This is a genomic window from Elioraea sp., from assembly GCF_022842375.1.
Taxonomy (GTDB): domain Bacteria; phylum Pseudomonadota; class Alphaproteobacteria; order Acetobacterales; family Acetobacteraceae; genus Elioraea_A.
The window spans coordinates 1-57,329 of sequence record NZ_JALHPR010000009.1 but is presented as its reverse complement, the minus strand read 5'-3'; the positions used below and the strand labels follow the sequence as shown (position 1 = coordinate 57,329).

The following is a 57,329-nucleotide window of genomic DNA, read 5'->3' as shown; positions in this document are numbered from 1 at the left end:
CGCCACCCCTACGCGACGCTCTACGCTGACCTGCCGGACTTCACGCTCTGGCGGATCGAGCCGAAGGAGGGCCACTACGTCGGCGGCTTCGCGATGGCGCATCGGCTGCCCGCCTCCACGCTGCTGCCCGATGCCGACGCAGTCGCTGCGATCGCGGCCGCCGAGGCCGGGATCATCACCCACGTGAACGCCGACCACGCGGAAGCTTGCGAGGCGATCGCGACCGGCCTGCTCGGCGGCAGCGGCGATGGCTGGCGGCTCATCGCCGTCGATGTCGATGGCTGCGACATCGCCGCCGGCGAGACAGTGCTGCGGCTTGCCTTCGACGCACCCGTCGCGGATGCAGACGGCGTGCGCCGCGCGCTGATCCTCGCCGCGCGCGCCGGGCGCGAGGGGCGACGGCCTGGCGCATAGCCGCCGTCCTGCCTGGCGCAACCAGTCACGATGCCGCGATGCCGGCGCAGGTCATGTGATCCGGGCGGCGGCACTTTCCGTGGACCTGTCTGGCGGTGGATGATCCGGCGATGGAACGCTTCATCGACGATTTCATCCTCGCCTTCGTCGCATTGCTGTCGATCATCAACCCGGTCGGCCTCGTCTTCGTGTACCGGGAAATGACCGTCTGGGCGGCACCGTCCGAGCGTGTCCGCCTGTCGCGGCGCATCGCGCTCTATGCACTCGCGGTGATCCTCTGCAGCTATTTCTTCGGCACCTTCGTGCTTGCCTTCTTCGGCATCACCCTGCCGGTGCTGAGGATCGCCGGCGGCCTTGTCGTCGCCTCCGCCGGCTGGTCGCTGCTCGAGCGCAAGCCCGCGGCGCACGAAGCACCGCAGGCGATGGACACGGCACCCATCATGCAGATGGCCTTCTTCCCGCTGACCATGCCGCTGACCACGGGGCCGGGGACGATCGCGGTCTCCATCGCGCTCGGCGCGGCACGGTCGGAACGGACTGGCTACCTGCTCGCCTCCGCGGTCGGCGGCTTCGTTCTCGCTGCCGTCGCGGTCGCGGGCGTGATCCTGCTCTGTTACCGCAACGCCGACAGGATCGTGCAGCGCACCGGCAACGAGGGGGCGCGCATCGTCACGACCCTGTCGTCGTTCCTGCTGCTCTGCGTCGGCCTGCAGATCATGGTCACCGGCATCGTCGAGGTCGCGCGGGAGGTCATTGCCACCAGCTGAGCTCCCTCACCCCGCCATGACGTTGACGATCACGGTCCCCCACGAGGTGAGCAGGATGTGGCCGATCGGCACGGCCGGCGTGTAGCCGAGCACGGCGACGTTGCTCTCCGAGCGTTCCTGCACGGCCGCCATCGCTGCCGTCATCGTCTGTGCGCCTGCCATCGCACCGAACAGGATCTGCGGATGCAGCTTCAGCAGGTAGAACCCCGCATAGAGGCCGACGAGAAGCGGCATCATCGTCACCACCGCGCCGCCGACCAGCAGGCCGATGCCGGCCTCCGCCACCGCCTCGAAGAAGATCGGCCCGGCATGCAACCCCGTCATGGCCACGAAGGCTGCAAGGCCGAGCGCGGTCATCAGCGCGATCGCGCCATCGGGGATGCGGCCGAACAGCGGGTGGCGCGTCCGCAGGTGCCCGACCACGAGGCCCGCGAGCAGCGTGCCGACGCTGGTCGAGAGCGAGATCGTCATCCCGCCGACCGGGATTGCGATGAGCACGCCGGCGAGCCCGCCGAGGAAGATGGCGATGCCGAGCACGACGAAATCCGTATTCTCGGTCGGCCGGACGATGGGCCCGATCAGCTTCGCAGCACGATCGGTCGCGGCGACATCGCCGACGATCCGCAGCACGTCGCCGCGCAGCACTTCCGTTCCGGGAGCGACCGGGATCTCCTCCCCACCCCGCAGCAGCGCGCGGAGATAGATGCCGCGTGACATCTCGGCCGAAGCCAACGCGGCGATGGTGCGCCCGGCCACGTCGCGCGACGTGACAAGGACGTCGAGCATCGCGACGGTGATGTCGAGCAGCGCGCGGTCCTCGACCTCCTCATTGTTGCGGCCGATCAACTCGACCAGCACCTCGCGCCGTCCCGACACCGCAACCACGTCGCCCGCCGCGAGCCTGTCGTCGCGCGCAAGGTCGCGATACGTGCCATCGCGGCGAATCCGGTGCAGCACGATGCGGTGCGGCACCGCCATCGCCTCGATCTCGGCCACCGTCATGCCGATGACCCGCGCGCTTTCGCCCACCGCATAGGCGCGCATTTCGAAGCGCCGCCAGGCAGATTGCGTGCCAGGTGCCATCCGGGTGATGCCGAGTTCCGCCTCGAGCGCGCGGGCCGAGGCGACCAGGTCGACGCCGATCAGCCTCGGCGCGATCGTGGTCATGAAGGTGATCATGCCGGCAGCGCCGAACAGGTAGCAGACGGCATCGGCGACGGCGATGTGCGCGACGTAGCGCGCACGCACCTCCGCGGGCAGCGGCAGCGCGTTGATCGCTTCCGTCGCCGTTCCCATGGCCGGGCTCTCCGTCAACGCGCCCGAGAGAAGGCCCGCGGCGAAGCCGGGATCGAGCCCAAGCAGCTTCGCCACGGCGATCGCGGTCAGCAGCCCCGTCACGGCCATGATCGCTGCGAGCGCCACCGGCTTCAGCCCGTCGCGCTTCAGCGCCTGCATGAACTGCGGCCCGACGGAGTAGCCGATGCCGAACAGGAACAGCAGGAACAGGAACGACTTCGCCATGCCCGAGACCGGCACATGCGCCACCTGCCCAACCGCGATGCCGGCGAACAGCGAGCCTGTGACGGGCCCAAGCTTCAGCGGCCCAAGCTTGAACGAGCCGATCCAGTAGCCGATGCCGATCACGAGGAAGAGCGTGAGTTCCGGATACTTGACGAGGAAACTCTCGATCCACCCGAGCATTCAGCCCTCACTACTATGAGAGCAGCATCGCGAAATAGCCGAACACGGTCAACAGAACACCCGAGACGGCGTAGCCGACGGGAAAGCCGATCCAGGGAACGTTCGACTGGATCTCGACAGCCGCCTCGCGGCACGGCCCCGAGTGGCTCCGCGCGCCGGCCACACCACCCATCAGAACGGCGGGGTTGATCTTGAAGACATGCAAGCCAATCGCCCAGACGATGACGGGCGGGATCGAGCACGCAACGAAGCCGACAAGGAAGATCTTGAGCGCGAGCATGCCGGTGAGCTGTGCCAGAAGCGAGTTGCCCGCGTTGATGCCGACGATCGCGACGAACACCACGAGGCCAAGGTCCTCGAGCACGTTGCGCGCCGCGGTCGGCGTGTTGCCGAAGAAGCGCAGGCGCGACGAGATCGAGGAGACGATCACGCCCGACACAAGCAGCCCCCCCGCATTGCCGAGGCCGATGCTGGCCCCGAACGCGGGGAAGCTGATCGCGCCGATCAGGAAGCCCAGGATCATGCCGACCGAGAGGGTGAGCAGGTCGGTCGCGACGGATGGGCGGACGACACGGCCGAATGCCTCGCCCATCTGGCTCACCGCCTGCTTCAGGCCGACGAGGGTCACGACATCCATCCGCTGCAGCGTCGTGTTCGACCCGATCGGGATCGGCACGCCGCCACGTTCGAGGCTGACGACCTGGATCTGGTCGGCACCGGGAAGGGCGCGCCACTCCGCGCGCGTCTTCTTCAGCATCGCCTTGTTGGTGATGAGCACCTCGGCACGGTCGAGCGGGACATCGAGCGCGGTGCGGTCGGATACCTCAGGGCCGATCAGCCCCATCTTCTCCGTCATCAGGTCGCGGCGGCCGCCGAGCGCGATGATGTCACCCGCGCGCAGCACCTCGTTCTCGTTCGTGCCGAGCGCGGCACCGTCGCGCACGAGGTTGGCGAAGCGGTACTCGGGGTTCTCGCGCAGCAGCTCGCGCATCGTCCGCCCCACCCAGGCGGTGTTCTCGAGCCGGTAGGCACGGAGCGCGCCGGGCGTCCAGCCGGAGAGTGCGGGGCTATCGCCCGAGGCGACGCCATGCTCCTTCTCGTAGGCGCGTGCCGCCGCGCGGGCATCGATGCCCCACCAGGCGGGAAGATATTTCGTGATCAGGATGATGCCGACGGTACCCCAGATGTAGGTGATGCCGTAGGAGAGCGCGATCATCGCGGTCACCTGCTCGGGCGTCGTTCCGTCCGGAAGCCGCACGACGCCGGCCGTCACCGCCTGTTCCGCCGAGCCGATCGCGGCCGACATGGTCTGCGAGCCGGCCAGCATGCCGCCGGCGGCACCCGGCGGAAGCTCGAGGATGCGCGCGCCGAGCACGACGATGCCGAGGCCGAGCACGCAGGAGACGACGGCGAGGAACGTGAACTTGAGGCCATCACCGCCGAGGCTGTTGACGAAGGACGGCCCGACGCGAAGCCCCACGCCGTACATGAACAGGTAGTAGAAGAGGCTCTTGGTGAAGTTGTCGAGGGCGAGCGTCACCCCGACCGTGGAGGCGACGACCGCGAGCCCGCAGCCGACGATGATGGCGGACGCCACCATGCCGAGCCCATAGCCCGCCACCGTCTGTCGCCCGATCCACACCGCGAACCCGACGGTGAGGAACAGCAGGATGAACGGGTTTGCCGCGAGAAACTGGAAGAAGGCCTGCATCGTCGTCGCTCCCCTTCCCGCCTCAGCGGCCCATGCGCCTGCCGACGGCATCCGGTTTCAGCAGCTTCAGCCCGCGGCTGCGCTCGTAGCCGTGGATCTCCTTCACATCGAGCTTGCGCATGAACGTGATCGTCTCGGGCGTGATCACCTGGCCCGGCACCATGATGGGAAAGCCCGGCGGATAGGGGATGACGAAGTTGGCCGAGACCATCTCCGGCCCCTCAGCGAGCCGGCGGTCGCACTCGGCGCCGAACAGCGGCACGTACTCGCACGCCTCCGCGTCATAGGCGGAGAAGAAGGCAGAGCGCATGTCGCCTTCGGGCGTCGTTTCGCCTGCATCGTGGCGGAACACCGCGTGGAAGTGGCTGAAGTTCGGCAGGTCGGGCACGTCCTCCATCAGGCTTTTCACGCGCGCGGCGAACACGCGCCGGCCCTCGTCGCCGCCATGGGCGAGGTCCTTCTCGATGCCGTTGCTGATCTCGAGCAGGACGCGGATGAGGTGGGCGACGTCGCTGCGCGTGTTGTTGATGTTGGACTGCAGCAGCACCGAGTTGCGCGATGTCTTGTTCACCTGGATGTCGTAGCGCGAGGCGAGCAGCCCCTTGAACTGCGTGCCGTCGAAGCCCGCCGTGCCGCAAACGAGCGTCATGCGCGTCGGGTCGAGGATGAACTCGTCTTCGTCATAGCTCTTCAGCGCCAGGGCCCAGCTCGAGCCTGGCGTGAGGTAGTCGGCGAAGCCGCTCTGGCGGAACGCCGGCGGGATCATCTCGTCGGCGCCGGCGATGTGGAAATAGCGCGAGATGATGGGATGTGCGTTCACCTCGCGGCGGATGTCGAAGGCAATCTCGATCGCGTTGACCACGAGGCCGTAGCCCTCGAGTTCCATCTGGCGGCGGGCGACGTCGAGGCTCGCGATCAGCTGCTGGTTCGGGCTCGTCGAGGCATGGGTGAATACCGCTTCGTGGAACTGCGCCTCGACCGTGTGGAAGTCGACGTCGCGGACCAGCACCATCGAGCCCTGGCGGATCGCCGACATCGATTTGTGCGTCGAGTTCGTCTGGTAGACGCGCAAGCGCACCTTCCGCGGATCCGGGATCAGCCGCGTAGCGAGCAACGTCTCGGCCGAGGGGTTCGGGCCGAGCGAGTCCTGCTGCGCCTCGTACTGTGCGACCGCGTCAGGCGCGTGCAGCCATGTCTCGATCGCCTCCGCCGCACCCATCGCGGTGCGCCGGCGCAGGAAGGGCGACCAGCGCGCGAAGCCCGACCACGCCTCGTCCCAGAGGAAGATCAGGTCGGGCTTGATGGCGAGACATTCCTCCATGACCCGCCGCGTGTTGTACATGTGCCCATCGAAGGTGCAATTGGTGAGATCAACCATCCGCACGCGATCGAGCCGCCCCTCGGCCTTGAGGTCGAGCAGCGCCTTCTTGATCGTGGCAAGCGGCACCGCGCCGTACATCGAGAACTGCGTGAGCGGGAAGGCCTCGACATAGAGCGGCTGTCCGCCGTTCAGAACGAGGCCGTAATGGTGCGACTTGTGGCAGTTGCGGTCGAGGATGACGATGTCGCCGGGGCCGGTGAGGGCCTGGTGCACCATCTTGTTCGAGGTGCTGGTGCCGTTGGTGACGAAGAACACGTGCTCGGCGCCGAAGGCGCGCGCGGCGAGCTCCTGCGCCTTCTTGATGTTGCCCGTCGGCTCGAGAAGGCTGTCGAGCCCGCCCGTCGTCGCGCTGCTCTCGGCGAGGAACAGGTTGAGCCCGTAGAAATCGCCCATGTCGCGGATCCAGCCCGACTTGAACACGGACTTGCCGCGCGCGATCGGCAGCGCATGGAAGGTCGCGATCGGCCGCTGCGCGTATTTCTTGAGGTTGTCGAAGAACGGCGTCTCGTAGCGCGCCTCGATGCCCTCGAGGATCGAGAGGTGAAGCTCCAGCGGCTCCTCGACCTGGTACATGACGCGGCGCAGATTGACCGAGCGCGGATCGCCCGCAAGCGCCTCGACGCGGCGATCCGACAGCAGGTAGATGTCGAGCTCGGGGCGGATGCGCTTGAGGATCGCGGCGAGCCTGAGTGCGAGGTCGGCGTCGTCACGCTCCTTGGGGTCGAGCTGGCTCGCGATGACGCTGCGCAGGATCGGCGCATCATGGCGCGAGCGCAGCGCGAAGCCCTCGTAGATCGAGACCGCCGCGATCTCGGGATTGAGGATCACCGCGCAGACGGCGTCCTCGAGGCTGCCCACGGGCACCGTCTCGGAGACGAACGGGTCCTCGGCCCGCCGCAGCGCGCGCGTCTCGGCGATCAGCTGGGGCCAGCGCGCCGGGGCGAGCGGGGAGACGGAAAGGACCTCGAAATAGGGGCGCCTGCGTCCGAGCCCTGACAGCGACGGCAGCAGCTCATGCGTCGGGTTCGCGGCATCGTCGGCTGTCTCCCACTCGCCGACGTCGTCGCGGTAGCTGTGCGAGGCGATGGCGGCCGAGATGCGTCGGACGAGGGCGACGGTTCCCGTCGCGTCGTCACGCGCGATCCTGTCCTGCAGCATGCCCAGCAGACGAACACCCGGGAAGGCATGGAACTCCTCGATCGCGGCACCCGCGGCGAGTGCCGCCTCGACGGCGGCGCGGCTGCCCTCCCCCGTCGCCCATGACTTTGCCATCGCATTGACTTCACGCCAGCGATCGTTCCGCGCCGACGGCATGGAAAAGAACTGGTCGATCCGCTGTGTCGTGACGTGCGTGTCCGGCATGTGTATTCCCTCGTGCATTGTCTGATCGGCGGTTTGTCTGGCCGATGCTTGAATCGGACCATGCGCGCAACCGGCACGAGGGACGTTGATTCACATCAAGTCTTGAACCTGCTGACCGCTTCAGACCCTGCGTGGCGCAATTGCCTTGTGCCACGCCGTACTCGCCTGCCAGGCCTCGCCGGTGCGCAGCAGCACGGCCTCGTTGCCCCAGGCGGCTTCGAACAGCACGCCGATCGGCAGCCCGTTCGCGGCGAACCCGCACGGCAGCGCGAGGCCCGGGATGCCGGCCAGCCCGCCGCCATAGGTGAAGCGCGTCGCGTTGCGCGTCGAGACATGCAGATCGCCGCTCGCCGCCTCGATCGGTGGTGCCGTCTCCGGGCTCGCCGGCAGCATGATCGCATCGACCGTGGCGAACAGGGCGCGGAGGTCGCGCTGCCAGCGCTCGCGGAAGCGCAGTGCGGCGGCGTAGGCCGGTGCGGAGAGAGTGCGGCCCTTGATCATCCTGTCATACACCGCGGGCGAGATCAGTTGCCGCTTCGTATCAAGCGCCTCGGCATGCAGCGCGCAGGCATCGGCGTAGATGATCGTCGTCGCTGCCTCCTGCGCGGCCGCTGCGTCGGGCAGCGTGACAGGAACGAGTTCGGCGCCGAGTGCGGCAAGCCCCTCGCCCACGGCGGCGACGGCGCGTGCCACATCGGCATCGACATCATCGGCATAGAAGCCGCCGAGCACGCCGATGCGCAGGCCCCGCACATCCTTCTCGCGGCCGAGCCAGCCAAGATCGGTCGGCATCGCGCGGCTCGATGGATCGGCCGCGTCGGGGCCGGCGAGAACGGCGAGGATGCGGGCGAGATCGGCCACGTGGCGCGCGATCGGGCCGATCGTGTCGAAGCTCTCGCTCACCGGCAGGCAGCCCCGGTTCGGCACGCGCCCGAAGGTGGGGCGGAGGCCCGAGACGCCGCAGAACGCGGCCGGCACGCGGATCGACCCGCCCGTGTCGGTGCCGAGCGCGGCATCGCAGAGCCCGGCCGCGACAGCGGCAGCGGAACCGCCCGAGGAGCCGCCAGGAACATGGGCCGGGTTCCACGGGTTGCGCACCTGCCCACCCACCGCGTCAAGCGAGCGTATGCCGAAGGCGAGTTCCATCATCGCCGCCTTGCCGACGATGGCAGCCCCCGCCCCCTTCAGCCGCGTGACGACGGGGGCGTCCTCCACCGCGATGCGATCGGCGAACAGCGCCGAGCCGCAGGCGGTGCGGATGCCGGCAGTGTCGATGTTGTCCTTCACCGCAATCGCCATGCCGTGGAGCAGGCCGAGGGTGAGGCCATCCGCGGCGGCGGCATCGGCAGCCTCGGCAGCCGGGCGGGCGAGCATCGGCGTCGGCGTCACGATGCTGCGGAACTGGCCGTCGATGCGGCCCTGGCGATCGAGCAGCGCATCGACACGCGCGAGGGTGGCGGTGGGAACGCTCATGCAGGGTCCTTCATGAAGAGCGAGGAGAGGCGTGCGCCGATCACGATCATCACCGGAACGGTCGCGGCGAAGAAGGGCAGCACGCGGCCGAGGTGATCGGCGATCGCGGTCGGTACGCCTGGGGCCGCGACCATTGGCAGTGTGTCGAGAACGGCTGACGCTGCCTCGGCCACGCGCATCGCATCGCTGTCGATCGTGCCGTTCGCGAAATCAGCCGTGAGCGATGCTGCGGCGATCGCAAGCGAGGCCGGGTGGGCGGCGAGCGCGCTCCAGAGCGTCGGCATCGCCGGAACCGGGTGGCGCCCGCCGCGCGAGGCAAGATGCTGCATGACCGCCTGCACATCGTCGGTGAGGGCTGCGGCCGCCATCACGGGCAGCGGCGGCGGCGCCCCTGCAGGCAGCACCTCACCCGCGCGCGGCATCGTGCCGGCAGCGAGCACGCGCGCGAGGACGGCGCGTGCGGCGAGGTTCATCGGGTTGGCGTGGTTGAATGCGGCGACGATCGCGGCCGCCCGATCCGCCCCCGCATCGTCGAGGCCCGCGAGCCGGCAGGCCGCGCGCGGCATTGCAGCGGTGATCGGTGGCAAGGCACGGGAGGCCGCCGCCCCGACCGTGGCGAGAACGCCGGAGGCAGCGAGCGGGCCGATGATGCCCCACGCCCAGGCGAGGCAGCCAGGCTCCGGCGCCATGACACGGTAGAGCAGCGGCACGGTGCGGGCGGCGAGCCCCGCGCGGATCGCGGCGTAGAGCGGCGCGATCCCCTCCCCCGCGCCCTGTTCCGATATCTCTGGCAGCGGCGCGGGGGAGAAGTTCATTCCGCGTACGTTACTTCGTCCAGCTCGCGTGGTTGGCGTGCCACCACTTGGCGATGTCGATACGCCGCGTGAACCACACCTTCTCCTTGCCCAGCGCGTACTCGATGAACTCGCGCAGCGCGTTGATGCGCGTCGCCTGCCCGATCAGCCGCGGGTGAAGGCCGATCGACATCATCTTCGGGTGCGTCGCCCCCTCGGCGTAGAGCTCGTCGAAGCCGCGCTTCAGCGTATCGACGAAATCCGATGGCGAGCCGTAGCCGGGCAGAAGGCCGAACTTCCCGTCATTGTAGGTGAACGAGTAGGGCACGATCAGCTGCTGCTTGCCCTTCACGTCGACATAGTAGGGAAGATCGTCGTTGTAGGCGTCGCTGTCGTAGACGAAGCCGCCTTCCTCGACGAGCAGCTCGCGCGTGTTCACCGAGGGTCCATACCGGCAGTACCAGCCCTCGGGCCGCATGCCCGTGGTCTGCTTCATGGATTCGATGGCCATGCGGATATGGTCCATCTCCTCGGTCCGCGAGAGGCGCCACACCTCTTCCCACCGCCAGCCATGGCAGCAGGGCTCGTGGTTCGCCTCGCGCAGCCAGGCCGCCACCTCGGGGTTGCGCTCGAGTGCCACGGCGCAGGCGTAGAAGGTGATCGGCAGGCGGTATTCGGAGAGCAACCGCTCGAGCCGCCACACGCCGGCACGGCTGCCGTACTCGAACACGCTTTCGACCGCGAGGTCGCGATACTGCGGGTCCATCGTGTAGATGACTTCCTGCAAGCCATCGTTCCGCTTGTCGCCGGCCGGGTGCGAGTACTCCGAGCCTTCCTCGTAGTTCAGCACGATCGAGATCGCCACGCGCGCGTCACCTGGCCAGCGCACGCGCGGGGCGTGGCGGCCATGGCCGATGAAGTCGCGCTTCGGCCCTGGCGTGTCGATGTCGCGCATCGGTTGATAGGTCATCGCTGTCCTCCCTGGTCCATCATGTGTCAGCCCCCTTTTCTCAGGCGGCCTTCTTGGCGTCGCCGATCCCCTTGAGATAGGCGAGCACGTCGGCCACCGGCATCACGTCGGCGTAGCTGCGGTTCATGTCGAAGAGGTTGATCCGGTGCGTGATCTGCACCCGGTCGTACACCGCCTCCTCAGGCACGGCGCAGAAGAAATTGTACTGCTCGCAGTCGACCACCGTCGCGCGCACGCAGTTCGACGTCGAGCCGCCGACGACGATGCAGGTATCCACCCCCCGGTCGATCAGCAGCGAGAGCAGCGGCGTGCCGAAGAAGGCCGATTTCTTCTTCTTGTCGAGAACGATCTCGCCCGGCAAGGGCTTCAGGTCATCGACGATCTCGCAGCCATGCGTGCCGGTGAAATAGAGGTTCTCGCCACGCCCGATGCCCGCACCGATCTTGCGGTGGAACATGCCGACGTCATCGACCACCGGATCGACCGCGAAACGGGTGAAGATCACCGGGATGGCGGCCTCGCGCGAGGCGGCGAGAAGCTTCATCATGTGGTCGGTCGCGGCGAAGCCCGTCGGGCAGGCGAGCGGATATTTCTCCGCGTTGTCCGGCGCGCCGCGGATGCCGGTCATGTAGTACTGGCAGTCGATCAGCAGCAGCGCCGGCCGCTTGCCGAGGCCCGACTTCATCGCCCATTTGCCGCGCGCGAGGACGGCGCGGTCCTCCTCCGTCAGATAATCGTCCCAGCTCGTCGTCATTCTGGCCTTCCTTGCTAGACAACCTTCGCCGCGTGCAGCGCCGCGATCTCCTCGGCGCTGCGGCCGAGCAGGTCGCGCAGGATCGCATCCGTGTGTTCGCCGAGCGCGGGGCCGAGGGAGCCGATGCGGCCAGGCGTTTCCGTCAAGCGCGGCACCACCTCGGGGATGCGCAGCGTGCCTGCCGTCGGATGCTCGCGGGTGGCGATGTTGCCGCGCGCGGCATAGTGCGGGTCCTCGAAAATCTCGTCGATCGCGTAGAGGGGGCCGCATGGCACCTGGCCCTGCTCGCACATCGTGAGCAGCGCGTCGCGGTCATGCCGCATCGTCCATTCCGTCACGAAGGCATCGACCTCCGCCCGCTCCGCCTCGCGGCGGGCGGTGGTCCCCCACTTGCCCTCGCCGGCAACCTCCGGCCGTCCCATGAGCACGGCGAGGCGCTCGAAGATCTTGTCGTTGGTGCAGGCGATGGCGAGCCAGCGCCCGTCCTTCGTCGGATAGTGGCTGTGCGGCACCACGTTCACGGTGCCGGGGCCCATGCGCTGCCGCACATAGCCCTTCATCGCGTAGGCCGGGGCGAGCTCGTCGAGGATGCGGAAGATCGATTCGTAGAGGCCGATATCGACCACCTGGCCCTTGCCGGTTTTCTCCGCCACGCGGAGTGCGAGCATCGCGCCAAGCGCACCGTAGAGGCCCGACATGTAGTCGGGCAGCGTCGCACTCCCCGGCGTCACGGGCGGGCGGTCGGGGTAGCCGGCGAGGAACGAGATGCCGCCGAACGCATTGGCGATGCGCCCGAAGCCGGGGCGGTCGCGATACGGGCCCGTCTGCCCGTAGGCCGAGATGCGCACCATCACCAGCTTCGGGTTCACCGCGGCCAGCGCGTCGTAGCCGACCCCCCAGCGCTCGAGCGTGCCCGGCTGGAAGTTCTCGACCACCACGTCGGATTTCGCGACGAGGTCCTTCATCACCGCGACACCCTCGGGCTTGCGGAGGTCGAGCGTGAGGCTGCGCTTGTTCCGCCCTTCCGAGAGCCACAGCAGGCTGTCGCCCGACGGCGTCATCGTGCCGAACTTGCGCAAGGGGCAGCCGATGCCGGGCAGCTCGACCTTGATCACGTCGGCGCCGAACTCGCCGAGCATCGTGGCGCAGGTGGGGCCGGCGATGAAGGTGGCGCAGTCGAGCACGCGCACGCCTGCCATCGGCAGCGTCGACGCATCACTGGTCGTTCCGCTCGCGTCCATCCGTCCCGTATCCTCCCGTATTGGTTCTTGTCAGCCGGCCCGTTCCGCAAGCCGGACGATCGCCTCTGCCTTCTCGACGATCGGATAGTCGACGAACACGCCGTCCACCGTGATCGACGCACTGCCCGCCCCCTCTGCCGCGGCGAAGGCGGCGATGACGCGGCGGGCGAAGGCAACCTCGCCCGGATCGGGCGAGAACACGCGGTTGGCGACGGCCACCTGGTCAGGATGGATGCACACCTTGCCGCGATGCCCGAGTGCCGCGGCCGCACGCGCCTCGGCCTCCATCGCCACCTGATCACGCACCATCAGGCACGGACCGTCGATCGGGCCCGGCAGGCCGGCGGCGCGCGCATCGTACACCAGCTTGGCGCGGCCCCAGGCAAGCGCGCCCGAGATGTCACCGCGCAGCGTCGGCAAGGCCAGGTCCTTGCCGAGGTCACCGGCACCGAACACGAGGCCCGCGAGCCGCGGCGAGGCGCGCGCGATCTCGGCAGCGGCCAGGATGCCGGCGCAGGTCTCGATCAGCGCCAGCACGCACGGGCCGGCCACACCCGGCATGGCGGCAGCGATCACTGCATCGAGGCGGGCGAGGTCGCGCGGGCTTTCCACTTTCGGCAGCACGATGACGTCGAGGTCGGGCGAAGCGATTGCGGCGACGTCGCCCGGCGTCAACCCCGTGTCCCACGCGTTCACGCGGATGCAGCGCACGGGGCCGGTGATGGTGGCGAGCGCATCGCGCGCCATCGCACGCGCGGCGACCTTGTGCTCCTTCGCCACCGCATCCTCGAGGTCGAGCACGACGGCATCGGCCCCCGTGCCGGCAAGCTTCGCCACCTTGCGCGGTTCGTTTGCCGGGGCGAACAGAAGGCTCCTGATCGGGGGAAGCATCGGGGTTCTCATGGATGCAGCAGCATGCGGCCGAAGAAGGCGCGGCTCTCCATCAGCGCGTGCGCCTCGCCCGCATCCTTCAGGTCGAACGCCTTGTGGATCACGGGCTTGAGCTTGCCCGCCGCCATCAGTCCGAGGACGTCGGCGTAGATTGCCTTGGTCGAGCGCCCGCAGCCATGCAGCGTGATGTGCTTGCGGAACAGCTCGATGAAGTCGATCTCGATCTTTTCGCCTCCATGGGCGCCGACGGATGCGATGCGCCCGCCCTGTGCCACCGCGCCGATGCAGTCGATCAGCCGGTCGCCGCCCACCATGTCGAAGCACACATCGGCGCCGTAGCCGCCCGTCAGCGCCATCACGGCGGCGGGGATGTCGTCGGTCGTGTAGTCGAGCACCTCATCGGCGCCGAGCGCGCGGGCCTGGGCGAACTTGGCCTTCGAGCCCGTGGTGGCGATCACGCGCGCGCCGGCGAGCTTGGCGATCTGGATCGCGGCGGAGCCGATGCCGCTGCCGGCGGCGTTGACCAGCACCGTCTCGCCAACGCGCAACTGCCCCATCACCACGAGGCCTTCCCACGCGGTCGCGAACGGCACCGTGCCGGCGACCGCATCGTCGAACGACACGGCCTCGGGGATGCGCACGAGAACGTTGGCGCGCACCTTCACGCGCTCGGCATAGGTGCCCCAGGTGGTGACGCCGAGCACCCCGGCATCGAGGCAGATATTGTCCTGCCCGCGCTGGCAGTTCCGGCACACGCCGCAGGAGAGCATGAAATGCGGCATCACGCGGTCACCGGCAGAAAAGCCGGTCACGCCCGGCCCGATGCTCTCCACCACGCCCGCGCCATCGACGCCCATCACGTGCGGGAAGCTCTGCGCCACGCCGAACACGCCGCGTCGCACATCCGTGTCGCAATGGTTCAGCCCCGTGGTGCGTAGCCGAAGCACCACCTCGCCCGCCCCCGCCACGGGATCGGGCGCCTCATCGAGTCGAAGCTCGCTTGGTCCGCCATACGCACGCAGAACGATCGCCTTCATGGTCCCCCCTCCCTCACAACATTCCGGCGGCGCGCGGCAGCCCGAGCACGATGTCGGGGAACGCGATGCAGAGGCCGAGGCAGATGAGCTGCATGCCGACGAAGGGCCACACGCCGCGATAGATGTGCGACATCGTGACCGACGGCGGCACGGTTCCCTTCAGGTAGAACAGCGCGAAGCCGTAGGGCGGCGTCAGGAAGCTCGTCTGCAGGTTCACGGCGCACAGCATGGTGAACCACGGCATCACCTCGGCCGCCGTCTGCAGATGGTCGCCGAAATCGAGTGCCTTCACGACCGGGTAGAACACCGGCAGCACGATCAGCGTGATCTCGGGCCACTCGAACGGAATGCCGAGCACGAAGATCAGCGCCATCAGCACCAGCAGGATGCCCCAGCTGTCGAGCCCGAGGCCGGTGAAGAGGCCGATGATCAGATCGTCCCCGCCGGTGACGCGGAACACGAAGCTGAACACCGTGGCGCCGATGAAGATCATGAAGACCATGGCATTGGTCAGCGCCGACTGCTCGAGCACCTGGCGCATGACGGGGCCCGTCAACCGCCCCTTCATCGCCGCGAGCGCTGCCGCCCCGACGCAGCCCACGCCTGCCGCTTCCGTCGGCGTTGCCCAGCCGGAATAGATCGAGCCGAGGACGAAGGCGATCAGCGTGAGTACGGGAACGAACCCGCGGAGCACCAGGCCGAGATACGCCGCACCGCTTGCCGGCATGTCGGCGAGTGCTGCGCGCGGCGCAAGCTCCGGCCAGATCGTGCAGGCGATGACGATGTAGCCGAGATAGAGCACCGACAGCAGCAGCCCCGGCACGAGCGCCGCGGCGAACAGCGGGCCGACAGGGATGCTCATGATCTCGGCCATCACCACGAGCATGATCGATGGCGGAATCAGGACGCCGAGACACCCAGCGGCCGCGATCGCGCCGGTCGATAACTGTTTCGAGTAGGAGTTGGCCAGCATCGTCGGCAGGGCGATGAGCGACAGCACCACGATCGAGGCACCGACGATGCCCGTCGTCGCCGCCATGATCGTGCCCATCAGGATGGTGGCCAGCGCCATCGAGCCGGGCACGCGGGCGAGCAGCACCTTCAGGCACTCGAGCAGGTCCTCGGCGATGCCGCTTTTCTCGAGGATCGAGCCCATCAGGATGAACAGGGGAATCGCGACGAGAACGACATCGGCGGCGATGCCGCCCCAGATGCGCGGCATGATCGAGAGGAACTGCGCCGGCCTGAGCACGCCGAGCTCGATCCCGACCCAGCCCGCGATCAGCCCGACGCCGCCGAGCACGTAGGCGACGGGCAGGCCGCTGAACAGCAGCACCAGCAGCGTCACGAACATGATGACGGGCAGGTAGTCGAACAGAAAGTCGGTCATCGCGCGATCACCGGCTGGGCACGCTCAGCCTCGGCGCGCGGGCCGAACAGGAACACCAGCAGCCTGAGCATGTTGCACGTCCCCGCCATGATGAGCAGCAGCGCGCCGATCGGCATCACCGGCTTGATCAGCCAGCGATGCGGCAGGCCGGAGGGATTGTCAGACGCCTCGTTGAAGCGCCACGACGCCTCCCAGAACACGAAGCCCCAGCGCATCAGCATGATGACGAAGGGCAGGAACAGGATCAGAAGGCCGGCGAGCTCGATCCACGCCCGCGTGCGCTCCGACAATCCGCTCACCGCCATGTCGATCCGCACATGCACGTTGCGCAGGTAGCCATAGGCGAGCGAGAGCATGAACAGCGTGACGTGGAAATGCCATTGCAGCTCGAGCAGGCGAACGGAGGTGATGATCGGCACCTCCACGCGCAGGCGCCGCGTGATCACCTCGAACACGATGGCCGCGACCATCAGCACCATCATCCAGGCAACGATCTGGAGGCAGCGCCGCGGCAGGATCTCGAGCCAGCCGGCAAGCCGCAGCAGCGCACGCGAAAGGCCAGCGTTCATGTGGCTGAGCGCCTGGAGTGAAAGGGTTTGAAACGACGGTGGGCCGCGCGAGGCGATCGCACGGCCCACCCGGTGGTCATGGCGTCAGTTCCGCAGATAGCCGAGGTCGCCCCAGATCTTGTAGTTGGCGCGGAACGCGGTGAGCGAGTCCCACACCTTCTTGAAATCGGGGTTCGAGGCATTCTCCTCGACGACCACCTCGTCCCAGCCCTTGCGGAAGGCTGCGATGAACTCGGGACCCCAGGTGTGGAACGTGACGCCGCGGCGCTGGAGTTCCTGCATCGCGGCGAACTGCAGCGCCTCGCCCTCGGCCAGGCCGAACACGACGTTGGCGTCGCACACGCTTTCGACCATCGCCTTGCGCTGCGCGCTCAAGCCATCCCACAGCGGCTTGTGGACATAGAGGTGGTAGAGCGAGGCGGGCTGGTGCCAGCCCGGGAAGTAGTAGTGCTTGGCCACTTGGTGCAGGCCCATGCCGAGGTCGAGAGCGGGCTGGCCGAACTCGGTCGCGTCGATCGTGCCGAGCTGCAACGCCTGGAACAGTTCGCCGGCGGGCTGGTTCGTCGTCTGCACGCCGAGCTTGTTCACCACGCGGGCGCCGAGGCCGAAGAAGCGCATGCGGATGCCGCGCAGGTCACCCAGCGTCTTGATCTCGGTGCGGAACCAGCCCGAGGCTTCCGGCGGGGTGATGCCGCAGACGATCGACTTGACGTTGTACTTCGCGTGCACCTCGTCCATCAACGCCTGGCCGCCGCCGTAGCGCATCCACGCCATGAACTCGCCTGCCTCGGGGCCGAACGGAACGGCGGAGAAGAGCGCGAGTGCGGTGTTGCGCCCGGCATACTGGCCGGCCGAGACCCAGCCGGCCTCGATCGAGCCGTTCGAGACGCCGTCGAGCACCTGCAGCGCGGGGACGAGCGCGCCGGGTTCCATGAAGCGGATTTCGAACGTGCCGCCGGAGATCGCGGCGATCTGCGTCTCGACGCGCTTTCCCATGGTGCCGAGATGCACGAGGCTCGAGGGATATCCGCTTGCCATCTGCCAGCGCAGGCGCTGCTGCTGCTGTGCCTCGGCAACGCTCGGCAGCGCAAGCGCGGCGGCGATGCCGATGCAACCCGCGGCAAACACTCCGCGCAACGACGACGCTTCTCGCATGGACACATCTCCCCTGTGACTGTGCTTCGTTGATCGCAACAAGAGCGGTCCGTTGCGGGACTGTCAAGGAAGCGCGTCGGGAATTGTCGGGATTGCATTGGGGCGGGGGCGATGTCGTGCACGCGGCGATTGCGCCGCCGCCGGACGCACGCGAGAGTGGCGCCGAGACTCATTTCAGCGGAGCATTGTGATGCGGCGTCGTGACCTCATCGCCGGTGCGTCGGCGTTCGGGCTCGCAGGCTGCGTCACCGTCGCGCCGCCAAGCCTGCCGCCGGGCGCGCTGCAGGAGCGCCGGCGCATCGGCGTGGTGACTGCCTTCGACCCGCAGCTCGAATTGACGTTTTCCGGCATCACGGTCTTTGACAGCCTTCCCAAGACGGTGACTGTCGATTGGCCGCTGAATGCACAGAGCCTCGCCCTCGCGCGTCGACTGCTCGAACCTCACCACACGCTTGTCGAAGTCCAGCTGGATCCGGCAGCGATCGTCGAGACGCAGCGGCCAGTTGGCTTTCGGACGCCCGAGACCCGGCTCGGCGATCTGCTGCGCGCGCGCGTGACGCCCGGTGCGGTCGATGCGCTCGTGCTCGTCATGACCGCATCGGTGAAGGCACAGGACTTTCCGATCGTCGGGTCCGGCCAGACGATGCCGTATGGGCTCCGCGTCACTGGCCGGATCGCCCGGAGCGAGCAGGGCGGCCTCACTGCGCAGTCAGCTTTCGCGGTTGCGTACAAGGCTGTCGTGATCGACGGAAGAACGCTCGATCCGCTAGTGGCCGTGGCGCCAACGCAGATGATGCAGACCCTGTATTGGCGCTGGAACGTCGAGACGCTGCCGCTGGTCAGGCTGGACTTCACCTGGCGTGGCCAGGAGTGGACCGAGATGCCCCTAGAGCAACGTGAGACGCTTCGCCTCGCTGCGACCTCACTGGTCGAAGGAAGCCTTCCCAAGGCGCTCGCGAGAACGGGGCTGCTTCCGGGGCCTGCAGGCGCATGAGCGGCCTTGCGCCGTCGATGGCATCCTGCGTCCGCCCGTGGGCGCGCCGTGCGCGCCCATCAAGCCAACGACCGCAGGAGCGAAGCCCAGGACCGGAGCGTTTTGGCGGAGGGGATGGGATTCGAACCCACGGTAGGAGTTGACCCCCTACAACAGTTTAGCAAACTGCCGCCTTCAGCCGCTCGGCCACCCCTCCGCCGAGAGCGGTGTGTGCACGGCATATGCAACGCACCGCTTCTACCGGGCCACCCCCCTCACGTCAACGAAGCGTCGTCCCGCTCCGGCTGAGCCGCAACCTCGGCCTCCGCCCGCACCGCCTTCTCCGTCCACCGCTCCACCAGCCGCCAGGCAACGGCCAGCAGCACCGGGCCGAGGAACAAGCCGAGGAACCCGAACGCCAACAGCCCGCCGATCACGCCGAGGATGATCAGGATCAGCGGCAGGTTCGCGCCACGGCTGATCAGCCAGGGGCGGATGATGTTGTCGGTCGAGCTCACCGCGATGCCGCCCCAGACGAGCATGAACAGGCCCCAGCCCGTCTCGCCCTCCGCGAACAGCCAGGCGGCGGCCGAGGCCCAGAGGATCGGCGCGCCGACCTGAACGATCGACAGCAGCACCGTCATGAAGCCGAGCACCGCCGCCCCGGGAACGCCGGCGATCATGAAGCCGATCCAGGCCAGGATGCCCTGCAGGATGCCGGTGCCGATCAGGCCCCACACGACGCCGCGCACCGTATCGCCCGTCAACTGCAGCAGCTCGAGCGCGCGCTGGCTGCCGACACGCTGGGCGATCGCCTTGAGGCGAAGCACCAGCGCCTCGCCGTCGCGATACAGGAAGAACGCCACCAGCAGTGCGAACAGGAGCTGCAACAGCCCCTCCCCCACGGCCAGCGCGAAGGCGAGCGCCATGCGCCCGAGGGCTGCCGTGTGCGGCTCGATCAGCAGGCGCAGCGCCTCGCCTCCCTCGGCGAGCGCGGGTGCCACCTCGGCCCAGAGCCCGTCAAGCGCGCTGCCGATCAGCGGCAGGCCGGCGATCCAGGGCGGGGCGAGCAGCGGCAGCGCCGCCCCGATGCGCCGCGCGACATCGCCGGCGCCCGTCAGGTTGCCGGCAAGCCCCGGCACGATCAGCACCAGCGGCACCACGAGCACGACGGAGGCGAGCAGCACCATCGTCGCAGCACCCCAGGTGCGGCCGATCCGTGGCGTAAGCCAGGCCTGGCCGAACCAGGTCGCGTGGACGAGAACGCCGGCCAGCAGGATCGGCGAGATGAAGGGCCTGAGGATCGTCAGGCATGCGACGACGAGCGCGCCCAGCAGCACGAACGCGATGGCGCCCTCGATCAGTGCGCTGCGGCTCCCGAACGGCCTGAGCCCGTCGGCCATCGCCCGGGTCGCCTGCCGGGGCCCGCTCAGGCTGCGTGCCGCATCGGCACGGCAAAGCCGCGCATAACGGCGGGCCGCGCCATCATCCGCTCGTACCAGGCCTTCACGTTGGGCAGGGCGGCGAGGTCGACGCGGTGGCGCTCATGCCGCCAGGCCCAGCCGAGGATGGCGAAATCGGCGATCGAGGGCTCGCCCGTGGTCGCGACGAAGTCACGCCCCGCAAGTCGCGCGTCGAGAACGCCGTAGAGCCGGTTCGTCTCCTTCTGGTAGCGCGCGAGCGGGTGCGCGCGGGCCGCCTCGTCCTGCACCTGGAGATAGACATGCACCTGCCCCGGCATCGGCCCGAAGCCGCCCACCTGCCACATCAGCCACTCCCACACCGCGACCTGCTCCTCGAGCGCTGCAGGCATGAAGCGGCCAGTCTTCGCGGCGAGGTAGAGCAGGATCGCGCCGCTCTCGAACACGCTTACCGGGGTTCCCTTGGGCCCCGCATGGTCGACGATGGCGGGGATCTTGTTGTTCGGCGCGATCGCGAGGAAGGCGGGCGCAAATTGCTCGTCCTTCGTGATGTCGACGACATGCACCGTGTAGGGCAGGCCCATCTCCTCGAGTGCGACGGAAATCTTGCGGCCGTTCGGCGTGTCGAAGCTGTAGAGGTCGATCATCCGGTCCCCCGTGGCGTTGAGGGGCGGACGCTAGAGCATGCGCGTTTGCGGTGGAATGGGGCGCGGTGGAATGGGGAGCGGGCTCAGGCAGCGCCGCGCATGCTCTCGCCGGTGGCCTCGAGCGCGGCGAGGTAGCCCTTCGCCCAATCGGCGGCGCTGTTGGTGGCGAGCATCGCGCGGTCCAGCGCCGCCCGCGTGCGCCGCTCCTCAACCCCCATGCGCAGCGCCGCGTCCAGCCCCTCGGCGATCTCGTCGGGGTCATGCGGGTTGACGAGGATCGCCCCCTTGAGTTCTGCCGCGGCACCGGCGAAGCGCGAGAGAACAAGAACGCCGGGGTCGTCATGGTCCTGTGCCGCGACGAACTCCTTCGCCACCAGGTTCATGCCATCGCGCAGGGGTGTGACCAGGCCGACCCGCGCGAGGCGGTGGAAGCCAGCGAGCGTCGCGCGCGGCAGTGCCCGCGTCATCCAGCGGATGGGGATCCAGTCGATCTCGCCATGTTCGCCGTTGATGCGCCCGGCAAGCTCGTCGAGTTCGCGGCGGAGCGCGCGGTACTGCGCCACCTCGTTGCGGCTGACGGGAGCGACCTGGAGGAAGGTCACGCGCCGTCGATGCTCCGGGAAGCGCTTCAGAAGCGCGGCATAGCCGCGGAAGCGCTGCGGCAGGCCCTTGGAATAGTCGAGCCGGTCGACGCCGAGGATGAGCGCCCGGCCGCCCAGGCTTTCGGCCAGCCTGCGGGCCTCGGGCAGCGACGCGGCGCGCGCAGCCTCGCGGGCGAAGCTCTGCGAATCGATGCCGACAGGAAAGGCCGTGACGGGAGCGGAGGCGCCGATGCCGGCCAGGGCATCGCGCATGTTCACCGCATCGGCCTCTGTCTGCACGCCGAGGAGGTCGAACGCGGCGAGATCGGCGAGCAGCCTCGCACCCTGCGGCAGCGCATCGAACAGCGCGGCGGGCGGAAACGGCACATGCAGGAAGAAGCCGATGCGCTGGTGGCACCCTTGCGCGCGCAGCGCGGCCGCGAGGGGAAAGTGATGGAAATCGTGAACCCAGATCACGTCGTCCGGTCGCAGCAGGGGGGCGAGCGTTGCCGCGAACCTGTCGTTCACCGCGCGCCACGTCTCATGCTCGTCGCGCCGGAACTCGGCGAGCCCCATGCGGTAGTGCAGCAGCGGCCAGAGCGTGCCGTTCGAGAAGCCCCCGTAGTAGCCGCGCTTCTCCGCTGCCGTCAGGTCGATCGTCGCGAAGCGCGTGCTGCCGGCGGTGGCGATCGCGGGGGGCCCTGGTGTGTCGGAGGTCTCGCCCGACCACCCGAACCAGAGCGCCTCGCGGCCCGCCAGCGCCTCGGCGAGGGCCACGGCAAGCCCACCTGCCTGTGGCGCGCCGCGCGGCTTCGGCGAGGGCACGCGGTTGGAGACGATGACCAGCCGTTTCATGCCTCTCCCTCCGCCACGATCCTTGCAAGCCAGGCACGCACGCCTTCGGGGCCGCCGAAGGCATCGGCGACGCGAAGCCCGATGCCGCCGAGTGCGAGGGCCGCGGAAATCGCGTCCTCATCCGTTACGTCATCGCCGACGAAGATCGGAACGCGCCCCGCGAATGGCGGTTGCGCCATGAGTGCCATCAGCGCGCGGCCCTTGTCGGTGCCGGCGGGGCGAAGCTCGACCGCCATGTGCGCGCGCAGCAGGGCGAAGCGATTGTCGGCCGCCACCATGGCGGACAGCGCATCGACGAAGGCCGGCAGCGCCTCGGGGCAGCCGCGGGCGTGGAGGGTGAAGCCGACCGGCTTGCGCTCGAGGATTGCGCCGGGGCGGCTCGCGGCCAGCACCTCGGCGTCGGCTAGCCAAGCCTCTGGCACGGCGAGATGGGCCTGGCGCTCTGCCTTGCCCTCGCCCACGCGCCGAAGCACGGCGCCATGCTCGCCGGCAGCGGCGAGGCGCGTCGGGCTCAGGAACCGGTCGAGCGTCTCGATCGTGCGGCCGGAGAGGATCGCGGTGGCGCCCTCGGTCGTCCGCGCCAGGAGGGCGAGCAGGCCCGGAAGCTCCGGTGGAACCCTGATCGCCTCCGGGGTTGGTGCGATCTCGACGAGCGTTCCGTCAAAATCGAGAAATACTGCCCCGCGCCGCGCGATGTCACGCGGCGGTATCTGTTCGATCCCGGCCATGCCGAATGGTGTACCGGAACAGGGATGGAAAGACGACCCTGATCACGGCATCGTGAGAGTGGCGGTCTCAGCCTCACATTACTTGGGAATACTAGCCGAGCTGCTTCCTGAGCACGTCGTTCACGAGGGCTGGATTGCCCTTGCCTGCCATGGCCTTCATCACCTGGCCGACGAAGAAGCCGAACAGCTTGTCCTTGCCCGAGCGGTACTCGGCCACCTTGTCGGCGTTCCTGGCCAGCACCTCGGCCACCGCCGCATCGATCGCGCCGGTGTCGGTCACCTGCCTGAGGCCCTTGGCATCGACGATCGCTGTGGGATCGTCGCCCGTCTCGACCATCGCCTCGAACACTTCCTTGGCGATGCGGCCGTTGATCGTCGCATCCGCGATGAGGTCGATCAGCTTGCCGAGGTTGGCGGCGGAGACTGGGCTGTCGGCGATGGTTCGCCCGGTGCGGTTCAGGGCGGCGAAGAAATCGCCCATCATCCAGTTGGCGGCGAGCTTCGCGTCACGGCCAATCGCTACCGCCTCGTAGAAATCCGCCGTCGCCTGTTCGGCGACGAGCACGCGGGCGTCGTAGGCCGGCAGGCCGTAGTCACGCATGAAGCGTGCGGCCTTCGCGTCCGGCAGTTCCGGCAGCTTCGCCTTCAGGCTTTCGACCCACCCGGCATCGAGCACGAGCGGCAGCAGGTCAGGATCGGGGAAGTAGCGATAATCGTGCGCATGCTCCTTCGAGCGCATCGACCGCGTGGTGCCGCGCGCGCTGTCGAACAGGCGGGTTTCCTGCGCGACCTCGCCCCCCTCCTCCCACACTGCGATCTGCCGGCGGGCCTCCGCCTCGACAGCCTGCATGACGAAGCGGATGGAGTTGACGTTCTTCACCTCGCAGCGCGTGCGATACGCCTCGCCGGCCTTGCGCACGGAGACGTTGACGTCCGCGCGCATGGAGCCTTCCTCCATGTTGCCGTCGCAGGTGCCGAGGTAGCGGAGGATCTGGCGCAGCTTCGTCAGATACGCGCCCGCCTCCTCGGGTGAGCGGATGTCGGGTTCCGACACGATCTCCATCAGCGCCACGCCGGCCCGGTTCAGGTCGATGTAGGACTTGGTCGGGTGCTGGTCATGCAGCGACTTGCCGGCATCCTGTTCGAGATGCAGGCGCGTGATGCCGATCTCCTTCGTCGTGCCGTCGGCGAGGTCGATCGTGACCACGCCGGTGCCGACGATCGGGTGCTGGTACTGGCTGATCTGGTAGCCGGCGGGCAGGTCGGCGTAGAAGTAGTTCTTCCTGTCGAACCGGCTCTCGAGATTGATCTGTGCGTTGAGGCCGAGCCCGGTGCGCACGGCCTGGGCCACGCATTCGCCGTTGATCACCGGCAGCATGCCGGGGAAGGCCGCGTCGACGAAGCTCACCTGCGTGTTCGGCTCGGCGCCGAAGGCGGTGGCAGCACCCGAGAACAGTTTCGACTGCGAGATCACCTGCGCATGCACCTCGAGGCCGACGACGACCTCCCACGTGCCGGTGGTGCCTTCGAGTGTGTAGGTCATGCTCTACGCCCCCGCCCTGAGCTGCGGCATCGCCGTGAAGCCCGCCGCCTGTTCGATGGCGCGGCCGACGCGGAACACGGTTTCCTCATCGAACGCACGGCCGATCACCTGCAACCCCAGCGGCAGGCCCGACGCGTCGAGGCCGGCGGGCACCGCAATGCCGGGAAGGCCCGCGAGGTTCGCCGTCACCGTGAAGATGTCGTTGAGGTACATCGTTACCGGATCGTCCTGGTTCTCGCCGATCGCGAAGGCGGCGTTGGGCGTCGCGGGCGTCAGGATCGCATCCACGCTCTCCCACGCGACATCGAAGTCGCGCGCGATCAGCGCCCTCACCTTCTGCGCCTTCAGGTAATAGGCATCGTAGTAGCCGGCCGACAGCACATAGGTGCCGATCATGATGCGGCGCCGCACCTCCGCCCCGAAGCCTTCGCCCCGCGTCGCCTCATACTGCGCATCGAGGCTGTCGCCCGGCACGCGGAGGCCGAAGCGCACACCGTCATATCGCGCGAGGTTGGATGACGCCTCGGCCGGGGCGACGATGTAGTAGGCAGGCAGCGCGTATTTCGCATGCGGCAGGCCGATCTCGTGGATCGTGCAGCCCGCCTCCTTCAGCCAGGCGATGCCCTGTTCCCAGAGTGCCGCGATCTCGGGCGAGAGGCCTTCGAGGCGGTATTCCTTCGGCACGCCGATGCGCAGGCCCTTCACGCCGTGGCCCAACGCCGCCGCAAAGTCGGGCACCGCGATGTCGGCCGAGGTGCTGTCCTTCGGGTCATGGCCCGCCATGGAGCGGAGCAGGATGGCGCAATCCTCCACCGTGCGCGCCATCGGCCCTGCCTGGTCGAGCGAGGAGGCGAAGGCGACGATCCCCCAGCGCGAGCAGCGGCCGTAGGTCGGCTTGATGCCGACTGTGCCGGTGAAGGCCGCCGGCTGGCGGATCGAACCGCCCGTGTCGGTCGCCGTCGCACCGAGGCAGAGGCGTGCTGCCACCGCGGCCGCCGAGCCGCCTGAGGAGCCGCCTGGCACCAGGTCACGATTGTCGCCGCGGCGCTTCCACGGGTTCACGACGTTCCCATAGGCCGAGGTGGTGTTGGACGAGCCCATGGCGAACTCGTCGAGGTTCGTCTTGCCGAGGCACACCGCCCCGTCGCGCCAGAGATTGGCCGAGACGGTGCTCTCGTAAGGCGGCACGAAGCCGCCGAGGATGCGGCTCGCGGCGGTGGTCTGGATGCCGGCGGTACAGAACAGGTCCTTGATCGCGAGCGGAATGCCTTCGAGCGGCCCTGCCTCGCCGGCAGCGATGCGCCCGTCGGCCCGCTTGGCATCGGCCAGCGCGCGCTCGGGTGTCGTCACGATGAAGGCGTTCAGCGAGGCCAGCGCCTCGATCGCATCGACATGCGCCTGGGTCAGCTCGGTCGCCGACACCTTCTTCGCGGCGAGCAGCCGCGCGGCTTCGGCGAGCGTCAGGTCGGTGAGCGCGCTCATTCCACCACCTTCGGCACGGCGAAGAACGCCTCGTCCGGCCCGATGCGCTCGGGCGCGTTGGCGAGCACCTTGTCGCGGATGTTGCCGTCGCTCACCACATCCTCGCGCATCTTCAGCGCCATGTGCGCTGCCCCCGTCAGCGGGGCGATGCCGTCTGTGTCCACCGCGTTCAGCTGCTCGATCCAGGCGAGGATGCCGTTGAGCTCGCCTTGCAGGGTCGCGACCTCATCTTCTGCGACGCGGATGCGGGCAAGCGTGGCGATGCGGCGGATCGTATCGGCGTCGAGCGACATGCGCCGGGAACTCCCAAGGCTTCTGATAAGGAGCGGGGGTGGTAGCATCGCGGCATGACGCTTGCCAATCTGGCGGATCTCCGCGCTGCCCTCCCCCGTGGCCAGAGGCTGATCGGCCTCGACCTTGGATCGAAGACCATCGGCGTGGCGCTGACCGACGTGTCGCTGACCATCGCCAGCCCCTATGGCGCGCTTGTCCGCGCCAAGCTCGCCAAGAACGCGGCCGAGGTGGCCGCGATCGCTGCCAAGGAGGGGGCCGGCGGGGTGGTGGTCGGCAACCCGCTCTCGATGGATGGCGGCACGGGCCCGGCGGCGCAGGGGGCGCGCGACTGGGCGATGGCGCTCTCGGCCGCCGCGGGGCTGCCAGTCGCGTTGTGGGACGAGCGGCTGTCCTCGGCGGCCGTCAACCGCATGCTGATCGGCGAGATGGATCTGACCCGCCGCCGCCGCGCCGCTGTCGTGGACAAGGCTGCAGCGGCCTACATGCTCCAGTCAGCGCTGGATGCGACGCGGGGCGCTTGATCGTGCCGAAATGACGTGCAACGTTTCTCAAGTGATCTGCAATGCACGCTATCGTCGCAGCAATATCATTCAGTAGGGGAAGTAGTTGACAGACATTCGCATGCGCATTGCAGTTGTCGCCGGGGCGCTTCTGCTCCTCGGCGGAGGGATGTCCGCCACGGACGCAAGCGAGTGGTCGGTGGCCCAAGCCGCGCCTGCTGCCCGCGCATCACCGGCTGCGACGGCGGCGGTCGAAAAGTTTGATCCATCATCCAGCGTCAAGCCGGGGACCTTCACGTACCGCCTCACGGAGGGTGAGCGTGTCACAACGCATCGCGTCACCGTGAACCAGGACGGAAGCGCCGTGATGCGGTTGGATACCGGTGAGGATGTCTCCAGGGCGTTTACACCCTGGCGCAATCTTGTCAGCCATGGACGGTTCCGGTTCACCCCGAACCATAACGGCTTCCTCCCGGAAGGCACGCCCATGCGGGTCGGCCTGACCTGGACCCACAGCTACACGACTACGGGCGGTTCCGAACTGATTCAGCGGATACGTACGTGCGAGGTCACCGACTATGCCCCGTCAACGACGATCGGTGGGACCACCTTTGCCGACGTCTTCACCACCAGATGCCGAAATCAGCGCGTCGGAAGGTCCATGCCACTCGATGAAGTCATGCTCTGGGGGGCCGGGCGCGTGAACCTCAGATACACCGAGAGTTCCGTCAGCATGGTGCCTCGTGTGACGGAGATCGTTTCGGTCAGTCGATGATCTCTGACGGGACAGGCAGCCTCGCCCGCCGCTTGGGATCAATCGAGCGATAGATCAGGCGTGGGCATGTCACGCCCATCGACCAGCGCCAGCGCCTGATCGCGCCAGAGCGCGTATCCCCGATCGACCGTCATGACGTCGGTGAAGCCGGCCTCGGTGAGGGCGTGTGCTGCCCAGCCCGATCGCACGCCCACCTCGCAGATGAGGACGACCGGCCGTGAGCGCTGGCCGTCCACCGTCTCCGACACGGCGGTGCTGAACTGCCGCGGCGTGTAGCGATCGAAGGGAAACCAGGCTGCGGTGTGCGGCGGTTCGCGGCGGTCAACCCGTTCCTGCGGCAGGCGAACATCCACAAGAACCGCCTCGCCGGCCACCGCGAGCGCAAGCGCCCGCTCAGGCGAAACCACCGAGGGGCCCGCCGTAGGCGCCCCTCCAGGCCTTCCTTCCGGCCCGGCGCAGGCGCCAGCGAGAAGCGCGACGAGCACTGCGCGTCTGGACCACTGCATGCCCCCCCCCCCCCAAAGGATGAGACTTTCAATCACGGAACGATCCCATGGCGCCTCGTTCGTGTCTAACGCAAAACGATCCGCGGCTCAGGACGGTTGACGAGGCCGTCGACAAGGCGTGTCGTTGCTCTGTTCCACCAGGAGGTGATCATGAAGCGAACCGCCGCGGCCCTTGCTTTCTCTCTCCTCGCCATGCCGGCAGCGGCACAGACCACCCTCCGCGTCGGGCTGATCGCCGACCCGAACATGCTCGACCCCGCCCAGTCAGGCAGCGTGTTCGAGCGGGTGATCTTCTCCGCCCTCTGCGACAAGCTGGTGGATCTCGACGCTGACCTTCGCTTCACACCGCAGCTCGCCACCGCCTGGGCCTGGGGCGACGATGGCCGGTCGCTCACCCTCACACTGCGCGAGGGCGTGCGGTTCCATGACGGCACGGCCATGGATGCGGCTGCCGTGAAGCTGAACCTCGACCGCTACCGCGAGGCGCGCGAGAGCCGGCGCAAGACCGAGCTCGCCTCAGTCACCGCCGTCGAGGTGGTCGATGCCCGCACCGTGCGGCTGGTGTTGAAGGCGCCCGATGCGCCGCTGCTCGCCGTGCTGGCCGACCGTGCCGGCATGATGATGTCGCCCACGGCCATCGCGGCCCTCGGCGACCGCATCCACACCAACCCGGTCTGCGCCGGGCCCTTCGCCTTCGTCCGCCGCGTGGCGCAGGAGGTGATCGAGCTTCGGAAGTTCCCCGAGTACTGGGATGCGGGCCGCATCCACGTCGACCGGGTGGAGTATCGGCCGATCCCCGATGGCACGGTGCGGCTCGTGAACCTCCGCGCGGGGCAGCTCGACCTGATCGAGCGCGTCGCGCCGAACGATGTGGCCGCGGTCGAGCGTGACCGGACGCTGCGGCTGATCGCCGGTCCGGCCATGGCCTACCAGACGCTGAGCATCAACGTGGGCGCCGGTGAGCGTGCCAAGGGGCCGCTCGGGTCGGACCCGCGCGTCAGGGCAGCGCTCGAGGCCTCGATCGACCGGGCGGTGATCAACCAGGTGGCGCTGGAGGGCCAGTTCATTCCCTCAAACCAGTTCGAGCCGCCCGGCAGCACCTTCGCCGCCCCCGCCCGCCCGGTGCCGCCGCGCGACGTCGCCCGTGCGCGGGCGCTGCTGCGGGAAGCCGGCCACGCGAGGGTCGCGTTCGAGCTGGCCGTGACGAACAGCCCCGTCGAGCGCCAGGTGGCGGAGATGATCCAGGCGATGGCGGCCGAAGCGGGGTTCGACATCGCCATCCGCGCCACGGAAAGTGCGGCCATGGTCGCCGCCACCCGCCGGGGCGACTATGACGCGGCCATCGCGATCTGGTCCGGCAGGCCTGATCCTGACGGCAACATCGCGATCTGGCTGCAATGCGACGGGTTCGTGAATTGGGGGAAGTACTGCAACCCCCGGCTGGATGCGCTGCTGGCCCAGGCGCGCGGCGTGACGGGCATCCCCCAACGCCAGGCCCTTTACCGGGCAGCGGCGGAGGTGTGGATGGAGGATCGGCCCCATCTCGTCCTCTACCACCACAAGGGGATCTGGGCGTCGCGCGCCGCCGTGACCGGCTTCGCGGCACATCCCGACGGGCTGATGCGGCTGCAGGATGTGAGGGTGGCACGCTGAGCGCTTGACGGCGCCACCGCACGGTCGTTCCCTCCGCCGCCGATCAGGGTTGGAGGGATGTGGTGGCCGAATCCGGTTTCGGGCAGAAGGCTGGCAGGCGCAGGCACCTCCTCGGCATCGGCGGGCTCGACCCCGGGCAGATCCGCGCCGCCCTCGACCTCGCCGAGACCTACATCTCGCTGAACCGCCAGGGCGGGCCGCGTGACGTTCTGCGCGGCCGCACCCTCGTGAACCTCTTCTTCGAGAACTCGACGCGCACGCGCACCAGCTTCGAGCTCGCCGGCAAGCGGCTCGGGGCCGACATCGTGAACATGTCGCCCTCCGGCTCCTCGGTTTCGAAGGGAGAGACGCTGATCGACACGGCGATGACGCTGAACGCCATGCATGTCGACATGCTGGTGGTGCGCCACGACCAGTCGGGCGCTGCCGCCCTCCTCGCCCAGAAGCTCGACGCCGCGGTGATCAACGCGGGCGATGGCACGCACGAGCACCCGACGCAGGCGCTGCTCGATGCCGTCACCATCCGCCGGCACAAGGGAACGCTCGAGAATCTCACAGTCGCCATCTGTGGCGACGTGCTGCATTCCCGCGTCGCCCGCTCCAACATCCTGCTGCTCACCACCATGGGCAGCCGCGTGCGGCTGATCGCGCCCCCCACCCTCATCCCCTCCGGCGTGGCCGCGATGGGGGTGGAGGTGTTCAACGACATGGCGGAAGGCCTGAAGGGGGCCGACATCGTGATGATGCTGCGGCTGCAGAAGGAGCGGATGGGCCGCAGCTTCGTTCCCTCCGCCCGCGAATACTTCCGCTTCTACGGGCTCGACCAGGCCAAGCTCGCACTTGCCAAGCCCGATGCGCTCGTCATGCACCCGGGGCCGATGAACCGCGGCGTCGAGATCGACAGCGCGGTGGCCGACGATCTCCAGCGCAGCGTGATCCAGGAGCAGGTGGAGATGGGGGTGGCGGTGCGCATGGCGGTGCTCGACCTGCTGACGCGCGACACGCGGGCAAACGCATGACGGCAACAGCCTTCACCGATGCACGGCTGATCGACCCGGGTTCGGGCCTCGACCGCATGGGCGTCCTCGTGGTGCGCGACGGGCTGATCGAGGCGATCGCCGACGCCGCGCCCGAGGGTGCCGCCATCGTCGATTGCGGCGGCGCGATCCTCGCACCTGGGCTGGTCGACATGCGCGTCGGGCTTCGCGAGCCTGGCGAGGAGCACAAGGAGAGCCTCGCCGTCCTCGCCGCCGCCGCGTCCGCCGGCGGGGTGACGACGGTGATGGCGCTCCCCGACACCGACCCGCCGCTCGATGAGCCGGCGCTGGTCGAGTTCGTCGCCCGCCGGGCTGCCTCGTTCGGCTCCGTCACCGTGCTGCCCTGCGCGGCCGCCACCAAGGGCTGCGCTGGGCGCGAACTCGCCGAGCTCGGCCTGCTGCAGGAGGCAGGTGCGGTGGCCTTTGGCGACGGCCGCCGCGCGATCGCCGAGGCGCGCACCATGCGGCTTGCCCTCTCCTACGCGCGCGCCTTCGGGGCGATGATCGTGCAGCACCCGGAGGAGCCGTCGCTCGCCCAGGGCGGGGCGATGACGGAGGGAGAGACGGCCACCCGCCTCGGCCTTCCCGGCATCCCGGCTGCCGCCGAGGCGCTGATGGTCGCGCGCGACATAAGGCTCGCGGCGCTCACGGGCGGGCACGTCCACTTCGCGCATGTGACGACGGCGGAGGCGCTCGAGCTCATCCGCCGCGCGAAGACCGATGGCGTGCGGGTGACGTGCGACACGGCCCCGCCCTATTTCGACCTGAACGAGACGGCCGTTGGCGAATGGCGCACCTACGCCAAGCTCTCCCCGCCGCTCCGCACGGAAGCGGATCGCCAGGCCGTCGTCGCCGCGCTCGCCGACGGCACGATCGATGCCATCGCATCGGACCACCAGCCGCAGGACACCGACGCCAAGCGCCTTCCCTTCGCCCAGGCCGAGGCCGGCGGATCGGGGCTCGAGACGCTGCTCGCCGTCACGCTCGGCCTCGTCCACACCGGCAGGCTCGGGCTCGTCCCCGCGCTGGCGCTGCTCACCTCCCGCCCCGCAGCGCTGCTCGGCAGCCCCGCCGGCAGGCTGGAAGCGGGGGCGCCGGCCGATCTCGTGCTGTTCGACCTCGACCGCGCCTGGCAGGTGCGGGAGGAGGCGCTGGTCGGCGCGCACAACACGCCCTTCGATGGGCGCCCGGTGCAGGGCAAGGTCCTCGGCACCTGGAAGGCAGGCCGCAGGGTGTTCGGATGAGCCTCGCGCTCGCCGCCATCCTCGGCGCCCTGCTCGGCTCCGTCCCCTTCGGCCTGGTGCTGACGAAGGCGGCAGGGCTTGGCGATATCCGCCGGATCGGGTCGGGCAATATCGGGGCGACGAACGTGCTGCGTACCGGGCGGAAGGACCTTGCCGCCGCCACCCTGCTGCTCGATGGCGGCAAGGGCGCTGCCTCGGTGGTGATCGCGGGTGCGCTGTGGGGGCCGATGGCGGCGGCGGTGGCGGGTGTTGCCGCCGTTGTCGGGCATCTCTTCACCCCCTGGCTTGGCTTCTCCGGCGGCAAGGGGGTGGCGACAGGCCTCGGCACCCTGCTCGCGCTGGCCTTCCCGGCTGGGCTCGCGGCCTGCGCGACGTGGCTCGTGGTGGCGAAGGTCACGAAATTCTCGTCGCTCTCCGCCCTGGTCGCCTTCACCCTCGCCCCGCTCCTCACCTGGGCGTTCGCGGGCGCTGGTCCCGCCTTCGCCGTGCTGGCGATCGCGGTGCTGATCACGTGGCGCCACGAAGGCAACATCCGCCGCCTGCTCGCCGGCACGGAGCCGCGCATCGGTGAGAGCAAGGAGAAGCAAGGCGCGTGAGCGAAAGGTTGGCGCGGCTTCGGCTCGCCCGCGCCGAGGGGCTTGGGCCGGCCACGGTGCGCGCGCTTATCGCGCGGGCCGGCAGCGCCCAGGCTGCCATCGAGGCGCTGCCACGGCTCGCCCGCGGCCGTGCGGTGAGCCTGCCCTGCCCCTCCGCCATCGCCCGCGAGGAGGAAGCGCTTGCGGCCATCGGCGCGCGGCTGATCCTCGACACCGACCCCCTCTATCCCCAGGCGCTGGCGATGACGTATGACGCGCCCCTCGCCCTGGCCGTCGCCGGTGACCATGCCCTGCTCTCCCGACGATCTGTCGCCATCGTCGGCGCGCGCAATGCCTCTGCCGGGGCGCGGATTATCGCCGAGCGGCTGGCCAAGGACTTGGCCGAGGCCGGCATCGCGGTCGTCTCGGGCCTCGCGCGCGGGGTGGATACGGCCGCGCATGAGGGGGCGCTCGCGGCAGGCGGCATCACGCTCGCTGCTGTCGCCGGCGGGCTCGACAGGCCCTACCCACCCCAGAACGCCGCGTTGCAGGCGCGCATCGCCGCGTCAGGCGCCGTGGTGGCGGAAGCCCCGCTCGGCAGCGCGGCGCTGGCGAAGCTCTTTCCCCGTCGCAACCGCATCGTCGCCGGCCTCTCGCTCGCCACCATCGTGGTGGAGGCGGCGCTGAAATCCGGCAGCCTGATCACGGCCAGGCTCGCCCTCGAGGCGGGGCGCGAGCTCATGGCCGTTCCCGGCTCGCCGCTCGACCCGCGCGCACGCGGTGCCAATGACCTGCTGCGGCAGGGGGCAACGCTGGTCGAGACGGCGGCTGATGTGCTCGCCGCCCTGCCCGACGCCCCGAGTCCCGCGCCGCTGCTGCGCCTCGACCGCCCGACACTTCCGGAAGTGGAGGAGGCTCCAGAACCCGCTCCTGAACCAAGCGAAACCGCCGATGACGAGATCGCCGAGGCAGTGCGCCACGTCACGGCGCTGCTCTCCACTGCGCCCGTCTCGGTTGACGAAGTGCTGCGCCGCTGCCCATGTAGCGCGTCGGCGGTCAATGCCGCCCTCCTGGAACTTGACCTCGAGGGCAGGATCGACCGCCTGCCGGGAAACCGCGTGGTGCTGGCCGCGCGCTGAATTCGCCCCTCCGGCAGGGGCGCGAGGGAAGAAGCCCCCATGGATGTCGTTGTCGTCGAATCACCGGCCAAGGCCAAGACGATCAACAATTATCTCGGTCGTGACTACACCGTGCTGGCAAGCTACGGCCATGTCCGCGACCTCCCGCCGAAGGACGGATCGGTCCGCCCCGAGGAAGGCTTCGCGATGGACTGGGAGGCCGATGACCGGGGCGAGAAGCAGCTCCGCGCCATCGCAGCCGCGCTGAAGGGGGCCAAGCGCCTCTACCTCGCCACCGACCCTGACCGTGAGGGAGAGGCGATCTCCTGGCACGTGAAGGAGATGCTGGCCTCCCGCCGCGCGCTCACCGGCGTCGAGGTGAGCCGCATCACCTTCAACGAGATCACCAAGTCAGCGGTGAAGGCAGCGATCGCCGCCCCGCGTGACCTCGATGGCGACCTGATCGACGCCTATCTCGCCCGCCGGGCGCTCGACTACCTGTTCGGCTTCACCCTCTCGCCCGTTCTCTGGCGCAAGCTGCCGGGCAGCCGCAGCGCCGGGCGCGTGCAGTCGGTCGCGCTTCGCCTGATCTGTGAGCGCGAGGCCGAGATCGAGGCCTTCCGCGCCCGCGAGTACTGGACCATCGAGGGCGCCTTCGCGACCCAGGGTGGAACGCCGTTCACCGCACGCCTGGTGTCACTTGACGGCAAGAAGCTTACCCAGTTTGATCTCGCCGACGAGAAAACCGCAAAAACAGCGGTCTCGCGGGCGGAGGGGGCAAGTTATCGCGTCGCCTCCGTCGAGAAGAAGCGGGTGCGGCGCAATCCACCCGCCCCCTTCACCACCTCGACGCTGCAACAGGAAGCCGCCCGCAAGCTCGGCTTCTCCGCCACGCGGACGATGCGGACGGCGCAGCAGCTCTACGAAGGTGTCGAACTCGGCGGCGAGACCGTTGGCCTCATTACATACATGCGCACCGATGGTGTTCAGATGGCGGCGGAGGCGATTGCGTCCATCCGCGGGCACATTGCCGCCAGCTCGGGCACGGACTATGTCCCCGCGTCGCCACGCGTCTACACCTCGCGTGCGAAGAATGCCCAGGAAGCCCATGAAGCTGTTCGCCCGACCGACGTTGCGCGGACGCCCGATGAGGTCGCCCGCGCGCTGTCGGACGACCAGCGGCGGCTATACGACCTCGTCTGGAAGCGGGCCGTTGCCAGCCAGATGGCGTCGGCCGAGCTCGACCAGACGAGTGTCGAGATCGCCTCTGCCGACAACACGATTGGTTTTCGTGCAACGGGTTCCGTCATTGCCTTTGACGGGTTCCTCAAGCTCTACCGCGAGGATCGTGACGATGCGCCCGCCCCGGGCGAGGTGGAGGACGAGGACAGCAGGCTTCTGCCCGCCATGGCGGAGGGTGAGAAGCCGGCGCTGAGGGCCGTCACGCCCAGCCAGCACTTCACCCAGCCGCCGCCGCGCTTCTCCGAGGCCTCGCTGGTGAAGAAGCTCGAGGAACTCGGCATCGGCCGGCCCTCCACCTACGCCTCCATCCTCCAGGTGCTGCAGGACCGGCAGTATGTCCGCCTCGATGCGCGCCGGTTCATCCCCGAGGATCGCGGCCGGCTCGTCACGGCCTTCCTCGTCGGCTTCTTCGAGAACTACGTGGCGTATGACTTCACCGCCGCCCTCGAGAACCAGCTCGATGACGTCTCCGGCGGGCGGGCTGCCTGGCGCGAGGTGCTGGCAGGGTTCTGGCGCGACTTCGTGAAGGCGGTCGAGGGCACGAAGGAACTCCGCATCGCCGATGTGACCGATGCGCTCGACAGCGACCTTGGGCCCCACCTGTTCCCCGACCGTGGCGACGGCACCGACCCGCGGGCCTGCCCGCGTTGCGGTGCCGGCAGGCTGGGCCTGCGCATCGGCGGCAACACGGGTGCCTTCATCGGCTGCTCGAACTACCCGGAATGCCGCTACACGCGGAATGTCGGCGGTGACCAGTCAGGCGGGACGGAGGATGTCCGCGCGCTCGGCCGGCACCCCGAGACAGGCGAGGAGGTCACGCTCCGCCCCGGCCCCTACGGCCTCTACGTTCAGCTCGGCGAGGCGCCCCCCGCCCCCGCACCTGACCCGGATGCCAAGAAACCCAAGAAGGGTGCCAAGAAGCCCGCGGTGCCCAAGCCCAAGCGCGCCTCCCTGCCCAAGGGGACCGACCCCGCCTCGGTCACGCTCGAGACAGCGCTCGGGCTGCTCTCGCTGCCGCGCCTCATCGGCACGCACCCGGAGAAGCAGGAGCCGATCTATGCCGGCATCGGCCAGTTCGGGCCCTACGTGAAGCTCGGGCCGGTCTATGCCAGCCTCGACAAGGACGATGACGTGCTCTCCCTCGGGATCAACCGCGCCGTGGTGCTGCTCGCCAAGAAACTCGACAGCGTGAAGATGTTGGGGCCACACCCGAAGGGCGGCGAGGTGACGCTCAGGCGTGGCCGCTTCGGCCCCTATGTGCAGCACGGCTCGACGGTGGCGAACCTGCCGAAGGGGGTCGCGTCCGAGGACATGGACCTTGATGCCGCCGTGGCGCTGCTGGCCGAGAAGGGCAAGCCGCTCGCCGCCCGCGGGCGTGGTGGGCGCGGCGGCAAGCCCGGTGCCAAGGCGGGTGCCAAGGGCAGGACGGCGGCACCGGCGCGGCGCAGCGCGGCGGGCTGAGCGCGTCCGTGCGCTGATCGCATACGGTCTCTCGCAAGCGCGCCACGCTTGGCGCACACTCGCTTCGTGCTTCACCGGTCGAGTCGCCGTGCCGCGGAACCACCTGCCCAGTATCCTGCGCCAGGCCCTGCTCGCGCTCGCGTGCGTGGTGGCACCTGCCCTGCCCGCCCGGAGCGCACCCGAGGGGCCGCGCAACGGCGCGCTCGACCATGCGGTGCTCGCTTCCGCGCTCGCCGCGCTGCGTGACCGGCATGTCGAGGAGCAGCTGCCGGCGCAGCGCCTCGCGGCCGGCCTGCGCGGCCTGAGCCGGCTCGAGCCTGCGCTCACCGTTGCCCTCCGGCCGGACAGGATCGAGATCTCGGTCGGTGCCGGTGCCCGCACCAGCCTTGCCGCCCCCCCCGCATCAGACGCGGAGGCCTGGGGCCGCGCGGGTGCCGAGGCGATGCGTGCCGCCGCCGCCGCCTCGCCGCGGCTTCGCGCGGCCGACGCAACGGCACGCCGCCTGCTCGTGCTCGAGGAGATGATCGCGGGGCTCGACCCCTACAGCCGCGTCGTTGCCCCGCGCGAGGCGACCCGCGCCCGCGCGCTTCGGCTCGGGACGGGCGATGTCGGGCTGACCGTGGTGCCCGACCAGGGGGCTGCGCGCATCACCGCGCTGGTACCCAACGGCCCTGCCTGGCGAGCCGGGCTTGCGATCGGTGATCGCCTGATCGCGATCGACGGTGCGCCGACGCGCGGCCTCGGCCCCGAGGCGCTGGGCGAGGCGCTCGCCGGTGAGCCTGCATCGGCGACCGCGCTCACCGTCCAGCGTCGCGGGGCGCCGCCGTTCTCGGTGCTCGTCGTGCGTGCCACGGCGATGACGGCGACCGCACGGCTCGACTGGGCCGGGGACTTGCCCGTCATCTCTCTCAGCAGCTTCACGCGCGAGACCGACCAGGAGGTCGCTCGAGTGGTCGCCGGCCTTGCCGGCCGCCCGACGCCGCCCGGCGGCCTCGTTCTCGACCTTCGCGGCAATCGCGGCGGGCTGCTGCAACAGGCGGTCGGGGTGGCGGATGTCTTCCTCAGGGGCGGCGAGGTCGTGCTCGCGCGCGGGCGCCACCCGGATGCCTCGCGCAGCTACCTCGCCGGCGGGGCCGACCTCGCCGAGGCGATGGAGGTGATCGTGCTGGTCGATGGCCAGACGGCCTCCGCGGCGGAGGCGCTTGCGGCAGCATTGCAGGACAATGGGCGCGCGCGCGTGATCGGCTCCGCCACTCGCGGCAAGGGGCTGATCCAGCTCGTCCACCCGCTGCCGGATGGCGGGGAGATGCATATCAGCTGGGCGCGGCTGATCGCCCCCTCCGGCTATCCGCTCCAGGGCCGTGGCGTGATCCCCGATCTCTGCACCAGCCGGGGCGAGGACATCGCCCGGCGCGAGGCGGAGCGGCTGCTTGCCGCGACCCCGCACGCCGAGGCGCCGCCCCCGTGGCGCGAGGCGTCATCCTCCGGCGCGGCAACGGCGGCGGAAGTGACGGCAGCAGACCTGGCGGCGGAGCGGAGCACCTGCCCGAGTGCCGAGGGCGGCAAGCTTGACACGGAAGCGGCGCTATGGCTTTTCCGCCGCTCCGTTGCCGCAACCGCCGCGTCGCCGGGCGGCGGTGCCGTCCGTTGAGGCGTTGCGTCTCCTTTCGAAGGATTGAGTGATCATGGCCAAGTCGAACACCGTGCTGATCAAGCTCGTGAGCACAGCCGACACCGGCTACTACTACGTGACGAAGAAGAACGCGCGCTCGACCACGGGCAAGCTCGAGCTCAAAAAGTTCGACCCCGTCGCGCGAAAGCACGTCGTTTTCCGCGAAGCCAAGATCAAGTAGCAGAGCTCAGCCGAACGTGTCGCCGGCCACAGCGTCGACGACACGCCACCCCATGCCGAGCCTGATGTTCGCCCACACGCCCGGGCCGATGACGAGTGGCGCGTCGCCGATCTGCTCCATCCAGTCGATCGCCAGGATATAGTCGCCCGCAAGACGATCCTGCTCGCTCAGGTACACGGCGAGCGTTCCCGTCTCCCCGGCCCCGCCGCCATAGATCTCCGCCACCAGGCGATCGCCGAGGCCTGAGAGGTCGAGCACATCGGCGTCGAGGCGGCTCGTGACGTCGAACCACTCCAGCCTGTCGTATTCCGGCCGCGCGATCAGCGCGGCGAGATCGTCCCACACGAACACGTCGCGCTCACCGTCACGTGCGTTCATGACGGTATCGTCGCCACCCATCATCAGCACGCGGTCGCGCCCCGCGCCGTCGGTGATGGTGTCGTCGCCAGCGCCGCCTGTCAGCGTGTCGTTACCCTCGCCACCATCGAGCGTGTCATCGCCCGCGCCACCTGTCAGCGTGTCGTCACCCTCGCCACCGTCGAGCGTGTCGTTGCCCGCACCGCCATCGAGAACGTCATCGCCGGCACCACCCGCGAGCACGTCATCCCCCTCGCCGCCGTCGAGCGTGTCGTCACCCTCGCCGCCATCGAGCGTGTCGTTGCCCGCTCCTGCCCCCAGGTGATCATCGCCCGCGCCGCCGCTGATCGTGTCGGCGCCGTTGCCGGTGGTGATCGTGTCCTTGCCAGCCCCGGCATAGATGCGGTTGTCGCCGTCGCCGGCGTTGATCACGTCATCGCCCTCGCCGCCGTCGATCGTGTCATCGCCGGTGCCTGTGACGATGCGGTCATTCCCGGCGCCGCCCGTGACCGTGTTGCGACCCTCTCCGGCCAGGATCACGTCATCGCCGTCGCCGCCGTCGATCACATCGTCGCCGCTGTTGGCCGCGATGCGGTCATTGCCCGCGCCACCGGAGACGCGGTTGGCGCCACCGCCCGCGTTGATCACGTCGTTGCCGGCACCACCGTCGATCACGTCGTCGCCGCTGCCGGCAGTGACCTGGTCATCGCCATCGAAGCCATGGACGATGTTGTTCCCGTTGCCCGCCGCGATCGCGTCACGCCCCCTGCCGCCCTCGATCACGTCATCGCCCCCGCCCGTGGTGACGGCGAGGCGGGCGAGCACATCGTTGCCGGCGCGGATCGTGTTGCTGCCGCCGGCATCGGTGATCGCGATGGTGCGGAAGGCGCCGACACCGCCGTCGTTGATCGCAACCGGTACGGCAAGCGGCGCGCCTGATCCGTCGATCGCCTCGGCGCCGTCGATCAGCCCGTCGGAGAGGTCGATCGCGTTGTCCTCGACAGCCCCGCCCTCGAGCAGGAAGCGCGTGTTCGACAGCAGGCTCAGCGTAAAGGGAGCGGACGCCCCGGCCTCCCCCTGCACGTCCGAGATCGTCTCGACGACAAGGTCGAGCCGCGCTGCGGCAATGCCGCCATAGCCGTCGATCACGCTGTAGGCGAGACTGTCGGTGCCGGTGAAGCCCTCCGGCGGGGTGTAGACCAGCATGCCATCGCCAAGCGCATCGATCGTGCCGCCAGCCTCCGTCGTGCCGGCAAGAGCGGCAATGGCAAGCGCGTCCTCGTCGTCATCGGTGTCATTGGCCAGCAGCGTCGCCATGAGGATGACGCTCGCCTCGCCAGGCGGGGCGCTCACCGCAAGGTCGGGTGCGGCGACGGGCGCGCTGTTCACCACGGCGATGGCAAGCGACCCCGAGGCCGTGCCGCCATATCCGTCATCGATCGTGTAGGCGAGGCGCGCGGTGCCGAGGAAGGCATCGTCGGGCGTGAAGGCGAAGCTGCCCGCAGTCGTTTCCGCGATCACGCCGCCCATTGCCACGAGGTCCGTCAGCGTCAGCGCATCGCCATCGGCATCACTGTCATTGGCGAGCAGCGCCGCTGCGTCGATCGTTGCCACCTCGCCCGGGCGGATCGTCACCGGCGCGTCACGGCCAAACACGGGTGCTGCGTTGACCACGGCGAGGGTGAGCGTCGCCGCGGCGCTGTTGCCGTGCCCATCGGTCACGACATAGGCCACGCTGTCCTCGCCGACGAAGCCTTCCGGTGGGACGTAGACAAACGTGTCGGGCGCCGTCTCGACGATGCGGCCGCCTTCGCGCGTCGTTCCCTCCATGGCGATGACGGCAAGGACAGCGTCGGCGGGCGCGAGATCGTTGGCGGTGAGGTCCCCTCCGGTGAAGGTGACGTCAGCCCCAGGGCGGAGCACCAGCGTCGCGTCGGGCATCGTGACGGGGTCGTCGGTGACGATGATCACGAGGCTCGCCGCGGCACTGCCGCCTGCGCCGTCGGAGATCACGTACGACACGGTATCGCGCCCGGTGAACCCCTCCGCCGAAGTATAGAGGATGCTGCCGTCGGCGCGTTCCTCAATGGTGCCCGCGTCGGCCGCGGCCTGGTCGATCATCAGCCTGTCGCCATCGGCATCGATGTCGTTGGCAAGCAGGATGTCAGGGATGAGCGCCGCGGTCTCGCCCGGGCGGATCACGAGGGGCGCATCAGGCGTGAAGACAGGGGCTGCGTTCGGCGATGCCTGCCCGACCGGGGCCCTGGGCGCCGATGCTGGGCCTGGCGCTCCCCCGCCACCGCCAAGTGCTGGCGCGCCGGGCGAGATGGTTGGTGGCGGCGCCGGCATCGAGACAGCGCGGGCGGCGGTGCTGCCAGTGCTGCCGAGGAAAGGGCCTGCAATGACATCGCCGACAGGACCGCCGCCCGGGCCATCCTCGAGCGGGAGCACATCGTTCTCGACGGGCGCGTGCCCTGGCGAGACGGGCCGGCCGCCGAACTCGTCATCCGGCCCGCCGCCCATCATCTCCTCGGCCTGCGCCCGAGGCAGCTTCTCGGCGGAAGCCTCCTGCCAGGGGGCCGGTGGGGTGGCTTCTGGCGCGGTGGCCTCCGGTCGGTCGGTCTTCGGCGCGCCGGTCTCTGGTGCGGCTGTTCCGTGTGCGGCGGCCACGCGCTCGTCACCCGGGGCTGCACCGGGCGCCGCTTCGGCAGCCGTCTGTTCCGTCTTTGCAACGGCCGGCTCGTGCGGCGCGCCAGGCTCGACAGGCGTCTCCGCCGCTGTCGCGCCCCCAGCCGCGGGCACGTCAGCGCCGTGCTGTTCGAGCCGGACAAGGAACGGAGTCGCGAGGCCGATGCCGATCGCCGCGGCCCCGCTCCACTGCAGGCCACGCCCGCCCCGCGCGGGTGCCTCGTCATTCATGGCCGCATCGATGGCGTCAATCGCCCGGCCCGATCGCATGCTGAACGACATCATTTCCCCCTTCGCGCACCGGCGCCTCCCCCGAGGCATCCATGCACGGCCGTCAACCTGGTGGGGGCGACCCGGAAAGGGCCGCCCCCGGTGGTCAGGCAGTCAGATATTCGACGAGGCGATCAGATGAACGTATCGCCGCTGACGACGTTCTCGACGTTCCAGCCGAAGCCGATGCGGATGTCGGAGCTCGACGAGACGCCGACATTGATCTGCTCGTCGCCGATCTGCTCGTTCCACTGCACCGCGACGAGGAAGTTGCCCATCTCGCGATCCTCCTCGGAGAGGAACACGGCGAACACGCCGGTCTCGCCGGCGCCGCCGCCGTAGAGCTGCGCGTAGAGGTTGCTGCCGAGCCCGAAGAAGTCGAGCACGTCGTTGTTGCGCGCACCACGCACGTCGAACCACTCGATCGTGTCGTATTCCGGGCCGGCCTTGATGATGCCGCTGAGGCTGTTCCAGACGAACACGTCACGCTCGCCGTCCGCGGCGTTGTTCACGGTGTCGTCGCCGTAGTTCATGAAGAGGCGGTCGACGCCGGTGCCGTCCTCCATCACGTCGTTGCCGAAGCCGCCCGTGATCTGGTCGTTGCCGGACCCGCCCGAGAGCATGTCGTCGCCGTCACCGCCGTTGATCACGTCGTTGCCGGCATTGCCCTCGATCGTGTCGTCACCGCCCTCGCCCCAGAGCGTATCGTTGCCGTCCTCGCCGACGACGAAGTCGTTGCCGTCGCCGGCATGGACCTTGTCATTCCCGACGCCGCCCTCGATGAAATCAGCACCGCTGCCGGTGGTGATCTTGTCGTTGCCGGCTCCGCCGTTGACGTAGTTGTTGCCGTTGCCGGCATTGATCGTGTCGTCGCCGTCGCCGCCCTCGATCATGTCGTCGCCGGAGCCGGTCGTGATGCGGTCATTGCCCGCGCCACCATCGACCATGTTGTTGCCGTCGCCGGCATTGATCGTGTCGTCGCCGTCGTCGCCGAGGATGACGTCGTTGCCGCCAGTGGCGGTAATGCTGTCATTGCCGTCGCCGCCTTCGACGTAGTTGTCGCCGGTGCCGGCATTGATCACGTCGTTGCCGTCGCCACCATAGACCTGGTCGTTGCCGTCGCCGGCATTGATGGTGTCGTTGCCGGCCCCGCCATGGACCTCGTCATCACCGGCGCCGGAGTTGATCGTGTCGTTGCCGGCCCCGCCATCGACCAGGTCGGCACCGCTGCCGGTCGTGATGCGGTCATTGCCGTCATGGCCGAACACCTGGTTGTCACCGTCGCCGGCGTTGATCACATCGGCGTTGCTGCCGCCCTCGATGAAGTCATCGCCATCACCCATATTGATGACGAGGCGGTTCAGCACGCTGTTGCCGGCGATGATCGTGTTGTTGCCGCCCATGTCGTTGATGGTGAGGCGGCGGAACCAGCCGATGCCGCCTGCATTCAGCTCGACATCCTGCGGCAGTTCGAACCCGTCCTCGTCGACGGCCTCGTCGGTGCTGATCAGCGTATCCGAAATGTCGAGCACGTCGTCGGCGAACACGTCGCCGTCGAGGAAGAAGTTGGTGCTGCTTGTCAGCGAAAAGACGTACATCTCTCTCTCCACATCATGTTGGAGCGTGGGGAAAACCCCCATGCTGGCTGGCGAACCCCCCGCCAGCCGATGCAAATGCTACGCTTGCGGATCGATGGACCGCCCCCCGAGGATTGATGGGAAGAAGTTCCGTTTCCGTAATATTTTCTACTTTGGCGTGTAGCTGTCCGGGGCGTTACCGTTGCCGCTGCCGGTGCCGTTCGCACCCGGAGCGAGGAGCGCGAGCGTCGATGCCGCGCCGAGGACGCGCACCACCGCCTGCACACGGTTGGCCGCGTGCAGCCTGCCGTAGAGGTCGCGCAGATGGCCGTTCAGCGTGTGCTGGCTGACGCCGATGCGCTCCGAGATCGCCGCCGTCTCGAGGCCGCGGCAGAGCAGAGAGGCGACCTCCGCCTGCGCGCGGGTGAGCCCGAGTGTCGCGGCGATCGCCGCCGGGCTGGGAACCGCTGCATCGGGCAGGCTTGCCGTAAGTGCAACGACAGGCACCGAGGAACTAAGCACCAGCGGTTGCAGGCGCACCGCGATGATGCCTGCATCCGTCTGGAATCCGAGCAGGGCCGGCCTGGCGCCGGGCTGTGCGATGTCGGCGACCGCCTTCTGGAAGCGCGGTGCCTGGGACGCAGCACGCAGCGTGAGGCGGCCGCACGCCCGGCGGAACGGCGCCTCGCAGGCCCACAGCCTGGAAGCGGCCGCGTTCGACCACAGCACCGTGCAGTCGTCATGCAGGATCGCCACCGGCACGGAGGAGTGTGCGACGAGCTCCCCGGCCGCGAGCGTGCCGGCCGATATGTCGTCCCGGCGCAGCAGCAGCGCGAGGGTCGCGGCGAAGGCGCGCAGCAGGTGGACCTCCGGCCGCGACAGCGAACGCGCATCCGCCGCGCGCCAGACGCACAGGATGTCACCGCCGTCATCGGCGTCACCGATCTCGGCGATGCCGATGCTGCCGAGACCATGCGGCGCGAGCCAGCGTGTGTTGAAGGCAGAGCCGCGGAGCAGGCGCGGGCCGACCAGGTCCTCGCCACGCCAGGCGCGGCCCTGCGATGGCAGGCGGAGCGCGGCGAGCCAGGGGTCGCGCCGCTGCCACCAGGTGAGATAGGTCTCGATCGCTTCGGCGGAGAGGCCGACGCTCAGGCGGAACGACACGCCCTCGTCCGACCGCTGCAGGATCGCGCCCGCACGGCAGGAAAGCCCCTGCACGAGATCGGTGAGCGTCGGCAGCAATGCGTCGATCGCGCGCGGCCTCGCGGGCGGCCCTGCGTCGTCCATTCATGTCCGCCGGAGACCGGCGTTTCCCCCTTCAATGCAGGATCGATGCTAGCGCGTGATCCCATCGCGCCGTGCCGCATTGATCACCGCGGCTTTACGCAGGTCGGTGCGCCAGCGCACAGAGGAACAACTGTCATGATGCCGATCAAAAAACTGCTTCAGATGTCACGGTGAACGGTGACCGTGATTGTAGAGCCGCGTCATGCTGAATTGCAGGGGCGGGTTTACTGCGACCAGACCTGTCGCGAATTACGCCTGAAGTTGCAGACGGGCGGTGCAGGACCGCGTCAGGCCGGCGGCAGCGATTCCTCTGCTGCCGCGACGCGGTTCCGGCCCTCGCGCTTGGCGGTGTAGAGCGCCTCGTCGGCGAGCCTGAGCAGCGTCTCCTCCGGCGCCGACCCCTCGAACTCGGCCGGGTTCGACAGCGTCGCCACTCCGATGGACGCTGTCAGCGGCAGATGCGGTGTGTCAGCCGAGGGCTTGAAGGAGAGTGCCTCGATCTCGCGGCGGAGCCGTTCCGCCGCCACCAGGGCGTCGGTCAGCGCCGCACCCGGCATGATCACGACGAACTCCTCGCCGCCGTAGCGCGCCACGGTGTCGAACAGGCGCACATTGCCGCGGATCGCACCGGCCACGAGGCGAAGTGCCGCATCGCCGACCGGGTGGCCATGCTGGTCGTTGATCCTCTTGAAGTGGTCGAGGTCGAGCATGAGCGCCGAGATCGCCCCGCCCGCACTCCTGACAGAGCCCACCAGCGAGCGCAGGTGGCCACGCAGGTAGCGCTGGTTGTGCAGCCCCGTCAGGGGATCGGTGAGCGCGAGCGAGATCGAGTAGGCAAGGTCGGCGCGCAGGCGGTCCTGGTAGAGCTTGCGGCGGATCTGGTTGCGCGCGCGAACGCGCAGCTCGTTCGGGTCGATCGGCTTGACGATGTAGTCGTTCGCGCCGAGCTCGAAGCCGCGGTGCAGGAGCCCCCGGTGCGCCTCGTCGGCAACGAGGAGCAGCGGCACCTCGCGCGTCGTCGCGTCAGCCCTGAGCCGCGAGGCGAAGCGGAGCGGATCATCCTCGCCGCCGAGCATGCTGACGATCACGAGATCGGCCGGCGCGCGCACCAGCCGTTCGAAGCCAGCCGCCGTGCTGAGCTCGACCGTCACCTCGATGCCTTCGGCGGCGAGCGCCTCGGTCATTCGCTCGGTGTCGGTCTCGTTGTCGTCGACCACCAGCGCGCGTGCCCCGCGCACCGAGGGCGGGAGCGCCCCGGCCGCGACGCCGAGCTGGTGCGTCGTCTCGGCGCGAAGCCGCCACTCGTCGAGCAGCCGCTTGAGCCGGACAAGCGCGCGCACACGGGCGAGCAGAGTCTCGTCATCGACGGGCTTGGTGAGGAAATCATCGGCCCCCGCCTCGAGGCCACGGACACGCTCGGAATTGTCGCCGAGCGCCGTGACCATCACAACGGGAACGTGCTCGGTCGCTCGGTCAGCCTTGAGGCGGCGGCAGACCTCGTAGCCATCCATCCCTGGCATCATGACGTCAAGCAGCACGAGATCGGGCGCCCAGGCCAGGGCAGCATCGAGCGCGGCCGGGCCGTCCTGGACGGCAAGGACCTCGTAGTACTCCGCTGACAGCTTCGCCTCCAGAAGGCGGAGGTTCGCCATCACGTCGTCGACGACCAGGATTCGTGCGCTCATGCCGGGCGATGTTCCACGAACAAGGATAACGGATCGCTGCCTTCGTGCACGCGAAAACAATCACGGCGCAGTTAACGCCGTCTCACCGTCATCAAACCGCGATGGAACCGACGCCAAAGCCCTGTCCTAACGGGGCGATCGCGCCTGCCCCGCCACCCAGAAGGACGAGTCGCACCCACCATGCTGCACGCCGGAACGCGTACCGACCAGGGCTCACCGTCCTCCCCGCTCTCCCGCTCGCTGCTCTTCGTCCGGCGCTGGGCCGCCAATCCGCTCGAGATGGGCTCGATCGTCCCATCCTCGCCCGCGCTTGGCCGACGGGTGGCCGCCGCGGTCCGCCGGATCGGCCAGGGCGGGCCGGTGGTGGAACTTGGCGCCGGCACCGGCGCGATCACCCGGGCCCTGCTCGAGGGCGGCATCGCCCCTGCGCGGCTGACCGTGGTCGAGATCGTGCCTGAGATGGCCGACGTGCTGGCTGGCACATACCCTGGCGTGACCGTGATCCGCGGCGATGCCTGGACGCTGCCGGCGCTGCTCGGGGCCGACCTCACGGGCCGCGTCGGGGCGGTGGTGTGCGGCATTCCCCTCGTGCTGCTGCCGCGGCCACGCCAGGCGGCGCTGATCGGGGCAATCGAGGCGGCAGCTCCTGGGCGCGGCTTCCTGCACTACAGCTACTGCGCCACCTCGCCTCTCGCGCGCGGGCCCCTCGGGCTGGACGGACAGCGGCTGGCCTGGACGCCGCTCAACTTTCCCCCCGCCTCAGTCTGGCACTACCGGAAGCGGGCGGCGGCGTAGGGCGCCGGGTCGATCACCGGCGGGCGGCCGGCGACGAAATCCGCCACCAGCGCCGCGGTCTTGGCGGACGAGGCGAGGCCGACATGGCCATGCCCGAAGGCGTGGATCACGTCGGCCGACCCTGCCGCCGGGCCGATCACCGGCAGCCCATCGGCCACCGAGGGGCGATGGCCCATCCAGCGCTTCACCCGCTCGGGCGGCAGGTCGGCCGGCAGGCCGGGCAGCATGCGGCGGGCCAGCGCGAGCAGGATCTCGGCCCGGCGCCATTCGGGTTCCGCCTCGATCGAGGCGAGTTCGACCTGGCCGGCGACGCGCAGCCCCGCCGCCGTCGGCGTCAGGGGTGCCTTGGCATCAGCCACCATCACCGGGGTACGCACGGTGGCCTCTGGCGTCGAGATCACGATGTGATAGCCACGCTCGCTCTCGATCGGCACCGCATCGCCTGCCGCGGCGGCCAGCGCCTTGGCATGGGCACCGACGGCGATGACGGCACGGTCGGCCGCCACGCGGCCATCAGTGGTCAGCACCGCCTGCAGCCGTCCGCCCTTGATGTCGAACCCCGTCGCCTTCCCCCGGCGCCTGAGCGCGCCCAGGCTGACCGCGGCGGCGGCGAGGCCGGCGACATAGGCGCCAGGGTCGACGATGTGCGCGGAATCCTCGAACAGCACGGCGAAGGTGTAGTCACGCGACAGCGCCGGCTCGCGCTGGTGCAGTTCCTCGGCCGAGAGCGTCAGCCACCGCACGCCAGCCTCGTGGCGGAGGCGCCAGCCGAGGGATTCCGCCTCGAACGCCGCTCTGTCGCGATAGGCATAGAGGTGGCCCTTGCGCGCGATCAGCCCGGCCACACCCGCCGCTGCCGCCATCGCCTCGTGCCGCTCGACCGCATCGTGCAGCAGCGCGCGCAGCGCGCGCGAGGTGCGCTCGACCTTCGCGACACTCGACCCGGCGCGGAGGAAGCGGATCAGCCACGGCGCGAGAGCCGGCAGGTGCCCCCAGCGGATGGTGAGTGGTCCGAGCGGATCGGCGAGCCACCCCGGTACCTTCCTCCACACCCCGGGTGTGACCATCGGCACCACGCTCTCGGGGCTGATCCAGCAGGCATTGCCGTAGGAGGCCGCCTGCTCGCCGCCAGGCTCCCCGGGTTCGATGATGGTGACGCGATGGCCTTCGCGCGCGAGGTGCAGCGCTGTTGCCGCCCCCACCGCGCCTGCGCCGATGACGGCGACCGAAAGTGCCGTCATGCCGCGTGCTCCCGCCTGCGTTGTCCGAGATGTTCGTCGAGGAAGTGGAGGCGGTCCTGGCCCCAGATCCAGAGATCGCCAGAGAAGAAGGTTGGGCTGCCGAAGACGCCACGCGCGGTGGCGGCGGCGTTGTTCGCGCCCCATTCGGCCATGGTCGCCGGCGTGTCCTCGGCGGTGAGCAGGGCGGCGCCGTCCATCCCGTTCTCGCTGGCGATCGCCGCGCGCGTTTCCGGCAACGCGATGTCACGTTCCTCGACCCAGAGGGCGCGGAGCAGGGCGTGCGAGAGGCGCATCGCATCGAGGCCCTGCGCCTGGGCTGCCATCACCATCCGCCCTGCGGGGCGTTGGTCGGACGGCGGGTAGAAGCGCGGGCGGAGGTTGAGCGGCAGGCCGAGGGCGGCTGACCAGCGATCGAGCTCGAGCGCATGGTACTCCTGCCGCGCGAGCGGCCGGGTGCGGAGCGGGATGCCGCCATTGTCGGGCACCACCTCGAGGAAGTCATAGGGCCTGAGCACCAGCCTCGCCCCATGGCGGCGGATCATGTCGGCGAGCCGTGGCCCGCCGAGATACATCCAGGGGCTCGAGAGCGTGTAGAAGCAGTCGACCGTCTCCGGCATCGTGATCCTTCCGCGACCAACGCATTCTAGCCGCACATCGGCGCGTGGGAAGACCACCACGGAGGGAACGCCGGAGCGAGGCCCCATGCGGCGGCCGCGCGCGTGGCGGCGCGGCTCAGCTCTGCTGGTAGAACTTGCGCGCCTTCAGCAATCGCGCCCCGCCAGACCCGCCGACCTGCCCCCAGTTCTGGTACCAGAACTCCCATAGCGTGCCGGTGCGCCAGCCGGCGATGGTGGTTCCGCCGAGGAAGTTCGCGCCCGAGGTGGTGAGCTGGTCGACATTGGCCAGGTAGGTCGGCTTCGTCAGCGAACAAACGATCTGCAGCGTCGAGTGGTGCGGCTTGGCCGTCTGCATCTGCGCGTCGATCTCGCGCAGCGCGGTCCTGCTCTGGAAGGAGGGGGCGTGCGCATCCATCGTCGCCTGGTCAGACCCTGACTGGCTGTTCGCGTGGAACACCACGAGGTCGCCAGCCGGGCCCTTGCCGATGAACAGCGCGCAGCCCGACATGTTGTCGGTGATGAAAAAATCTGGCCCCGCGCTTGGAAGGCGCACGGATGCGATCTTGTTCTGGTAGTAGGGAAGGAACACCGTGTCGGCACCGGCCACGATCTTCATGAGCCGCGTCCCGACGATATTGCCGTTGACGACGTTGGTCCCGTAGTAGTTGTTCTTCCTCACGCGATGATGATCGTCGTTCGGGCCGTAGGTGACTTCGACCACAGGCTGTGTGTTCGACACCTGATAAGCGTTGTTCTGGAAGTCGTTGATGGTGATCGGCATCCTGGGGGCTCCGGCGCGCTTTCGATTGCCGAAGCGTAGAGCCATTCAACCTGGACGCAAGTGACGCTCAGCCTCGCGTGCGGCGCGCGATGTTGCATGCCGGCGGGCGGCCGACCCCTCAGAACGGAATATCGTCGTCGAGGTCCTTCTTGCTGTCCCAGCCGCCACCGCCACCGCCGCCCTGCTTGGCGGGTGCTGGCCGCGCTGCCGGCCGGCTCTGGTAGCCGCCGCCTTCGTCCTCCATGCCACCGCCGCCTCCGCCGCCGCCACCCTGGCGGCTGTCGAGCAGCGTGAGCTCGCCCTTGAACTTGCCGAGCACCACCTCGAACGTCTCCCGCTCAGCCCCGTCCTTGTCGGTGTATTTCCGGCTCTCGAGCTGGCCCTCGACATACACCTTGGAGCCCTTGCGGAGGTACTTCTCGGCGATCTCGCCCAGCTTCTCGTTGAAGATCGCGATGCGGTGCCACTGCGTCTTCTCCTTCCGCTCGCCCGACGCGCGGTCGTTCCACGACTCGGAGGTGGCGATCGAGAACGACACCACCCGGCCGCCGGATTGCTGCATCACGCGCACCTCGGGGTCGCGGCCGAGATTGCCCACCAGGATCACCTTGTTCACGCTGCCGGCCATCGCCCTCTCCCGGGAATCGCTATTGTCAGGGGGCCAGTGTAGGCGCCCAGCCGCGCCCCCGCCACTCGCGGCTGTGCCGCGTCTGTGACCGGCGCCCCCGCCCCTGGCACCTTGCGCCCCTGCCCCCACATGCGCTTTGTTCCCGCTCCGTTTCCCCCCGAGGTGCCCACCCGATGACCGACTCGATCCGCGTGCGCGGCGCGCGCGAGCACAACCTCAAGGGGGTGGATGTCGAGATCCCCCGCCACTCGCTCACCGTCATCACCGGCCTCTCGGGCTCGGGCAAGTCCTCGCTCGCCTTCGACACGATCTACGCCGAGGGCCAGCGCCGCTACGTCGAGAGCCTGTCTGCCTATGCGCGGCAGTTCCTCGAGCTGATGCAGAAGCCCGACGTCGACAGCATCGAGGGCCTCTCGCCCGCCATCTCGATCGACCAGAAGACCACCTCGCGCAATCCGCGCTCGACCGTCGGCACCGTCACCGAGATCAACGACTACATGCGGCTGCTCTGGGCGCGCGTCGGCGTTCCCCACTCGCCCGCCACCGGCCTGCCGATCGAGGCGCAGACGGTGAGCCAGATGGTCGACCGCGTGATGGCGATGCCCGAGGGAACGCGCCTCTATCTGCTCGCGCCCGTCGTGCGCGGGCGGAAGGGGGAGTACCGGAAGGAGCTGGCGGAGCTGCAGAAGCGCGGCTTCCAGCGCGTGAAGGTCGACGGCACGCTGCACGAGATCGATGCGGTGCCGCCGATGGACAAGAAGCGCAAGCACGACATCGAGGTGGTGGTCGATCGCGTGGTGGTGCGCGAGGGCATTGCACCAAGGCTCGCCGACAGCTTCGAGACCGCGCTCGCATTGGCCGACGGCATCGCCATCGCCGAGAACGCCGATGCGAAGAAAGGCGGCGAGCCGGAACGGACGGTGTTCAGCGCCAAGTTCGCCTGCCCCGTCTCTGGCTTCACCATCGCCGAGATCGAGCCGCGCCTCTTCTCGTTCAACGCTCCCGCCGGCGCCTGCCCGTCCTGCGATGGGCTTGGCGTCACCAGCTTCTTCGATGCGGACCTCGTTGTGCCTGACGAACGCCTGTCGCTCGCCGAGGGCGCGGTCACGCCGTGGGAGAACGCCTCGTCGCCCTACTACAAGCAGACGCTCGACAGCCTTTGCCGGCATCTCAAGATCAGCATGAAGACGCCGTGGAAGGACCTTCCCGCTGCGGCGCGCGCTGCCATCCTGCACGGCACCGGCGAGGAGCCGGTGACGATGCGCTACCAGGACGGGCTTCGCGCCTACGAGACGAAGAAGCCGTTCGAGGGCGTTGTCGCCAACCTGGAACGCCGCTGGAACGAGACCGAGAATGCCTGGGTGCGCGAGGACCTGGCACGGTACCAGAACGAGGCGCCGTGCGAGGCCTGCGGCGGCTTCCGGCTGAAGCCCGAGGCGCTCTCGGTCAAGATCCGCGGCCTGCATGTCGGCGAGGCCTCGGCCTTCTCGATCCGCGAGGCGGCGGCGTGGTTCAAGGAACTGCCGAACCACCTCTCGACCAAGAACATGGAGATCGCGCGGCGGATCCTGCGCGAGATCGATGAGCGGCTGGGCTTCCTCAACGATGTCGGGCTCGACTACCTCACCCTCTCGCGCGGCTCCGCCACCCTCTCCGGCGGCGAGAGCCAGCGCATCAGGCTTGCGAGCCAGATCGGCTCCGGCCTCACCGGCGTCCTCTACGTGCTGGACGAGCCTTCGATCGGCCTGCACCAGCGCGACAATGAGCGCCTGCTCGGCACGTTGAAGCGGCTGCGCGACATCGGCAACACCGTCATCGTCGTCGAGCATGACGAGGATGCCATCCGTGCGGCCGACCACCTGGTCGACATGGGGCCAGGGGCAGGCGTGCACGGCGGCGAGGTGGTGGCCTCCGGCACGCCCGGGGAGGTGTTCGCCAACCATGCGAGCCTGACGGCCGACTACATGACGGGCCGTCGCCGCGTTCCGCTGCCGGAACGGCGCAGGAGCATCGACCGCAAGCGCGTGCTGAAGGTGGTGGGTGCGACCGGCAACAACCTCAAGGACGTGACCGCCACCTTCCCCCTCGGCACGCTCACCTGCGTCACGGGCGTGTCCGGCGGCGGCAAGTCGAGCCTCGTGATCGATACGCTCTACCGCGCCGTCGCGCGACGGCTGATGGGCTCGCGCGAGGCGCCCTCGCCGCACGAGAAGCTCGAGGGGATCGAGCACCTGGACAAGGTGATCGACATCGACCAGTCGCCCATCGGGCGCACGCCGCGGTCGAACCCCGCGACGTACACAGGCGCCTTCGCGCCGATCCGCGACTGGTTCTCCGAACTGCCCGAGGCGCGGCAGCGTGGCTACAAGCCGGGGCGGTTCAGCTTCAACGTCAAGGGCGGGCGGTGCGAGGCCTGCCAGGGCGATGGCGTGACGCGCATCGAGATGCACTTCCTGCCCGACGTGTTCGTGACCTGCGACAGCTGCAAGGGCAAGCGTTACAACCGCGAAACGCTCGAGATCATGTTCCGCGGCAAGTCGATCGCCGATGTGCTGGCGATGACGGTCGAGGACGGGGTGCAGTTCTTCCAGGCCGTGCCGCCGATCCGCGACAAGCTGCGCACGCTCGCCGAGGTGGGGCTTTCCTACGTCACGCTCGGCCAGGCCGCGACCACGCTCTCGGGCGGCGAGGCGCAGCGCGTGAAGCTCGCCAAGGAGCTCTCGCGCCGCGCCACGGGCCGCACCCTCTACATCCTCGACGAGCCGACGACGGGGCTGCATTTCGAGGATGTGCGGCGCCTGCTCGAAGTGCTGCACGCGCTGGTCGAGACCGGGAATACCGTGATCGTGATCGAGCACAATCTCGAGGTGATCAAGACGGCAGACTGGATCATCGACCTCGGCCCCGAGGGCGGCGATGGCGGCGGACGGATCGTCGCTGAAGGAACGCCGGAGCAGGTGGCCGCGACCAAGGGCAGCCACACCGGCCGCTTCCTCGCCCCTGTGCTGGCGCGCGACGCTACGCCCGCGAAACGGCGGCGCGCGGCCGAATAACGTTCACCCCGCCGTCAGCGGCCAGACCAGCGCCTCGCCCTCGTAGCTGCCGCGCCGCACCACCACGGCATCATCGTCGCCGCGCAGGAACAACGGAACGGGCTTGCCGTCCTCGCCGACGAGGAGGTCGAGGCCGCGGATCATGATGACGGCATCGGTCCGAAGGATGCTGTCCCACGACCTGCCGATGTTCTTCATCGCCGCCCATCGCCCGGGTGTGGAGCGGAAGAAGTACATGTAGCGGGCGAACGCATCGCCACCGCCGATGCCGAAGGGCATGTCGATCACGGAATAGTCGCGCAGCCACCGCCCGCGGCTGTAGCCGTGCCCGGCGAGCAGGCGGATGGTGCAGAGGCGCGCGAGGCCGCCGGTGGCGGGCAGCGTCCGTGCCGCCTCCGCCCACTCCCCCGTCGGCGCGCCGCCCTGTCGCTGCACGATGTCGGAGAGCCGCGCGAGCGGCGTGATGTGGACGAGGGTTGCCGCGGCCACCGAGAGCCGCTGGTTCGCCGTTGCAGGCAGGGCCAGGGGGATGGGAAGCGCCATGGGTGCACGATACGCCGCCCGGGCGTTGAACGCGACGCGTGACAGGGCTATCTGCACCAGATGCGTGATGCAGTTCACATGGCTCCCGTTCATGTTGTCGGTGCTGGCCTCGCCGGCTCCGAGGCCGCCTGGCAGCTCGCCGAGGCAGGCGTTGCCGTTGTGCTGCACGAGATGCGGCCGGTGCGGATGACCGAGGCGCACGAGACCGAGGGCTTCGCCGAGCTCGTCTGCTCCAACTCCTTCCGCGCCGATGATCCGCTCTACAACGCCGTCGGATTGCTCCACGAGGAGATGCGCCGCCTCGGCAGCCTCATCCTCCGTGCCGGGGAGGCGAACCGGCTGCCCGCCGGCGGTGCGCTCGCGGTCGACCGCATCGGCTTCTCCGCCGCCGTGACGGCGGCACTCGCCGCGCACCCGAACGTGACGGTGCTGCGCGAGGAGGTGACGGGGCTTCCGCCCGCCGCCTGGGGCAGCGTGATCGTCGCCACCGGCCCGCTGACCGCGCCAGGTCTCGCAGCCGCCATCCGCGAGACGACGGGCGAGGAGAGCCTGGCGTTCTTCGATGCCATCGCGCCGATCGTGCACCGCGAGAGCATCGACATGGATGTCGCGTGGATGCAGAGCCGCTACGACAAAGGTGGTGGCGCCGACTACGTGAATTGCCCGCTCGACCGTGCGCAGTACGAGGCGTTCATCGCAGCCCTGCTCGAGGCGGAGAAGGGCAGCTTCAAGGACTGGGAAGCGAACACCCCCTATTTCGACGGCTGCCTGCCGATCGAGGTCATGGCCGAGCGCGGGCCCGACACGCTGCGCTGGGGCCCGATGAAGCCTGTTGGCCTGCGCGATCCCCGCACCGGCCGCCGCCCCTGGGCAGTGGTGCAGCTGCGGCAGGACAATGCGCTCGGCACGCTCTGGAACATGGTGGGGTTCCAGACGAAGCTGAAATACGCCGAGCAGGCGCGGGTGTTCCGTGCCATTCCGGGCCTGGAGCGGGCAGAGTTCGCGAGGCTGGGGGGCATGCACCGCAACACCTTCCTCAATTCCCCCCGCGTTCTCGATGCGACGCTGCGCCTGAAGGCTGCACCCCATCTCCGGTTCGCCGGCCAGATCACGGGCGTGGAAGGCTATGTCGAGAGTGCCGCGATCGGCCTTCTCGCCGGCCGCTTCGCCGCCGCCGAGGCGAAGGGCGAAGCCTTTTCACCGCCGCCGCTCGAGACCGCGATGGGCGCGCTGATCGCCCACATCACCGGTGGCGCCGATGCCGAGACGTTCCAGCCGATGAACGTGAATTTCGGCCTGTTCCCGCCGCTGCCGAACCCGCCGAAGGGGCGCGAGCGCAAGCGCGCCTATTGCGAACGCGCACTCGCCGCCGCCGACGCCTGGGCTGGCAGGCCGCACGTGCTGCCGGTCCCGCGCGAAGCGGCGTGACGGCGCGCAGCGATCCGGCCTAGTCTCGGCGCTCCATCAGCAGGAGGCGTGCCTTGGCGCTGCATCCGCGCTTTGCCGACAAGCAGAAGACCAAGGCTGACAATGCGCTCGGCGCCCGCACCAGCCGCATCGTCTTCATCCCCTGGCCGCCGGCCGAGGCGCAGGAGTTCATCGACAAGACGAACCAGTGGAACCGCGTCTCGACCAAGGGCTTCACCATCCTCTCCTGGCAGGCCGGCGTTCAGCAGGCGGCGATCCAGAACGCCCATAACGACGACGGAACGGCCATCTACATCCGCGGCCACGGCAACCCGGGGCAGGACTATATCCAGATCAAGGTGACCGGCGTCGGCGGCGTTACCGAGCATAAGCTGCCGATCATCACCGCCTGCCAGCGGCTGATCGCCTCGGGCCTGCACAAGAGCTTCGCCGGAACGATCAAGTTCTTCCATTGCTACAGCGGCACGGTCTACACCAAGGACGCGCTGAAGCTTCGCGATGACAAGATCAAGAGCAACAACACCACGGTGAAGGCGGGCTACAAGGAGGGGATCATCACCAAGGCGCAGCGCGACACCTTCCTCCAGCCCTCGCAGAGCAACAAGTCGATCGCCCGCATCGGCGCCGACTTCATGCGCGGCAAGGGCTACAAGCACTGCACCTTCTACGGCTATCTCGGCCCGCTCGAGAGCGAGATGGCCGATGACGGCCACGGCACCTGGCACAAGCAGGTTGACGTGACGAACCTCTCCGGCGGCAACCCGCTGCTCTCCACCGTCCGCGCCTCGCTCGGCCGCGTGCAGGTCTAGCGTCTTTTCAGCGCTGCCGCGCGGGCGCACACTCCCGGCCAATGCACGGTCGGGAGGAAGCAGGCGCTGAGGGTGGCAAGGCGAGGCGTGGCCTCGCGCTGCTGGCCCTCGCCGATTATCGCCGCCTCTGGATGGTCGGCGGTCTCTCCAATTCCATGCGCTGGCTCGAGCTCATCGCCACCAGCCTGTTCGTGCTCGATGCCACCGGCGATGCGCTTACCGTCGCCCTCGTCAGCGCCGCGCGGGCGATGCCGCTGCTGCTGTTCGGCCCGGCCGCGGGGGCGATCGCCGAGGCGCTGAACCGCAAGCACCTGCTGGTCGCGGGCCTCGGCATCTCGACGCTGTGCGCCGGTCTCGTCGCCGGCCTTTCCGTGATGGGCGCATTGCTGCCATGGCACCTGGCTGCCTTCGGCTTCGCCACGAGCGTGCTTGCGGCCGCCGAGCTCTCCGTCCGCCGCCGGATGGTGGCCGAGAGCGCGGGCGCAGCGACGATGTCGCAGGCCATCGCCTTCGACAGCATCACCAATGCCGGCACGCGCACGGTCGGGCCGATCGCCGGCGGGGCGGCCTACGCGCTCGCGGGCGTGACCGGCGCCTACGGCATCTCGGCCGTGCTGAACCTCGCAGCACTCCTGCTCGCGTACCGAGTCAACCACGTGCAGCCGCGGCGCACGCTCAGGCTCGGCGGCATCGCCGCGACGATCGGCGAGGCGGTGGCGATCGCCCGCGCGAGCCCCATCGTCCGTTCCGTCCTGATCGTGACGGTGGCGATGAACTGCTTCGGCTTTTCCTTCATCGCGCTGATGGCGCCGATCGGGCGCGAGAGCTTCGATGCCTCCGCCATCGGCATCGGGCTGCTCGTCGCGGCGGAACCCGCGGGTGCGATCGTGGGCGCGATGGTGCTGTCGCGCCGTGCCGCGCCGGCCGGCCTGCCGCTGTTCCTGTCCGGTGCGACGCTGTTCCTCGCCCTTCTCAGCGTGATGCCGCATGTGCCGTTCTACTGGCTTGCGCTCGCCCTGCTGCTCGTCTCCGGCGCGGGCACGGCCTGCTTCGCCACGCTGCAGTCTTCGCTGGTGCTGGAACACTCGCCGGCGGAGGCACGCTCCCGGCTGATGGGTCTGGTCACGATGTGCATCGGCACGGGGCCGATCGGGATGATGATCTCGGGTGCCGTTGCCGCCGCCGTCGGCGCGCCCTGGGCGGTGACGCTGCTCGCACTCGCAGGCGCTGCCATGGTCGGCTACGCCGCGTTCAGATCCGGCCGCTGAGCGCCGCGCGGAACACCGCGAACTGGGCGGATAGCCGCGGCCCCTCGATCCTTTTCGAGGAGAGATCATTCCCCGCGCGTGACAGCCGCCGCAGCGTTCGCGCCGCCAGGGCCGCCGGCAGCAACACCGGCAGCGCCGCGCGCGATGCCCCCGCCGCCCGCGCCTCGGCGAGGTGCCCCGCCGCCATCTCCGCCACCGCCGCCA

General features: G+C 69.1%; 48 protein-coding genes, 1 tRNA gene and 1 pseudogene (1 of these 50 running past the window's edge). 18 read left to right on the top strand and 32 right to left on the bottom strand.

The window, feature by feature from the left end; genetic code table 11:
* Together Q0C38_RS10080 and Q0C38_RS10075 are read left to right on the top strand one after the other, a co-directional pair.
* On the top strand, positions 1-414 hold the 3' portion of the coding sequence (locus Q0C38_RS10080; RefSeq protein ID WP_291296956.1) for a HugZ family protein. The gene continues 357 nt to the left of window position 1, outside the view; 414 of the gene's 771 nt are visible here — the last part of the coding sequence; its start codon lies beyond the left edge, outside the window; its stop codon occupies positions 412-414.
* A gap of 110 nt (positions 415-524) precedes the next feature.
* Positions 525-1,181, top strand: a complete 657-nt coding sequence (locus tag Q0C38_RS10075; protein ID WP_291296955.1) for a MarC family protein — start codon at positions 525-527, stop codon at positions 1,179-1,181.
* A gap of 6 nt (positions 1,182-1,187) precedes the next feature.
* Here Q0C38_RS10075 and Q0C38_RS10070 read toward each other — a convergent pair whose 3' ends face one another.
* From Q0C38_RS10070 to Q0C38_RS10010, 13 genes are all read right to left on the bottom strand, one after another.
* Positions 1,188-2,882 carry a TrkA C-terminal domain-containing protein gene (locus tag Q0C38_RS10070; RefSeq protein WP_291296954.1) on the bottom strand — a complete coding sequence of 565 codons (1,695 nt, stop codon included), beginning with the start codon at positions 2,880-2,882 and terminating at the stop codon, positions 1,188-1,190.
* Between the two features lie 13 nt (positions 2,883-2,895).
* Positions 2,896-4,593, bottom strand: a complete 1,698-nt coding sequence (locus tag Q0C38_RS10065) for an aspartate:alanine exchanger family transporter (protein ID WP_291296953.1) — start codon at positions 4,591-4,593, stop codon at positions 2,896-2,898.
* Positions 4,594-4,615: 22 nt separating this feature from the next.
* Positions 4,616-7,336, bottom strand: coding sequence for an ornithine decarboxylase (locus Q0C38_RS10060; protein ID WP_291296952.1), 2,721 nt, complete (start codon positions 7,334-7,336; stop codon positions 4,616-4,618).
* A 120-nt stretch (positions 7,337-7,456) separates the two neighbouring features.
* Positions 7,457-8,809, bottom strand: coding sequence for an amidase (locus Q0C38_RS10055; protein WP_291296951.1), 1,353 nt, complete (start codon positions 8,807-8,809; stop codon positions 7,457-7,459).
* Positions 8,806-9,624 (bottom strand): hypothetical protein, encoded by an 819-nt coding sequence (locus Q0C38_RS10050; protein WP_291296950.1) that lies wholly within the window; start codon positions 9,622-9,624, stop codon positions 8,806-8,808. The genes Q0C38_RS10055 and Q0C38_RS10050 overlap by 4 nt, the downstream gene beginning before the upstream one ends.
* Positions 9,625-9,634: 10 nt before the next feature.
* Entirely contained in the window at positions 9,635-10,573 is a 939-nt protein-coding gene (locus Q0C38_RS10045; protein WP_291296949.1) for a polysaccharide deacetylase family protein, read from the bottom strand.
* Between the two features lie 40 nt (positions 10,574-10,613).
* Positions 10,614-11,327, bottom strand: coding sequence for an isochorismatase family protein (locus tag Q0C38_RS10040; protein WP_291296948.1), 714 nt, complete (start codon positions 11,325-11,327; stop codon positions 10,614-10,616).
* Positions 11,328-11,341: 14 nt separating this feature from the next.
* A complete protein-coding gene (locus Q0C38_RS10035; RefSeq protein ID WP_291296947.1) occupies positions 11,342-12,568 on the bottom strand; it encodes a CaiB/BaiF CoA-transferase family protein in 1,227 nt (408 codons plus the stop codon).
* Between the two features lie 30 nt (positions 12,569-12,598).
* A complete protein-coding gene (locus Q0C38_RS10030) occupies positions 12,599-13,459 on the bottom strand; it encodes a CoA ester lyase (RefSeq protein WP_291296946.1) in 861 nt (286 codons plus the stop codon).
* Positions 13,460-13,467: 8 nt separating this feature from the next.
* Complete coding sequence (locus tag Q0C38_RS10025; protein WP_291296945.1) at positions 13,468-14,496, bottom strand: zinc-binding dehydrogenase; 1,029 nt, start codon at positions 14,494-14,496, stop codon at positions 13,468-13,470.
* A gap of 13 nt (positions 14,497-14,509) precedes the next feature.
* The gene (locus tag Q0C38_RS10020; protein WP_291296944.1) at positions 14,510-15,886 is read right to left on the bottom strand and encodes a TRAP transporter large permease subunit; all 1,377 of its coding nucleotides are present in this window, start codon (positions 15,884-15,886) and stop codon (positions 14,510-14,512) included.
* Positions 15,883-16,455: a TRAP transporter small permease subunit gene (locus Q0C38_RS10015; RefSeq protein WP_291296943.1), complete on the bottom strand. Its 573-nt coding sequence runs from the start codon at positions 16,453-16,455 to the stop codon at positions 15,883-15,885. Before Q0C38_RS10015 ends, Q0C38_RS10020 begins: the two co-directional genes overlap by 4 nt.
* 84 nt (positions 16,456-16,539) lie before the next feature.
* Entirely contained in the window at positions 16,540-17,610 is a 1,071-nt protein-coding gene (locus Q0C38_RS10010) for a TRAP transporter substrate-binding protein (protein ID WP_291296942.1), read from the bottom strand.
* 190 nt (positions 17,611-17,800) lie between these two features.
* On the opposite strand from Q0C38_RS10010, the gene Q0C38_RS10005 reads away from it, so the two are divergent.
* Positions 17,801-18,604: a hypothetical protein gene (locus Q0C38_RS10005; RefSeq protein ID WP_291296941.1), complete on the top strand. Its 804-nt coding sequence runs from the start codon at positions 17,801-17,803 to the stop codon at positions 18,602-18,604.
* Positions 18,605-18,707: 103 nt separating this feature from the next.
* On the opposite strand, the gene Q0C38_RS10000 is transcribed toward Q0C38_RS10005, so the two are convergent.
* From Q0C38_RS10000 to gatC, 8 genes are all read right to left on the bottom strand, one after another.
* Positions 18,708-18,800 (bottom strand) — tRNA-Ser (locus tag Q0C38_RS10000).
* A gap of 58 nt (positions 18,801-18,858) precedes the next feature.
* A complete protein-coding gene (locus Q0C38_RS09995; RefSeq protein WP_291296940.1) occupies positions 18,859-19,986 on the bottom strand; it encodes an AI-2E family transporter in 1,128 nt (375 codons plus the stop codon).
* Positions 19,987-20,012: 26 nt separating this feature from the next.
* Entirely contained in the window at positions 20,013-20,651 is a 639-nt protein-coding gene (locus Q0C38_RS09990; protein ID WP_291296939.1) for a glutathione S-transferase family protein, read from the bottom strand.
* An 83-nt stretch (positions 20,652-20,734) separates the two neighbouring features.
* Positions 20,735-22,087 carry a trehalose-6-phosphate synthase gene (locus tag Q0C38_RS09985; RefSeq protein WP_291296938.1) on the bottom strand — a complete coding sequence of 451 codons (1,353 nt, stop codon included), beginning with the start codon at positions 22,085-22,087 and terminating at the stop codon, positions 20,735-20,737.
* Positions 22,084-22,815, bottom strand: a complete 732-nt coding sequence (otsB, locus tag Q0C38_RS09980; RefSeq protein ID WP_291296937.1) for a trehalose-phosphatase — start codon at positions 22,813-22,815, stop codon at positions 22,084-22,086. Before otsB ends, Q0C38_RS09985 begins: the two co-directional genes overlap by 4 nt.
* Positions 22,816-22,906: 91 nt before the next feature.
* Complete coding sequence (gene gatB, locus Q0C38_RS09975; RefSeq protein ID WP_291296936.1) at positions 22,907-24,358, bottom strand: Asp-tRNA(Asn)/Glu-tRNA(Gln) amidotransferase subunit GatB; 1,452 nt, start codon at positions 24,356-24,358, stop codon at positions 22,907-22,909.
* Between the two features lie 3 nt (positions 24,359-24,361).
* Entirely contained in the window at positions 24,362-25,840 is a 1,479-nt protein-coding gene (gatA, locus tag Q0C38_RS09970; protein ID WP_291296935.1) for an Asp-tRNA(Asn)/Glu-tRNA(Gln) amidotransferase subunit GatA, read from the bottom strand.
* Positions 25,837-26,133, bottom strand: coding sequence for an Asp-tRNA(Asn)/Glu-tRNA(Gln) amidotransferase subunit GatC (gene gatC / locus Q0C38_RS09965; protein WP_291296934.1), 297 nt, complete (start codon positions 26,131-26,133; stop codon positions 25,837-25,839). Before gatC ends, gatA begins: the two co-directional genes overlap by 4 nt.
* Before the next feature lie 54 nt (positions 26,134-26,187).
* Here gatC and ruvX point away from each other — a divergent pair, with 54 nt between their 5' ends.
* Both ruvX and Q0C38_RS09955 read left to right on the top strand, forming a co-directional pair.
* Positions 26,188-26,655, top strand: coding sequence for a Holliday junction resolvase RuvX (ruvX, locus tag Q0C38_RS09960; protein ID WP_291296933.1), 468 nt, complete (start codon positions 26,188-26,190; stop codon positions 26,653-26,655).
* Positions 26,656-26,740: 85 nt separating this feature from the next.
* Positions 26,741-27,409 (top strand): hypothetical protein, encoded by a 669-nt coding sequence (locus Q0C38_RS09955; protein WP_291296932.1) that lies wholly within the window; start codon positions 26,741-26,743, stop codon positions 27,407-27,409.
* Positions 27,410-27,447: 38 nt separating this feature from the next.
* Here Q0C38_RS09955 and Q0C38_RS09950 read toward each other — a convergent pair whose 3' ends face one another.
* The gene (locus Q0C38_RS09950) at positions 27,448-27,915 is read right to left on the bottom strand and encodes a rhodanese-like domain-containing protein (RefSeq protein WP_291296931.1); all 468 of its coding nucleotides are present in this window, start codon (positions 27,913-27,915) and stop codon (positions 27,448-27,450) included.
* Positions 27,916-28,065: 150 nt separating this feature from the next.
* On the opposite strand from Q0C38_RS09950, the gene Q0C38_RS09945 reads away from it, so the two are divergent.
* From Q0C38_RS09945 to rpmG, 8 genes are all read left to right on the top strand, one after another.
* The gene (locus Q0C38_RS09945) at positions 28,066-29,568 is read left to right on the top strand and encodes an ABC transporter substrate-binding protein (RefSeq protein ID WP_291296930.1); all 1,503 of its coding nucleotides are present in this window, start codon (positions 28,066-28,068) and stop codon (positions 29,566-29,568) included.
* Between the two features lie 62 nt (positions 29,569-29,630).
* Positions 29,631-30,587: an aspartate carbamoyltransferase catalytic subunit gene (locus Q0C38_RS09940; RefSeq protein ID WP_291296929.1), complete on the top strand. Its 957-nt coding sequence runs from the start codon at positions 29,631-29,633 to the stop codon at positions 30,585-30,587.
* Positions 30,584-31,849, top strand: coding sequence for a dihydroorotase (gene pyrC, locus Q0C38_RS09935; RefSeq protein ID WP_291296928.1), 1,266 nt, complete (start codon positions 30,584-30,586; stop codon positions 31,847-31,849). The genes Q0C38_RS09940 and pyrC overlap by 4 nt, the downstream gene beginning before the upstream one ends.
* Positions 31,846-32,445: a glycerol-3-phosphate 1-O-acyltransferase PlsY gene (plsY, locus tag Q0C38_RS09930; RefSeq protein WP_291296927.1), complete on the top strand. Its 600-nt coding sequence runs from the start codon at positions 31,846-31,848 to the stop codon at positions 32,443-32,445. Before pyrC ends, plsY begins: the two co-directional genes overlap by 4 nt.
* Positions 32,442-33,563 (top strand): DNA-processing protein DprA, encoded by a 1,122-nt coding sequence (dprA, locus tag Q0C38_RS09925; RefSeq protein WP_291296926.1) that lies wholly within the window; start codon positions 32,442-32,444, stop codon positions 33,561-33,563. Before plsY ends, dprA begins: the two co-directional genes overlap by 4 nt.
* A gap of 39 nt (positions 33,564-33,602) precedes the next feature.
* Complete coding sequence (gene topA, locus Q0C38_RS09920; protein ID WP_291296925.1) at positions 33,603-36,245, top strand: type I DNA topoisomerase; 2,643 nt, start codon at positions 33,603-33,605, stop codon at positions 36,243-36,245.
* An 88-nt stretch (positions 36,246-36,333) separates the two neighbouring features.
* Positions 36,334-37,896 (top strand): S41 family peptidase, encoded by a 1,563-nt coding sequence (locus Q0C38_RS09915; protein ID WP_291296924.1) that lies wholly within the window; start codon positions 36,334-36,336, stop codon positions 37,894-37,896.
* A 34-nt stretch (positions 37,897-37,930) separates the two neighbouring features.
* The gene (rpmG, locus tag Q0C38_RS09910) at positions 37,931-38,098 is read left to right on the top strand and encodes a 50S ribosomal protein L33 (RefSeq protein WP_144186158.1); all 168 of its coding nucleotides are present in this window, start codon (positions 37,931-37,933) and stop codon (positions 38,096-38,098) included.
* Positions 38,099-38,104: 6 nt separating this feature from the next.
* Here rpmG and Q0C38_RS09905 read toward each other — a convergent pair whose 3' ends face one another.
* The 4 genes from Q0C38_RS09905 to Q0C38_RS09890 all read right to left on the bottom strand — a co-directional run bounded on the left by Q0C38_RS09905 (position 38,105) and on the right by Q0C38_RS09890 (position 45,962).
* The gene (locus Q0C38_RS09905; protein WP_291296923.1) at positions 38,105-41,374 is read right to left on the bottom strand and encodes a cadherin-like domain-containing protein; all 3,270 of its coding nucleotides are present in this window, start codon (positions 41,372-41,374) and stop codon (positions 38,105-38,107) included.
* 173 nt (positions 41,375-41,547) lie between these two features.
* Positions 41,548-43,011: a calcium-binding protein gene (locus tag Q0C38_RS09900; protein ID WP_291296922.1), complete on the bottom strand. Its 1,464-nt coding sequence runs from the start codon at positions 43,009-43,011 to the stop codon at positions 41,548-41,550.
* A 147-nt stretch (positions 43,012-43,158) separates the two neighbouring features.
* Positions 43,159-44,277 carry a helix-turn-helix transcriptional regulator gene (locus tag Q0C38_RS09895; protein ID WP_291296921.1) on the bottom strand — a complete coding sequence of 373 codons (1,119 nt, stop codon included), beginning with the start codon at positions 44,275-44,277 and terminating at the stop codon, positions 43,159-43,161.
* A 287-nt stretch (positions 44,278-44,564) separates the two neighbouring features.
* Entirely contained in the window at positions 44,565-45,962 is a 1,398-nt protein-coding gene (locus Q0C38_RS09890) for a PleD family two-component system response regulator (RefSeq protein ID WP_291296920.1), read from the bottom strand.
* 180 nt (positions 45,963-46,142) lie between these two features.
* Between Q0C38_RS09890 and Q0C38_RS09885 the strand changes: the two genes are divergently transcribed.
* The gene (locus Q0C38_RS09885) at positions 46,143-46,757 is read left to right on the top strand and encodes a class I SAM-dependent methyltransferase (RefSeq protein ID WP_291296919.1); all 615 of its coding nucleotides are present in this window, start codon (positions 46,143-46,145) and stop codon (positions 46,755-46,757) included.
* On the opposite strand, the gene Q0C38_RS09880 is transcribed toward Q0C38_RS09885, so the two are convergent.
* The 4 genes from Q0C38_RS09880 to ssb form a co-directional block, all read right to left on the bottom strand.
* A complete protein-coding gene (locus Q0C38_RS09880) occupies positions 46,733-47,998 on the bottom strand; it encodes an FAD-binding oxidoreductase (RefSeq protein ID WP_291296918.1) in 1,266 nt (421 codons plus the stop codon). The genes Q0C38_RS09885 and Q0C38_RS09880 overlap by 25 nt on opposite strands.
* On the bottom strand, positions 47,995-48,615 hold the full coding sequence (locus tag Q0C38_RS09875) for a 2-hydroxychromene-2-carboxylate isomerase (protein WP_291296917.1): 621 nt from the start codon (positions 48,613-48,615) through the stop codon (positions 47,995-47,997). Before Q0C38_RS09875 ends, Q0C38_RS09880 begins: the two co-directional genes overlap by 4 nt.
* 115 nt (positions 48,616-48,730) lie before the next feature.
* Positions 48,731-49,396, bottom strand: coding sequence for a hypothetical protein (locus Q0C38_RS09870; RefSeq protein ID WP_291296916.1), 666 nt, complete (start codon positions 49,394-49,396; stop codon positions 48,731-48,733).
* Positions 49,397-49,514: 118 nt separating this feature from the next.
* Positions 49,515-50,024: a single-stranded DNA-binding protein gene (gene ssb / locus Q0C38_RS09865; RefSeq protein ID WP_291296915.1), complete on the bottom strand. Its 510-nt coding sequence runs from the start codon at positions 50,022-50,024 to the stop codon at positions 49,515-49,517.
* 173 nt (positions 50,025-50,197) lie between these two features.
* Here ssb and uvrA point away from each other — a divergent pair, with 173 nt between their 5' ends.
* On the top strand, positions 50,198-53,077 hold the full coding sequence (gene uvrA / locus Q0C38_RS09860) for an excinuclease ABC subunit UvrA (RefSeq protein ID WP_291296914.1): 2,880 nt from the start codon (positions 50,198-50,200) through the stop codon (positions 53,075-53,077).
* Between the two features lie 3 nt (positions 53,078-53,080).
* On the opposite strand, the gene Q0C38_RS09855 is transcribed toward uvrA, so the two are convergent.
* Complete coding sequence (locus Q0C38_RS09855; RefSeq protein ID WP_291296913.1) at positions 53,081-53,620, bottom strand: hypothetical protein; 540 nt, start codon at positions 53,618-53,620, stop codon at positions 53,081-53,083.
* 78 nt (positions 53,621-53,698) lie between these two features.
* Here Q0C38_RS09855 and trmFO point away from each other — a divergent pair, with 78 nt between their 5' ends.
* From trmFO to Q0C38_RS09840, 3 genes are read left to right on the top strand one after another with little or no spacing between them, the layout of a single operon-like run.
* Positions 53,699-55,048, top strand: a complete 1,350-nt coding sequence (trmFO, locus tag Q0C38_RS09850; RefSeq protein WP_291296912.1) for a methylenetetrahydrofolate--tRNA-(uracil(54)-C(5))-methyltransferase (FADH(2)-oxidizing) TrmFO — start codon at positions 53,699-53,701, stop codon at positions 55,046-55,048.
* Positions 55,049-55,101: 53 nt separating this feature from the next.
* The gene (locus Q0C38_RS09845; protein WP_291296911.1) at positions 55,102-55,857 is read left to right on the top strand and encodes a hypothetical protein; all 756 of its coding nucleotides are present in this window, start codon (positions 55,102-55,104) and stop codon (positions 55,855-55,857) included.
* Between the two features lie 41 nt (positions 55,858-55,898).
* Positions 55,899-57,125: an MFS transporter gene (locus tag Q0C38_RS09840; protein WP_291296910.1), complete on the top strand. Its 1,227-nt coding sequence runs from the start codon at positions 55,899-55,901 to the stop codon at positions 57,123-57,125.
* Here Q0C38_RS09840 and Q0C38_RS09835 read toward each other — a convergent pair.
* Positions 57,109-57,329: pseudogene (locus tag Q0C38_RS09835) on the bottom strand (squalene/phytoene synthase family protein); the annotation flags it as partial. The gene Q0C38_RS09840 and the pseudogene Q0C38_RS09835 overlap by 17 nt on opposite strands.

Bases quoted from the DNA above. Each gene is read 5' to 3' on its own strand.
- Q0C38_RS10075 (WP_291296955.1), top strand. From the start codon at position 525: ATGGAACGCTTCATCGACGATTTCATCCTCGCCTTCGTCGCATTGCTG.
- Q0C38_RS10070 (WP_291296954.1), bottom strand. From the start codon at position 2,882: ATGCTCGGGTGGATCGAGAGTTTCCTCGTCAAGTATCCGGAACTCACG.
- Q0C38_RS10065 (WP_291296953.1), bottom strand. From the start codon at position 4,593: ATGCAGGCCTTCTTCCAGTTTCTCGCGGCAAACCCGTTCATCCTGCTG.
- Q0C38_RS10060 (WP_291296952.1), bottom strand. From the start codon at position 7,336: ATGCCGGACACGCACGTCACGACACAGCGGATCGACCAGTTCTTTTCC.
- Q0C38_RS10055 (WP_291296951.1), bottom strand. From the start codon at position 8,809: ATGAGCGTTCCCACCGCCACCCTCGCGCGTGTCGATGCGCTGCTCGAT.
- Q0C38_RS10050 (WP_291296950.1), bottom strand. From the start codon at position 9,624: ATGAACTTCTCCCCCGCGCCGCTGCCAGAGATATCGGAACAGGGCGCG.
- Q0C38_RS10045 (WP_291296949.1), bottom strand. From the start codon at position 10,573: ATGACCTATCAACCGATGCGCGACATCGACACGCCAGGGCCGAAGCGC.
- Q0C38_RS10040 (WP_291296948.1), bottom strand. From the start codon at position 11,327: ATGACGACGAGCTGGGACGATTATCTGACGGAGGAGGACCGCGCCGTC.
- Q0C38_RS10035 (WP_291296947.1), bottom strand. From the start codon at position 12,568: ATGGACGCGAGCGGAACGACCAGTGATGCGTCGACGCTGCCGATGGCA.
- Q0C38_RS10030 (WP_291296946.1), bottom strand. From the start codon at position 13,459: ATGCTTCCCCCGATCAGGAGCCTTCTGTTCGCCCCGGCAAACGAACCG.
- Q0C38_RS10025 (WP_291296945.1), bottom strand. From the start codon at position 14,496: ATGAAGGCGATCGTTCTGCGTGCGTATGGCGGACCAAGCGAGCTTCGA.
- Q0C38_RS10020 (WP_291296944.1), bottom strand. From the start codon at position 15,886: ATGACCGACTTTCTGTTCGACTACCTGCCCGTCATCATGTTCGTGACG.
- Q0C38_RS10015 (WP_291296943.1), bottom strand. From the start codon at position 16,455: ATGAACGCTGGCCTTTCGCGTGCGCTGCTGCGGCTTGCCGGCTGGCTC.
- Q0C38_RS10010 (WP_291296942.1), bottom strand. From the start codon at position 17,610: ATGCGAGAAGCGTCGTCGTTGCGCGGAGTGTTTGCCGCGGGTTGCATC.
- Q0C38_RS10005 (WP_291296941.1), top strand. From the start codon at position 17,801: ATGCGGCGTCGTGACCTCATCGCCGGTGCGTCGGCGTTCGGGCTCGCA.
- Q0C38_RS09995 (WP_291296940.1), bottom strand. From the start codon at position 19,986: ATGGCCGACGGGCTCAGGCCGTTCGGGAGCCGCAGCGCACTGATCGAG.
- Q0C38_RS09990 (WP_291296939.1), bottom strand. From the start codon at position 20,651: ATGATCGACCTCTACAGCTTCGACACGCCGAACGGCCGCAAGATTTCC.
- Q0C38_RS09985 (WP_291296938.1), bottom strand. From the start codon at position 22,087: ATGAAACGGCTGGTCATCGTCTCCAACCGCGTGCCCTCGCCGAAGCCG.
- otsB (WP_291296937.1), bottom strand. From the start codon at position 22,815: ATGGCCGGGATCGAACAGATACCGCCGCGTGACATCGCGCGGCGCGGG.
- gatB (WP_291296936.1), bottom strand. From the start codon at position 24,358: ATGACCTACACACTCGAAGGCACCACCGGCACGTGGGAGGTCGTCGTC.
- gatA (WP_291296935.1), bottom strand. From the start codon at position 25,840: ATGAGCGCGCTCACCGACCTGACGCTCGCCGAAGCCGCGCGGCTGCTC.
- gatC (WP_291296934.1), bottom strand. From the start codon at position 26,133: ATGTCGCTCGACGCCGATACGATCCGCCGCATCGCCACGCTTGCCCGC.
- ruvX (WP_291296933.1), top strand. From the start codon at position 26,188: ATGACGCTTGCCAATCTGGCGGATCTCCGCGCTGCCCTCCCCCGTGGC.
- Q0C38_RS09950 (WP_291296931.1), bottom strand. From the start codon at position 27,915: ATGCAGTGGTCCAGACGCGCAGTGCTCGTCGCGCTTCTCGCTGGCGCC.
- Q0C38_RS09945 (WP_291296930.1), top strand. From the start codon at position 28,066: ATGAAGCGAACCGCCGCGGCCCTTGCTTTCTCTCTCCTCGCCATGCCG.
- pyrC (WP_291296928.1), top strand. From the start codon at position 30,584: ATGACGGCAACAGCCTTCACCGATGCACGGCTGATCGACCCGGGTTCG.
- plsY (WP_291296927.1), top strand. From the start codon at position 31,846: ATGAGCCTCGCGCTCGCCGCCATCCTCGGCGCCCTGCTCGGCTCCGTC.
- topA (WP_291296925.1), top strand. From the start codon at position 33,603: ATGGATGTCGTTGTCGTCGAATCACCGGCCAAGGCCAAGACGATCAAC.
- rpmG (WP_144186158.1), top strand. From the start codon at position 37,931: ATGGCCAAGTCGAACACCGTGCTGATCAAGCTCGTGAGCACAGCCGAC.
- Q0C38_RS09905 (WP_291296923.1), bottom strand. From the start codon at position 41,374: ATGAATGACGAGGCACCCGCGCGGGGCGGGCGTGGCCTGCAGTGGAGC.
- Q0C38_RS09900 (WP_291296922.1), bottom strand. From the start codon at position 43,011: ATGTACGTCTTTTCGCTGACAAGCAGCACCAACTTCTTCCTCGACGGC.
- Q0C38_RS09895 (WP_291296921.1), bottom strand. From the start codon at position 44,277: ATGGACGACGCAGGGCCGCCCGCGAGGCCGCGCGCGATCGACGCATTG.
- Q0C38_RS09890 (WP_291296920.1), bottom strand. From the start codon at position 45,962: ATGAGCGCACGAATCCTGGTCGTCGACGACGTGATGGCGAACCTCCGC.
- Q0C38_RS09885 (WP_291296919.1), top strand. From the start codon at position 46,143: ATGCTGCACGCCGGAACGCGTACCGACCAGGGCTCACCGTCCTCCCCG.
- Q0C38_RS09880 (WP_291296918.1), bottom strand. From the start codon at position 47,998: ATGACGGCACTTTCGGTCGCCGTCATCGGCGCAGGCGCGGTGGGGGCG.
- Q0C38_RS09875 (WP_291296917.1), bottom strand. From the start codon at position 48,615: ATGCCGGAGACGGTCGACTGCTTCTACACGCTCTCGAGCCCCTGGATG.
- Q0C38_RS09870 (WP_291296916.1), bottom strand. From the start codon at position 49,396: ATGCCGATCACCATCAACGACTTCCAGAACAACGCTTATCAGGTGTCG.
- ssb (WP_291296915.1), bottom strand. From the start codon at position 50,024: ATGGCCGGCAGCGTGAACAAGGTGATCCTGGTGGGCAATCTCGGCCGC.
- uvrA (WP_291296914.1), top strand. From the start codon at position 50,198: ATGACCGACTCGATCCGCGTGCGCGGCGCGCGCGAGCACAACCTCAAG.
- Q0C38_RS09855 (WP_291296913.1), bottom strand. From the start codon at position 53,620: ATGGCGCTTCCCATCCCCCTGGCCCTGCCTGCAACGGCGAACCAGCGG.
- trmFO (WP_291296912.1), top strand. From the start codon at position 53,699: ATGGCTCCCGTTCATGTTGTCGGTGCTGGCCTCGCCGGCTCCGAGGCC.
- Q0C38_RS09840 (WP_291296910.1), top strand. From the start codon at position 55,899: ATGCACGGTCGGGAGGAAGCAGGCGCTGAGGGTGGCAAGGCGAGGCGT.